General features: G+C 71.3%; 39 protein-coding genes. 22 read left to right on the forward strand and 17 right to left on the reverse strand.

Features of this window, described 5'->3' with window-relative positions:
* Positions 1-129 precede the first annotated feature (129 nt).
* Both ACIGXX_RS42965 and ACIGXX_RS42970 read right to left on the reverse strand, forming a co-directional pair.
* The gene (locus tag ACIGXX_RS42965) at positions 130-1,011 is read right to left on the reverse strand and encodes an alpha/beta hydrolase fold domain-containing protein (protein WP_399984545.1); all 882 of its coding nucleotides are present in this window, start codon (positions 1,009-1,011) and stop codon (positions 130-132) included.
* Positions 1,008-1,565 carry a quercetin 2,3-dioxygenase gene (locus tag ACIGXX_RS42970; RefSeq protein WP_351163155.1) on the reverse strand — a complete coding sequence of 186 codons (558 nt, stop codon included), beginning with the start codon at positions 1,563-1,565 and terminating at the stop codon, positions 1,008-1,010. The genes ACIGXX_RS42965 and ACIGXX_RS42970 overlap by 4 nt, the downstream gene beginning before the upstream one ends.
* A gap of 124 nt (positions 1,566-1,689) precedes the next feature.
* Between ACIGXX_RS42970 and ACIGXX_RS42975 the strand changes: the two genes are divergently transcribed.
* On the forward strand, positions 1,690-2,139 hold the full coding sequence (locus ACIGXX_RS42975) for a MarR family transcriptional regulator (protein ID WP_361471440.1): 450 nt from the start codon (positions 1,690-1,692) through the stop codon (positions 2,137-2,139).
* Between the two features lie 71 nt (positions 2,140-2,210).
* Here the strand turns inward: ACIGXX_RS42975 and ACIGXX_RS42980 are convergent, their stop codons facing one another.
* A complete protein-coding gene (locus ACIGXX_RS42980) occupies positions 2,211-3,368 on the reverse strand; it encodes an acyl-CoA dehydrogenase (protein WP_351163159.1) in 1,158 nt (385 codons plus the stop codon).
* A 189-nt stretch (positions 3,369-3,557) separates the two neighbouring features.
* Between ACIGXX_RS42980 and ACIGXX_RS42985 the strand changes: the two genes are divergently transcribed.
* Positions 3,558-4,901, forward strand: a complete 1,344-nt coding sequence (locus tag ACIGXX_RS42985) for a UDP-glucose dehydrogenase family protein (RefSeq protein WP_399984551.1) — start codon at positions 3,558-3,560, stop codon at positions 4,899-4,901.
* Positions 4,902-4,942: 41 nt separating this feature from the next.
* Here the strand turns inward: ACIGXX_RS42985 and ACIGXX_RS42990 are convergent, their stop codons facing one another.
* Positions 4,943-5,476, reverse strand: coding sequence for a CGNR zinc finger domain-containing protein (locus tag ACIGXX_RS42990; protein WP_399984554.1), 534 nt, complete (start codon positions 5,474-5,476; stop codon positions 4,943-4,945).
* A 95-nt stretch (positions 5,477-5,571) separates the two neighbouring features.
* On the opposite strand from ACIGXX_RS42990, the gene ACIGXX_RS42995 reads away from it, so the two are divergent.
* Entirely contained in the window at positions 5,572-5,940 is a 369-nt protein-coding gene (locus ACIGXX_RS42995; protein WP_351163166.1) for a VOC family protein, read from the forward strand.
* Between the two features lie 8 nt (positions 5,941-5,948).
* Positions 5,949-6,371, forward strand: coding sequence for a VOC family protein (locus ACIGXX_RS43000; RefSeq protein ID WP_383827032.1), 423 nt, complete (start codon positions 5,949-5,951; stop codon positions 6,369-6,371).
* A gap of 21 nt (positions 6,372-6,392) precedes the next feature.
* On the opposite strand, the gene ACIGXX_RS43005 is transcribed toward ACIGXX_RS43000, so the two are convergent.
* Together ACIGXX_RS43005 and ACIGXX_RS43010 are read right to left on the reverse strand one after the other, a co-directional pair.
* A complete protein-coding gene (locus ACIGXX_RS43005; protein ID WP_399984559.1) occupies positions 6,393-7,490 on the reverse strand; it encodes a dipeptidase in 1,098 nt (365 codons plus the stop codon).
* A gap of 163 nt (positions 7,491-7,653) precedes the next feature.
* Positions 7,654-8,991, reverse strand: coding sequence for an LCP family protein (locus ACIGXX_RS43010; RefSeq protein ID WP_399984562.1), 1,338 nt, complete (start codon positions 8,989-8,991; stop codon positions 7,654-7,656).
* 99 nt (positions 8,992-9,090) lie between these two features.
* On the opposite strand from ACIGXX_RS43010, the gene ACIGXX_RS43015 reads away from it, so the two are divergent.
* On the forward strand, positions 9,091-9,669 hold the full coding sequence (locus ACIGXX_RS43015; RefSeq protein WP_383827025.1) for an acyl-CoA thioesterase: 579 nt from the start codon (positions 9,091-9,093) through the stop codon (positions 9,667-9,669).
* Positions 9,670-9,693: 24 nt separating this feature from the next.
* Here ACIGXX_RS43015 and ACIGXX_RS43020 read toward each other — a convergent pair whose 3' ends face one another.
* Positions 9,694-11,052: an LCP family protein gene (locus ACIGXX_RS43020; protein WP_351163287.1), complete on the reverse strand. Its 1,359-nt coding sequence runs from the start codon at positions 11,050-11,052 to the stop codon at positions 9,694-9,696.
* A gap of 290 nt (positions 11,053-11,342) precedes the next feature.
* On the opposite strand from ACIGXX_RS43020, the gene ACIGXX_RS43025 reads away from it, so the two are divergent.
* Entirely contained in the window at positions 11,343-12,383 is a 1,041-nt protein-coding gene (locus ACIGXX_RS43025) for a glycosyltransferase family 2 protein (protein ID WP_351163177.1), read from the forward strand.
* Positions 12,384-12,439: 56 nt separating this feature from the next.
* On the opposite strand, the gene ACIGXX_RS43030 is transcribed toward ACIGXX_RS43025, so the two are convergent.
* From ACIGXX_RS43030 to ACIGXX_RS43045, 4 genes are all read right to left on the reverse strand, one after another.
* A complete protein-coding gene (locus ACIGXX_RS43030) occupies positions 12,440-14,086 on the reverse strand; it encodes an LCP family protein (RefSeq protein ID WP_351163179.1) in 1,647 nt (548 codons plus the stop codon).
* A gap of 83 nt (positions 14,087-14,169) precedes the next feature.
* Complete coding sequence (locus ACIGXX_RS43035) at positions 14,170-15,900, reverse strand: LCP family protein (RefSeq protein ID WP_351163182.1); 1,731 nt, start codon at positions 15,898-15,900, stop codon at positions 14,170-14,172.
* A 228-nt stretch (positions 15,901-16,128) separates the two neighbouring features.
* Positions 16,129-17,406, reverse strand: coding sequence for an LCP family protein (locus tag ACIGXX_RS43040; protein WP_351163184.1), 1,278 nt, complete (start codon positions 17,404-17,406; stop codon positions 16,129-16,131).
* Positions 17,407-17,551: 145 nt separating this feature from the next.
* Positions 17,552-18,307 carry a TIGR03089 family protein gene (locus ACIGXX_RS43045; RefSeq protein WP_351163186.1) on the reverse strand — a complete coding sequence of 252 codons (756 nt, stop codon included), beginning with the start codon at positions 18,305-18,307 and terminating at the stop codon, positions 17,552-17,554.
* Positions 18,308-18,445: 138 nt separating this feature from the next.
* On the opposite strand from ACIGXX_RS43045, the gene ACIGXX_RS43050 reads away from it, so the two are divergent.
* From ACIGXX_RS43050 to ACIGXX_RS43060, 3 genes are all read left to right on the forward strand, one after another.
* Complete coding sequence (locus ACIGXX_RS43050) at positions 18,446-19,819, forward strand: N-acetylmuramoyl-L-alanine amidase (RefSeq protein WP_351163189.1); 1,374 nt, start codon at positions 18,446-18,448, stop codon at positions 19,817-19,819.
* A gap of 140 nt (positions 19,820-19,959) precedes the next feature.
* On the forward strand, positions 19,960-21,042 hold the full coding sequence (locus ACIGXX_RS43055) for an NDP-sugar synthase (RefSeq protein WP_351163191.1): 1,083 nt from the start codon (positions 19,960-19,962) through the stop codon (positions 21,040-21,042).
* A 277-nt stretch (positions 21,043-21,319) separates the two neighbouring features.
* A complete protein-coding gene (locus ACIGXX_RS43060) occupies positions 21,320-22,330 on the forward strand; it encodes a DNA-3-methyladenine glycosylase 2 family protein (RefSeq protein ID WP_361471461.1) in 1,011 nt (336 codons plus the stop codon).
* A gap of 43 nt (positions 22,331-22,373) precedes the next feature.
* Here the strand turns inward: ACIGXX_RS43060 and ACIGXX_RS43065 are convergent, their stop codons facing one another.
* Genes ACIGXX_RS43065 through ACIGXX_RS43075 form a run of 3 tightly spaced genes read right to left on the reverse strand, consistent with a single transcriptional unit; the run spans position 22,374 to position 25,205 of the window.
* Complete coding sequence (locus ACIGXX_RS43065; protein ID WP_361471463.1) at positions 22,374-23,702, reverse strand: coenzyme F420-0:L-glutamate ligase; 1,329 nt, start codon at positions 23,700-23,702, stop codon at positions 22,374-22,376.
* Positions 23,699-24,655 (reverse strand): 2-phospho-L-lactate transferase, encoded by a 957-nt coding sequence (gene cofD / locus ACIGXX_RS43070; RefSeq protein ID WP_351163199.1) that lies wholly within the window; start codon positions 24,653-24,655, stop codon positions 23,699-23,701. The genes ACIGXX_RS43065 and cofD overlap by 4 nt, the downstream gene beginning before the upstream one ends.
* A gap of 34 nt (positions 24,656-24,689) precedes the next feature.
* On the reverse strand, positions 24,690-25,205 hold the full coding sequence (locus ACIGXX_RS43075; RefSeq protein ID WP_351163201.1) for a cysteine dioxygenase family protein: 516 nt from the start codon (positions 25,203-25,205) through the stop codon (positions 24,690-24,692).
* Between the two features lie 703 nt (positions 25,206-25,908).
* On the opposite strand from ACIGXX_RS43075, the gene ACIGXX_RS43080 reads away from it, so the two are divergent.
* The 3 genes from ACIGXX_RS43080 to ACIGXX_RS43090 all read left to right on the forward strand — a co-directional run bounded on the left by ACIGXX_RS43080 (position 25,909) and on the right by ACIGXX_RS43090 (position 31,562).
* Complete coding sequence (locus ACIGXX_RS43080) at positions 25,909-26,172, forward strand: WhiB family transcriptional regulator (RefSeq protein WP_016642094.1); 264 nt, start codon at positions 25,909-25,911, stop codon at positions 26,170-26,172.
* Between the two features lie 204 nt (positions 26,173-26,376).
* Positions 26,377-30,048: a glycosyltransferase family 2 protein gene (locus ACIGXX_RS43085; protein ID WP_399984576.1), complete on the forward strand. Its 3,672-nt coding sequence runs from the start codon at positions 26,377-26,379 to the stop codon at positions 30,046-30,048.
* The gene (locus ACIGXX_RS43090; protein WP_399984579.1) at positions 30,045-31,562 is read left to right on the forward strand and encodes a DUF5719 family protein; all 1,518 of its coding nucleotides are present in this window, start codon (positions 30,045-30,047) and stop codon (positions 31,560-31,562) included. The genes ACIGXX_RS43085 and ACIGXX_RS43090 overlap by 4 nt, the downstream gene beginning before the upstream one ends.
* A gap of 55 nt (positions 31,563-31,617) precedes the next feature.
* Here the strand turns inward: ACIGXX_RS43090 and ACIGXX_RS43095 are convergent, their stop codons facing one another.
* Positions 31,618-32,079: a metallopeptidase family protein gene (locus tag ACIGXX_RS43095; protein ID WP_351163207.1), complete on the reverse strand. Its 462-nt coding sequence runs from the start codon at positions 32,077-32,079 to the stop codon at positions 31,618-31,620.
* 386 nt (positions 32,080-32,465) lie between these two features.
* Between ACIGXX_RS43095 and ACIGXX_RS43100 the strand changes: the two genes are divergently transcribed.
* The 7 genes from ACIGXX_RS43100 to ACIGXX_RS43130 all read left to right on the forward strand — a co-directional run bounded on the left by ACIGXX_RS43100 (position 32,466) and on the right by ACIGXX_RS43130 (position 40,453).
* Positions 32,466-32,843: a DUF3499 domain-containing protein gene (locus ACIGXX_RS43100; RefSeq protein WP_351163209.1), complete on the forward strand. Its 378-nt coding sequence runs from the start codon at positions 32,466-32,468 to the stop codon at positions 32,841-32,843.
* Positions 32,844-33,025: 182 nt separating this feature from the next.
* Positions 33,026-34,642 carry an L-lactate permease gene (locus tag ACIGXX_RS43105; protein ID WP_399984583.1) on the forward strand — a complete coding sequence of 539 codons (1,617 nt, stop codon included), beginning with the start codon at positions 33,026-33,028 and terminating at the stop codon, positions 34,640-34,642.
* Between the two features lie 179 nt (positions 34,643-34,821).
* Positions 34,822-36,186 (forward strand): phosphomannomutase/phosphoglucomutase, encoded by a 1,365-nt coding sequence (locus tag ACIGXX_RS43110; RefSeq protein WP_366464262.1) that lies wholly within the window; start codon positions 34,822-34,824, stop codon positions 36,184-36,186.
* A 436-nt stretch (positions 36,187-36,622) separates the two neighbouring features.
* The gene (locus tag ACIGXX_RS43115; protein ID WP_351163215.1) at positions 36,623-36,799 is read left to right on the forward strand and encodes a Trm112 family protein; all 177 of its coding nucleotides are present in this window, start codon (positions 36,623-36,625) and stop codon (positions 36,797-36,799) included.
* A 134-nt stretch (positions 36,800-36,933) separates the two neighbouring features.
* Positions 36,934-38,130, forward strand: a complete 1,197-nt coding sequence (locus tag ACIGXX_RS43120; RefSeq protein WP_351163218.1) for an SIS domain-containing protein — start codon at positions 36,934-36,936, stop codon at positions 38,128-38,130.
* Between the two features lie 83 nt (positions 38,131-38,213).
* Positions 38,214-39,368 carry a mannose-6-phosphate isomerase, class I gene (manA, locus tag ACIGXX_RS43125; RefSeq protein ID WP_383827002.1) on the forward strand — a complete coding sequence of 385 codons (1,155 nt, stop codon included), beginning with the start codon at positions 38,214-38,216 and terminating at the stop codon, positions 39,366-39,368.
* Between the two features lie 125 nt (positions 39,369-39,493).
* Complete coding sequence (locus ACIGXX_RS43130; RefSeq protein ID WP_351163222.1) at positions 39,494-40,453, forward strand: cation diffusion facilitator family transporter; 960 nt, start codon at positions 39,494-39,496, stop codon at positions 40,451-40,453.
* Between the two features lie 78 nt (positions 40,454-40,531).
* Here the strand turns inward: ACIGXX_RS43130 and ACIGXX_RS43135 are convergent, their stop codons facing one another.
* Positions 40,532-42,616 (reverse strand): fructose-specific PTS transporter subunit EIIC, encoded by a 2,085-nt coding sequence (locus ACIGXX_RS43135; protein ID WP_366465169.1) that lies wholly within the window; start codon positions 42,614-42,616, stop codon positions 40,532-40,534.
* A gap of 384 nt (positions 42,617-43,000) precedes the next feature.
* Between ACIGXX_RS43135 and ahcY the strand changes: the two genes are divergently transcribed.
* Both ahcY and ACIGXX_RS43145 read left to right on the forward strand, forming a co-directional pair.
* Positions 43,001-44,458: an adenosylhomocysteinase gene (gene ahcY / locus ACIGXX_RS43140; protein WP_351163226.1), complete on the forward strand. Its 1,458-nt coding sequence runs from the start codon at positions 43,001-43,003 to the stop codon at positions 44,456-44,458.
* Between the two features lie 1,020 nt (positions 44,459-45,478).
* Complete coding sequence (locus tag ACIGXX_RS43145) at positions 45,479-46,093, forward strand: hypothetical protein (RefSeq protein WP_399984593.1); 615 nt, start codon at positions 45,479-45,481, stop codon at positions 46,091-46,093.
* 7 nt (positions 46,094-46,100) lie between these two features.
* On the opposite strand, the gene ACIGXX_RS43150 is transcribed toward ACIGXX_RS43145, so the two are convergent.
* Positions 46,101-47,105 carry an RDD family protein gene (locus tag ACIGXX_RS43150; protein ID WP_399984596.1) on the reverse strand — a complete coding sequence of 335 codons (1,005 nt, stop codon included), beginning with the start codon at positions 47,103-47,105 and terminating at the stop codon, positions 46,101-46,103.
* Between the two features lie 89 nt (positions 47,106-47,194).
* On the opposite strand from ACIGXX_RS43150, the gene ACIGXX_RS43155 reads away from it, so the two are divergent.
* Complete coding sequence (locus tag ACIGXX_RS43155) at positions 47,195-48,202, forward strand: stage II sporulation protein M (protein ID WP_351163234.1); 1,008 nt, start codon at positions 47,195-47,197, stop codon at positions 48,200-48,202.
* Positions 48,203-48,524: the final 322 nt, after the last annotated feature.

Here is a 48,524-nt window from a genome sequence, read left to right on the forward strand (position 1 = left end):
GGGGGGGGGGGGGGGGGGGGGGGGCCGGGGGGGGGGGGGGGGGGGGGGGGGCCGGGGCGGCGCGCGGGGGGGGGGGGGGGGGGGGGCCCCCCCCCCCCCACTCCCGTTTCCAGGCCACGCACTTCCGCTCTAGGCCACGCACGTGCGCGCGAAACGCAGCGAGCCGGCGAAGACCTCCTCCACCGCGTCGTCGGACGCGCCGTACCAGCCGTGGTCGGCGCCCGGCACCGTACGCAGTTCCACCGGCGCGCCCACCTCCCGCAGCCGCGCGGCGAGCGCCTCGCTGTGCGTGCCCGGGACCATCGTGTCCTGCTCGCCGTGGACCAGGAGGAAGGGCGGGGCGGCGCGGTGGGCCTGCGAGACGGGGCTGGCCGCGCGGGCCCGCTCGGGCACGGTGGCGGGGGCGGCGCCGAGCAGCAGGGCCTCCGGGGTCGTGGCGCTGTGCGGGTCGAACGGGCCGCGGGGGACGGTCAGGTCGCTCGGGGCGTACCAGATGACGGCGCCGGTGGCCGGGGCCGCGGGGTCGAGGGCGAGGAGCGAGGCCAGGTGGCCGCCTGCGGACTCGCCCCACACCACGGTCCGTGCGGTGTCGATGCCGAGCTCAGGCGCACGCAGTCCGAGCCAGCGCAGTGCGGCGCGCAGGTCGTCGAGGGGGGCGGGGAAGAGGGCCTCGCCGCTGAGCCGGTAGTCGGCGCAGGCCACCGCGAAGCCCGCCGCGGCGATGCGCGCCAGGGGGCTCGGGTCCCAGTGCCGGGTGCGCAGCCCCATGTCGTCACGGCGCCCTCGCCGCCAGGCGCCGCCGTGTACGAAGAGGACCAGCGGGGCGGGCCCCTCCGCGGTGGCGGGCAGCCAGAGGTCGAGCTCCAGCGGGCGGCCGCCCTCGACCTCGCCGTACGGGACTCCGCGCAGCAGGCGCAGGTCCGGTGCCGGATGCGCGGCGGGCGGCAGGGGAGCGGTGTCCGGGTGGGGCGAGGCGATCAGTGCCCGCAGGGCGGGGCCCGCGGCGCTCACCGGGTGCGCCACTGGTGCTCGGGCATGAAGCGCACGTCGTACTGCCCGGGCACGGTGGCGAACTTGTCGGGGGTGGGCACGACCGGCTCGCGCGGCAGGCCGAGGCCGTCGGCGGGCGCCCCGAGGGTCTCGAAGAACCGCTCGAAGGTGCCGCCGGGGCCCGCGGCGACGCCGACGACCTGGCTGTGGTGGCGCTCCATGCGGTAGGCGTGCGGGCAGTTCTTCGGTACGAAGCCGAAGTCGCCGGGGGTGAGGAGCTTCTCCTGCTGCTCGCCCTCCAGGTCCTCGACGAAGAGGCGGACGGCGCCCTGGGTGACGTAGAAGACCTCGTACGTGTCGGGGTGCAGGTGGGCCGGGATGACGTTGCCCTTGGGGCCCTCGACGGTGAAGAAGTTGAAGGCGTTCTCGGTCTGCTCGCCGCCCGCGTAGATGGTGATCAGGTCGCCGAACAGATGGGCGCGGTCGCCCTCGCCCTTCTCGATGACGTAGGGCTTGCCCGGCTCGGCGGGGATGCGTGACGAGCGCCGGTAGCGGGTGGCGTACTCGATGGTCATGGGCTCTCCCTGGGGGTGCGGAGCTGGGGTGCGGAGCTGGGCGCATAGCGATGCGCTGGAATGTCAGGCAGCCTGACATAGTGGAGGTAGTTCGGGCAACCCGTCGACGCATAGGCTCTTCGACATGCAAGCCACCGGCCGCAACCTCCCCCAACTGCTCGGCGACGCCCGCCGCTGGTTCGAGGACGCGCTCCTCGCGACCCTGGAGGAGGCGGGGGAAGCCCATGTCTCGCCCACCCAGGCGGGCCTCTTCGCCGTCCTGGACGAGCGGGGCACGACGGTCTCCGAGCTGGCCCGCCGCATGGGCGTCACCCGGCAGACCTGCCACCAGGCGGTGCACGGCCTGGTGGCGGCGGGCCTCCTGGAACAGGTCCCGGACCCCTCCTCCGGCCGGCAGCGGCTGATCCGCCGCACCGAGGAGGGCGCGCGCACGCACCGCAGGGCGGAGCTGGTCCTGCGCCGCGTCGAGCAGGAGCTCGCCGACCGGATCGGCGAACAGGCGGTGCGCGCGCTGCGGGCGGCGCTCGAACAGCCGTGGGGGAGCCCTCCGGTCCTCGCCCCGCCCGAGGAGTGAGCCCAAGCCCCGGGAAAACACGATCGCCCTCCCCCTGTGACAGGGAGAGGGCGATCGCGTACCGCTCAGGGTTACGGCAGGTTGCGGGCCATCACGATCCGCTGGACCTGGTTCGTGCCCTCGTAGATCTGCGTGATCTTCGCGTCGCGCATCATCCGCTCGACGGGGTAGTCACGGGTGTAGCCGTAGCCGCCGAGCAGCTGGACGGCGTCCGTGGTGACCTCCATCGCGACGTCCGAGGCGAAGCACTTGGCGGCGGCGCCCTGGAAGGTCAGGTCCGCGTCGCCGCGCTCCGACTTGGCCGCGGCCGCGTACGTCAGCTGACGCGCGGCCTCGATCTTCATCGCCATGTCCGCGAGCATGAACTGCACGCCCTGGAAGTCGGCGATCGGCTTCCCGAACTGCTTGCGCTCCTTGACGTACCCCTTGGCGTAGTCCAGGGCGCCCTGCGCGATGCCGAGCGCCTGGGCCGCGATCGTGATGCGGGTGTGGTCCAGGGTCTTCATCGCCGTGGCGAAGCCCGTGCCCTCCTCGCCGATCATGCGGTCGGCGGGGATGCGGACGTTGTCGAAGTAGACCTCGCGGGTCGGCGAACCCTTGATGCCGAGCTTGCGCTCGGGGGCGCCGAAGGAGACGCCCTCGTCCGACTTCTCGACGACGAAGGCGGAGATGCCCTTCGAGCGCTTGGTCGGGTCGGTGACGGCCATCACCGTGTAGTACTCGGAGACGCCCGCGTTCGTGATCCAGCGCTTCACGCCGTTCAGGACCCAGGAGTCCCCGTCACGGACGGCCTTCGTCTTCATGCCCGCCGCGTCCGAACCGGCGTCCGGCTCGGAGAGGCAGTACGAGAACATGCCCTCGCCCTTGGCGAGCGGCGTCATGTACTTCTTCTTCAGCTCCTCGGACCCGGAGAGGATCACGGGGAGCGAGCCCAGCTTGTTCACGGCCGGGATGAGCGAGGACGAGGCGCAGACGCGGGCCACCTCCTCGATCACGATGACGGTGGCGAGCGCGTCGGCGCCCGTGCCGCCGTAGCTCTCCGGTACGTGCACGGCGTGCAGGTCGGAGGAGACGAGGGCGTCGAGCGCCTCCTGGGGGAAGCGGGCCTCCTCGTCCACCGCCGCGGCGAACGGCGCGATCTTCGCCTCGGAGAGCGAACGGATCGCGTCGCGGAGCATGTCGTGCTCCTCGGACGGGCGGTACAGGTCGAAATCAGCCGATCCGGCCAAGGTCTCTCACGCTCCAAGGATGCTAATTACCGTTAAGTAACCCAAATTTTAGAGGGCTGCTCACGTGAGGGATACGTGAGCTTGCCGACAGCGGGCATCCCGCCGGTGGCAATGCCGGAAACGTGCCCTGTCAGGGGCCCGACTATGCTCGGGCACCGCACTGACGGCCGTAGACCCCTGGAGCACCGCATGGCCCTCAAGATCACCGTGATCGGCACCGGGTACCTCGGTGCGACGCACGCCGCGGCCATGGCCGAGCTCGGTTTCGAGGTGCTCGGCCTCGATGTCGTGCCCGAGAAGATCGAGATGCTCCAGCGGGGCGAGGTCCCGATGTACGAGCCCGGCCTCGAAGAGCTGCTGCGCAAGCACGTCGCCGGGATCGAGGGCTCCAGCGGGCGGCTGCGCTTCACCATGGACTTCGCCGAGGCCGCCGCCTTCGGTGACGTCCACTTCGTCTGCGTGAACACCCCGCAGAAGCACGGCGAGTACGCCTGCGACATGAGCTACGTGGACAGCGCCTTCGCGCAGCTCGCCCCGCATCTGACCAAGCCCGCGCTCGTCGTCGGCAAGTCGACCGTGCCGGTCGGCTCCGCGGACCGCCTCGCGCGTGAGCTCGCCGCGAACGCTCCGGTGGGCGCGGAGGCCGAGCTGGCCTGGAACCCGGAGTTCCTGCGGGAGGGCCTGGCCGTGCAGGACACGCTGCACCCGGACCGCATCGTCGTCGGCGTACGCAGCGCGCACGCGGAGAAGCTGCTTCGCGAGGTGTACGCGGGTCCGGTGAACGAGGGTTCGCCCTTCGTCGTGACGGACTTCCCGACCGCCGAGCTGGTGAAGACGGCCGCCAACTCCTTCCTCGCCACGAAGATCTCCTTCATCAACGCGATGGCCGAGGTGTGCGAGGCCGCGGGCGGCGACGTCGTGAAGCTGGCCGAGGCGCTCGGCTACGACGACCGGATCGGCAAGAAGTTCCTGCGGGCCGGGATCGGCTTCGGCGGCGGCTGCCTGCCCAAGGACATCCGGGCGTTCATGGCCCGTGCCGGGGAGCTGGGCGCCGACCAGGCGCTGACCTTCCTCCGGGAGATCGACTCCATCAACATGCGGCGGCGCGGGCAGATGGTGGAGATGGCGCGCGAGGCGCTGGGCGGCGGGTCCTTCCTGGGCAAGCGCGTCGCGGTCCTCGGCGCCACGTTCAAGCCGGACTCGGACGACGTCCGTGACTCGCCCGCGCTGAACGTCGCCGGGCAGATCCACCTCCAGGGCGGCCAGGTCACCGTCTACGACCCCAAGGGGATGGCGAACGCGGGCCGCCTCTTCCCGACGCTCGCGTACGCGGAGAGCGCCGTGGACGCGGTCCGGGGCGCGGACGTGGTCCTGCACCTCACGGAGTGGCGCGAGTTCCGCGAACTCGACCCGGCGGCGCTCGGCGAGGTGGCGTCGAACCGGCTCATCCTGGACGGCCGCAACGCGCTGGACCCCGCGGTGTGGCGCGCGGCGGGCTGGACGTACCGCGCGATGGGCAGGCCGTCGGCCTGAGGGCCTTCAGCGCTCCCCGTTCCATCAGCGTTCTCCTTCTTTCAGCGCTCCCCGGTCGTGCCCTTCGTGCCCTTCCGTGCCCGGTAGGCCCGCATCTTCGCGCGGGCCCCGCACACGCCCATGGCGCACCACCGGCTGCGCCCCGCCGGGCTGCGGTCGTAGTACGCCCAGTGGCAGTCCGGGGCTTCGCACGCCTTGAGGCGGCCCCACGTGCCGGCGGCCGCCGCCTGAGCGACGGCCGCCGCCACCCGTGACACCAGCGGCGCCGGGTCGGCCGGGGCGAGCGACGCCGACCCGTCCTCCGCGTCGACCAGCACCAACAGTGGCGCCCCCGCGAGGAGTCGGGTGAGCGCCGGCACGGTCGCGTGCGGGCCGTGCCCCGCGTGGGCGAGACAGGCGACCCGCAGCGACTCGCGCAGCTCCTGAGCCGCCCGCGTCTGCGCACCCGGCGCGAGGCCGAACGGGGCGCGCCCCTCCGACGTGTCGAGAGCGTCCGCGCCCGTCTCCAGGTCCAGGGTGTTCACCAGCGCCTGGACCAGCGCGAGGCCCCCTGGAGCAGGTGCTCTGTCATTCATGCTTGCGACGTTACCGCCAGTGCGGGAGTATGCAGTAACCGTTACTGGAAGAGCTCTTCTTCCGGTAACCCTTCCGCGAACGAGGAGAAGTAGTCATGCCCCTCGCCAAACTCGGTTACGTCGTACTCGACTGTCCCGACCCCCTCGCGCTCGCCACCTTCTACGCGGCCGTCGTCGGCGGCACCCCCAAGGACGACGGTGACGGCTGGGCGAGCCTCGACGGCACCGGCGGCACACCGCTGGCGTTCCAGGCCGCCCCCGGTCACGAGCCGCCGCAGTGGCCATCCGCGGCGCACTCGCAGCAGTTCCACCTCGACCTGCACGTGGCGCAGGCGGAGATGGACGCCGTCGAGAAGGAGGTGCTCGCGCTCGGCGCCACCGTGCTCGACGCACAGGACCGCGACCGGAGCTTCCGTGTGTACGCCGACCCCGCCGGGCACCCGTTCTGTCTCTGCGCCTGCTAGGAGTACTCATGACGCCCACGTCCACGCCTTCCGGGGCACCCGTCGCGCGCATGCGCAACGTCGTCCTCGACTGCCCCGACCCCGGTCGACTGGCCGAGTTCTACGCGCACTTGCTTGGCGGCGCCGTCGAGGGGGACGAGGACAACGACTGGGTCACCCTGCACACCCCCGGTGGCCTGCGGCTCTGCTTCCAGGAAGCCCCGGGCCACCGGCCGCCGAACTGGCCGCAGGAGGACGCCGGTTCCCAGCAGATCCACCTCGATCTCGACGTGGGGCCCACCGTCCAGGACATCGAGCGCGCCCAGGACCGCGTACTCGCCCTGGGCGCCAAGCCGCTGGACATCGACGACGACGACGGCGAGCGCGACTTCCGCGTCTACGCCGATCCGGCAGGGCACCCCTTCTGCCTCTGCCGGATCGCCGAGGACTGAGGCCCCAAAACCTCGGAGGCGTCAGCCGCCCGCCTGCTGCTGCCGCCTCTCGCGCGCCGCACGCGCCGCGAAGTCCGCCCCGCGCAGCACCCGTTGGACATTGCCCCACGTCAGGCGGGCGAGGTCGGCCTGCGGCCAGTCGCGGTCGATGAGCTCGGCGACGAGGTGCGGATAGCGCGAGGCGTCGGCCAGGCCCTCGGGGTGCGCGGCCGAGGTGTCGTACGTCCCCGAGAGGCCCACGCACTCCGGGCCCGCGATGCGGCGTACGTGATCGAGGTGGTCCGCCACCTCGCGTATCGAGGAACCCGTCTGCTCGGCCGCCAGGGGCACCAGGCACAGGCCCTTGGCGGCGCCGAGCGCGGCGAGCAGGTCGTCCGGGAGGTTCGCCGGGGCGTCCCGCAGCGCACGCGCCCCCGAGCGCGCGAACAGGACCGGCGCCCTGGAGACGGTGAGCACCCGGTGAGCCGTGGCCTCGGAGGCGCCCGACAACTCGGCGAGCACCCCGAGCCGGTTCAGCTCGCGCACCACCTCCTCGCCGAACGGGGTCAGCCCCTGCGGGCCCGCCCATGACGTGCCGGAGAGCGTGAGCGAGCACAGGCCGAGGGTGTGCAGGGCGCGCAGCGTGGCGAGCGAGTCGCCGATCGCCTCGGCGCGCGCCGGGCCGATCAGCGTGGCGATGCGGCCGCAGTGACGGGCGTCGGCCACCTCGGAGGCCGTACGGGCCAGGCGCAGGCCCTCGGAGTGGCCGCCGACGACGTGCTTGACGAGGTCGAGCTGTTCGAGGGTCGCGCCGAGCACGCGGTCACCGGTGATGGTCTCCGGGACGTGCACGGACCAGAACTGCGCCCCCACGCCCCCCTGACGCAGCCGCGGCACATCGGCGTCCACGGCGCTGTCGCCCAGCTCCAGGTCGTACCAGGGCAGCCCGCGCAGCGTCCAGGGCAGTCCGCTGTACCCGTCGGCGACGGGGTGCGCGCAGAGCAGCGCGCGGGCGCGGCGCAGCGGGTCGGGTGCGGGCTCGGATATCGGTAGGGGCGGGGGCTCGGGGGGCCGTACGAAGGGCTGGTCCAGCTCTCCGGCTTCGGCGGTGGCGTTGAGTTCGACCTGCAGGTCTGCCATGGCAGTGCTCCGGACTTCAGGGTGGCAGTCCGGTCAACCGTGACACGCGGGAGCCGCGGCTTCACGGCGGGCGAAGCGTTCGGGGTACGAGGCCGGGACCGCGGCACGCGAGAGGGCCCCGCCGGTGGATCGGCGGGGCCCTCTCGCATGCGGGTGAGACGCCTCAGTCGCTGGAGACGGTCACCTTCTCGTCGTTGTTCAGCTGCTTCACCATCTGCTTGACCTTGGCCTTGTCCCACAGGAGGTTGCCGCCGGTCTGGCCCGCGATCGGAATGTTCATGGACTTGCCTTCGCCGCCGGTGACGCCCTTCATCGCCCAGAACATGGACGCCACGTCGAACAGGCCCATGTCCTTGTCGACGATCAGCGTGTCCAGGCCGGCGCCCATCGTGGGGTAGAGCTTGAAGGGGTTCATGACCGTGCCCGGCGTCGCCGCCTGGTTGGCCAGGGACGCGAGGAACTTCTGCTGGTTCTTCGTGCGGTCCAGGTCGCTGGAGAAGGCGTGCCGGGTGCGGACGAAGGCCAGGGCCTCCTGGCCGTTGAGAGTCTGCTTGCCCGCCTCGAAGTCGGCGCCCGACCACTTGTCCTTGAAGGCCTTGGGGATGTCCATCTCGACGCCGCCGACCGCGTCCACGATCTTGGCGAAGCCGCCGAAGCCGATCTCGGCGTAGTGGTCGATCTTCAGGCCGGTGTTGTACTCGACGGTGCGGACGAGCAGCTCGGGGCCGTCCTCCGCGTACGCCGCGTTGAGCTTCGTCTGGCGGCCCTGGTTCGGGTAGAGCTTGCCGGACTCGGCGCCCTTGAAGGAGGGGATCGTCACGTTCGAGTCGCGGGGCAGCGAGATCATCGTGTTCCCGCCGTCGTCCGCGACGTGCAGGATCATCATCGAGTCCGTGCGCTTGCCCGCGGCGGAACCCGTGTGGAGGTCCTTCTTGTCCTGATCGGACATGCCCTCGCGGCTGTCGGAGCCGACGATCAGGTAGTTCGTGCCCGCGCCGTCCTCGGGGCGCTCGATGACCTTGGAGAGGTCGACCTCGCGCTTGAGCTTGGAGTCGGCCCAGAAGTACGTGCCGATGGAGACGGCGAGCAGCACCACGACGAGGGTGATCGAGCCGATCTTGATGCGGCGCCGCCAGTTCGGGGCGGGACGGGACGCGCGGGTGCCGTACCCGTCGTCGCCCTCGCCGCCCTGGCGGTAGCCGCCGCCCTGACCGCCGTCGTTCGGCGAGCCGTAGACCTGGCCGGTGTTGTAGCCGCTGTCGTAGCCCTCTTGGCGGGGGCTGCGGGGCTCGAACATGTCGTCGCGCGCGTCGCCGTACGGCTGGCCGTACCCGTCGTCGTACGCGGGCTGCTGCGGGACGCCTCCCTGCTGCTGGCCCGGTCGGCCGGACGGGCCGCCGCGCTGGACATGCCGCATCCTGCGGGCGCCCTCAGGCTGCGTGCTCCCGCTGCCACGGCCGTATCCTCGGCCGTTGCCCTGGTCGTCAGGCCAATCGCTCATGTGGCCCAGTGTGCCGTCTCTGCCTACGTGCCTCACAGGGCAGGCGGGATTTCGGTTCAGGGCTGTTGCAGAGCTGATGCAAAGCGGCCGGGGGCGGCCATGGCATACGTCAGACATAGGGTGGAGCCCATGACAGACCTGGCCCCTGGCACGGAATCGGAGATTCCGGGCAAGCCGACCTCGGCATCCCGTACGACACTCAGCCACATCATGACCCACGGCGACACCAACCTCCTGGGCACGGTGCACGGTGGCGTGATCATGAAACTGGTGGACGACGCGGCGGGGGCCGTCGCGGGGCGGCACTCGGGCGGGCCCGCGGTCACCGCGTCCATGGACGAGATGGCCTTCCTGGAGCCGGTGCGGGTGGGCGACCTCGTCCATGTGAAGGCGCAGGTGAACTGGACCGGGCGCAGCTCCATGGAGGTCGGCGTCCGGGTCCTGGCCGAGCGCTGGAACGAGTCGACGCCCGCGCAGCAGGTGGGCTCGGCCTACCTCGTCTTCGCCGCCGTCGACGCGGACGGCAAGCCGCGGGGCGTGCCGCCGGTGCTTCCGGAGACCGAGCGGGACCGGCGCCGCTACCAGGAGGCGCAGATCCGGCGTACGCACCGCCTCGCGCGGCGCCGTGCCATCAAGGAGCTGCGGCAGGCGCGTGCCGCGGAGGGCCTGGACGACTGAGCGCCGGGCGCGCCCGGCCCCTCGCTACTGGCACACCACCTGGTCGCCGGTCAGCGCCCCGAACTCGCCTTGGTAGGCGTCCTCCGCCCGCACCGGCCTGACCTGCTTGAAGTCCTGGCCCGCGAACACCTTCAGGGTCGCTCCCTGGCCCTTGACCGCCCGCAGCTCACAGCCGGGCAGCGCCGTCGCCAGGGACTTAGCCGAGCGGTCCCAGCGCGGGTCGAACGCGACGACCGTGCGCTTCAGCGGCCCGCCCACGAAATTGCCCGGGGCCCGCGTCGTGCGGAAGCCGGTGGACCGCAGCGCGGTGTCGACCCGCTTGCCCAGGCCCGGCGTGCCCGCGGCGTTGTCGACCTGCACCCGGATCTGCTGCGGCGACACGTCGACGATGGCCTTGCGCCTGGCGCCGTGCGCGGCCAGGGGGCGGTCGTCGCGCAGCGCCTGGAAGAGCCTCGCGGACCGCTTCGGGTCCCACTTCAGCGTCGAGCCGATGCCCGGCACCAGCTCGCCCTTGCTGCGCAGCGGCACGGTGGTGAACTCCGACGAGGACGGCGAGAAGCCGCGCATCGCCCGCCCCAGGGCGAGCATCTCGTTCGTCCCGAAGCCCTTGTCGGCCCGGACCGAGCTGAGCAGCGTCCTGGTCACGTCGCGGAACTTGAGCGGGTTGAGCAGCACCCCGCTGCCGGTCGCCTTCGAGATCAGCGCCGCGAGGAACCGCTGCTGGCGCTGCATCCGCCCCAGGTCGGATGTGCCGTCGACGTGGCGTGTGCGGACGTACTGGAGCGCGGCGCCGCCGTTCAGCTTGTGCGTGCCGACGGCCAGATCGAGTCCGGTGTACGAGTCCTTCAGCGGGCGTGCGGTGCAGATGTCGACGCCGCCGAGCACGTCCACGGTCTTCATGAAGCTGGTGAAATCGACCTCCAGATAGTGGTCGATCTTGACCTTCGTCATGTTCTCGACGGTCCGCACGGTGAGGTTGGGGCCGCCCTCCGCGTACGCCGCGTTCATCTTGACCGGATGCGGCTTGTGCTTGTCGCCGGAGTTCCGGTCGACGTGCTCGGGCATCTCGGCGTAGCTGTCCCGGGGCAGGCTCACGACGCTGGCGCGGTCCCGGTCCTCCGAGATGTGCACGATCATGATCGTGTCCGTGCAGTGGCAGGGCGCTCCGCCGAGGCGGTACTTCTCCCGCTCGGCCTTCGTGATCTTGTCGCGGCCGTCGGTGCCGACCAGCAGCACGTTCATGCCATTGCCGCCCTTGGGCCGGTTCTTCATGTCCTTGAAGGCGTCGACCCGGTTGATCTCGGTGTCGAGGCTGGTCACGACGCCGTGCCCGATCCCGGCCGCCGCGAGCACGCACAGGGAGAACGTGGTCACCACCCGCATCGCCCACCGTGGCCGCCTGCGCTGCTTGACCGGCCGCCCCGCGGGCTGCTGCACGGGTTGCCTCGCACGGGGCGGGCGGGGGCCGTGCGGTGGCGGAGCGGGGGAGCGGCGGGGCGGTGTGGGCACGTGAAGGGACACCTCCGCGGTGACGGGCCTGTCCGGGACGGGTAGGGGGGACCTGTCGATGGGGCCGGGGAACGCGAGAACCGTAGGCCCATACGATCTGCGACCCGGGGCAGCAGGCCGGGCGGCGCGCGCCGGTGTCCCCCATTCGCGGTAACGTGGCGCCGATGAACGCGACGCCCGACGTGCAGCTTCCTGCCGTATCCGTGATCATGCCGGTGCTCAACGAGGAACGGCATCTGCGTGCTGCCGTCTCCGCGATCCTTGAGCAGGACTACGACGGTGAGATGGAGGTCGTCGTCGCGCTGGGTCCCTCAACGGACCGCACGAACGAGATCGCCGCCGAACTGGTCGCCGAGACCGCGGGCAACCGCGCGAAGGTGCAGACGGTCCCCAACCCCACGGGGCGCACCCCCGCGGCACTGAACGCCGCGATCAAGGCGTCGAGTCACCCGATCGTGGTGCGCGTGGACGGCCACGGCATCCTGTCGCCGGGTTACATCGCGACCGCCGTACGCCTCCTGGAGGAGACCGGCGCGCAGAACGTCGGCGGCATCATGCACGCCGAGGGCGAGAACGACTGGGAGCACGCGGTCGCCGCCGCCATGACGTCGAAGATCGGCGTGGGCAACGCGGCCTTCCACACCGGTGGCGCCGCCCAGCAGGCGGAGACCGTCTACCTCGGCGTCTTCCGCCGCGAGGCCCTGGAGCAGCAGGGCGGTTACAACGAGGAGTTCATCCGCGCCCAGGACTGGGAGCTGAACTTCCGCATCCGCGAGGCGGGCGGCCTCATCTGGTTCTCGCCCGAACTGAAGGTGCAGTACCGCCCCCGGCCGAGCGTGAAGGCGCTCGCCAAGCAGTACAAGGACTACGGCCGCTGGCGGCACGTCGTCGCCCGCTACCACGAGGGCTCCATCAACCTGCGCTATCTCGCGCCGCCGACCGCGGTCTGCGCGATCGCGGCGGGCGTCGTGGTGGGCGCCCTGGTGACGCCCTGGGGCTTCGTCGTCCCCGCCGGATACGTCGCGGCGATCGCGGCGGGCTCGCTGCCCGCGGGCAAGGGGCTTCCGCTGAAGGCGCGCCTCCAGATCCCGGTGGCGCTCGCGACCATGCACATGTCGTGGGGCTGGGGCTTTTTGACCAGCCCGCGCTCGCTCGCCAAGAAGGTCATCGCCTCCCGGCGTCCGGCTGTTCTCAGCGAGGCCTGAGCACAGCCGGACGGACCGGAACGGACCGGAACGGACCGGACGGACCGGAAGCGGCTTCACTTCCAGGTGAACGCCGGATCGACGTGCATGCACGCCTTCTTGTCCGAGCCGTTGAGCGCTTCGGCCGACTCCGGGGTCTTGTCGTCCTGCTTCGACTTCGACTTGGGGTAGGCGTTCCCCTCCCGCCAGTCGGCGCCCACGACCAGGGTGACCCCCGAGACGTCGGTCGACTTCTTCACCGAACTCAGCGGCATGCCCAGGGACTTGGCGACCCGCTGGGCGTCGCCCTCCAGCTCGGCGCTGGGGAACTGGATGACGGTCTTCTCCTGGGAGAGGACCGTCGTCGTGTCGGCCGCCGCCTTGGCGAAACCCTTGCCGGCGAGGACCTGGGTGACGGTGCTCGCGCGCCCGCTGACCGGCGGCTCGACGTCCGTGCGGGTGCCGTTCTGCACCTGCACGGCGATCTCGGCGTCGTCGGCCGCCGGGTCGTCCGAGAGCTTCTCCTTGGCGGGCTTCTTCTTGCCCTTGCCATCCAGTGAGATGTCGTCGCGCACGAGACGGAAGAGCTGCTCGGCGTCGCCCGGCTTGGGGATCACACGGGCGCCCACGTACTCGTAGGGCATGGTCGTCATCGTGGTCCGCTCCGGCGAGACCTTCTTGAGCTCGTTGCTCAGGTCGAAGAGCTTCTTGACGGTGCCCAGGCCGTCGTCGACCTTGAGCGCGTTGGTGGCCGTCTCGGCGAGCCTGCGCAGCTTGTTGGGGCTGCTCAGATTGGCGTTCTCGCGCAGCTCGCGCACGAGCGCGTTCATGTACATGTGCTGGGCCTTGGCCCGGCTGATGTCGGTGCCGCCGTCGAAGCCGTAGCGGGTGCGCAGCCACTGCAGGGCCTGCTCGCCCTTGACGTACGTGGTGCCCTTCTCGAGCTTGAGACCGGAGCCGTGGCCCTGGTTGTCGCGCGAGTGGATGTTGGCGTCCACGCAGACCGGTACGCCGCCGATGGCGTCGGCCATGGAGACCACACCCGCGAAGTCCACCTCCATGAAGTGGTTGATGCGGATGTTGGTGAGCTTCTCCCAGGTGGCGACCGTGCAGCCGGGGCCGCCGCGGCCGAGCGACTGGTTCGTCATCGTCCGCTGCGTCGACGCTTCGTAGACCTTGCCGTCGTCAGGATCGGTGCACTTGGGAATGTCGAGGAGGGTGTCGCGCGGCATGCTGACGACCGACATGTTCGTGCGGTCGGCCGACAGGTGCAGCAGCATCTGGACGTCGGCGAGCGGTGTGCCGCCGAAGGTCTCCTTGGCACCGCCGAGCTTCTGGTTCTCCTTGGAGTCCCGCGCGTCCGAACCGATCAGCAGGATGTTCAGCGGGGTCTGGCCCGCCGCGTTCGGCGTGGGCTCGGGGGCCCGGTGCTCGCCGAGGTTCAGGTCGTCGGTCTCCAGGTTGCCGTTCAAGTGCTGGTAATAGAGATATCCGGCGCCGGCCGTGCCAAGTATCAGCAGCGAAAGGATCGTTGCCGACCAGCGCAGTATCCGCCGTCTTGGACGCGGTGCCCGGCCGCCACCACCCCCGCGGCGACGTCTCTGGTGCCCGCTGTCCGCCGAGGGCTCCCCTCCCTCGTGCGGCGGGCCTTCTTCCAAGCCAAGATCACTGGCGTGCGGGGCGCGTGGTCGCGCCCCCTCCCCACGCACGCTGCTCTTCCCCATCCCCTGCCCCTCCCCGCGCTCCCCGCGCTACCCCGAATTACGGCCATCCTGCGCCTGGTTAGACGCAGAACGGCCGCTTCAGGTCACTTGGCACACACAGTCTTGTCCGCTTCGACCTTCTGAATGCCCTCAGGCGCCTTCGACGGGGTGCTGATGGGCACCCCGGCCCCCTTGAAGTCGCTGCCGAGCGTCAGCTTGATGGCGGGGAGACCCTGCGAGTTCTTCTCGCTCTTGCCGGGCTTCATCGCGGAGCCGGAGAGCCCCATGACGTCGGCGAGCCGCCGGGCCTGGTCGGCCTGGTCGGGGGCGTACTCCAGCGTCGTCTTCTTGAGGTCGGACGGCGCGTTGCCGAGCTGGCTGGCTTTGGACATGCCCTCAGTGTTCTGCAAGTACGTGAGAGTTGCCTGAGCGGCGCCGGTCTTCCCGCTGCCGTTGTAGATGTTGACCCGTACCTCGGAGGCCGCGGACTTGCTGCCCTTGAGGCGGGCGGCGACGGCGGCCTTCTCCTTCTTCTCCTTCTTCTTCACCGCGGTCAGCGACTCGTCGGCGCGCATCATGGCGAAGAGCGGATCGGCCTTGGCCTCGTTCACGACGACCGTCGTGTGGACCTCCTCCGCCGGGTTGTCGACCACGGGCACGGTCGCGAAGCTGAGGTTCTTCATGTCGAACTTGCCGAGCTCCATGCCCAGGTCACGGAGTTTCATGATGTCCGCGATGGTGGAGTCGACGGTGAGCGCCTTCGTGCCCGCTTCGGCCAGCTTTATCATCTTCGACGGGCTGGTCAGCGTGTCGTTCGACTTGAGCTTGCGCATCAGCGAGCTGAGGAACTGCTGCTGCAGCTCGATGCGGCTCAAGTCGCCGCCGGTGCCCACGGAATGGCGCGTGCGGACGAACGCCAGCGCCTCCTCGCCCTCGATGTTGTGCTTGCCCGCGGACAGCTTCAGGTGCGAGTCCGGGTCGTCGATGTCCTTGGCCAGACAGACGTCCACGCCGCCGACCGCGCTGGAGAGCGTCTTGACCGCGTTGAAGTCGGCCACCATGAAGTGGTCGGGCACTATCCCGGTGATCTCCGTGACCGTACGCATGGTGCAGCTGGGCGTGCGTTCGTTCTGACCGAGGCTCTCGTTGAAGCGGACGCCCTTCGAACCCGGGATGGTCTTCTTGCTGCCGTCCTCCATCGTGGTCGGGCAGTCCGGAATGTCCGTGATCATGTCGCGCGGGATGCTCAACGCGGTGGCGTTCGTGCGGTCCTTGGAGACGTGCAGCAGGATCGTCGTGTCGGCGTGACCGAGGCTTCCCTTGTCGCCGTACTTCTCGTTGCCCTTGCCGCTGCGCTTGTCCGTGCCCATCACGAGGATGTTGATGGCGCGGTCCTTGCTGAAGCCGCCGGTGCTCGCGCCGTCGTCGGCGATCGAGTTGATGTTGTCGTTGAGGTGTTGGTAGTAGAGGTACCCCGACACACCCGCCGCGACCAGGACGAAGGCGAGCGTGCCGCCCGTCCACATCGCGATCTTCTTGCCCTTGGCCTTCTTCGGCTTCTGCTTGCGCCGGCCGCCCGCGGCCTCCGGCTGCGGAGCCCGTCGCCTGCGCTGCGGCGGCACGTCGCGCTGCTCGTCACGGCGCTCGTCGCGTCGGCCATCGCGGCCGCGCGTTCCCTGGCGTGACGTGGACCTCGGTGATCTGCGAGGTCCGGGCACTGCCGACTGCCCTGCGGAAGGGCTCAGTCGCAGTTCGTAATCGCCGGTGTTCGGGTTGAGCACCCACTGGTCTGCGGGGTCGATGTTCTCCGCCCGCCCACGGCCTTGCGCGTCCACGGTTGTCTGCGTCCTCCGTCGGGGCCACGCGGCGCCTTTCCCCCCTCAAGAAAGACGCTCGGTCAGTCGTTCAGCGATGCTCGGCCCTGAAGGGGCCCGGCGCACCGGATCGCTCACACTATCCGGCCAGTTCGACGTCGAACGACGCCGGTGACAAATTCCACTCCCCTACAACTGGGCAATCCGCCCTATTTCTTTGTGCAGGCGGTCTTGCGCTTGGCGATGGCTTTACTCGCAGGTCGTTCCGGCGGCCGTGTTGCCCCGGAATGTGGGAGCGGGGCTCGGCGTATGGGAAGGGTCGTCCGGCTTCTCGTCGCTGTCGTACTCGTCGGGGTCCTCGTAGCCCTCGGCCTGTTCGTCGAGAGGGGTCGTTTCGGGCTCCTCGCGCGTCACTTGAAGGGGTGCGTCCGTTCGGATGCGGGTGAAAAGTTCGTCCGCCGCGGGCTCCACGAGTTCATCCCGATTGGCGTCGTAGACATAGGACCGCCGGGGCACCGTGAGGAACTGCACCTGTTCTGTGGGGATGTTGCGCATGCCGCGCACCAGTTCGTACAAACCACGCAAACTCGCTAGTGCCGGGTCCGTGGTCAGCGAGGAAGTGGCCGCGTCGAGAACCGGATAGAGCTTCGCCGGATTGAGCAGGACGTCATTGCTCTGCACCTTGTTGACGAGCGCCGCGAGGAACTGCTGCTGGCGGTCCATCCGGTCGGTGTCGCTGCCGTTGCCGATGCTCTTGCGGGCCCGCACGTAACCGAGCGCCTGCTCGCCGTCGAGGGTGTGCCGGCCCGCGGGGAGCTTGAGCCGCGCGGCCTTGTCGTTGATCGGCTTCTTGAGGCAGACCTGTACGCCGTCGACGGCGTCGACCATGTCCTTGAACCCGGCGAAGTCCACGACCATGTGGTGATCGATGCGGATCTTCGTCATCTTCTCGACCGTACGGATGGTGCAGGCGGTCCCGCCGAACTGGAACGCCCAGTTGAACTGCGCGAACTGGGCCCGCGTCCGCGTTCCGTCGGGCCTGCGGCAGCGGGGCAGGTCCACCATCACGTCCCGCGGGATCGACACCGCGGTCGCGCTCTGCCGGTCGGCCGCCAGGTGCAGCAGGATCGTGGTGTCCGAGCGCTGGGTGCCCGGGTCGCGCCCGTACTTCTTGTTGCCCCGGCCCGAACGGGTGTCGGAGCCGATGAGCAGGATGTTCTGCGCGTCGTGCACCAGCGGCGTCGGGCGCTCCTTCTCGTAGCGCGCCAGCTCCGCCGCGGCGTCGGTGTCCTCGGTGATGTTGCCGTCGAGCTTGTTGTAGACCGCCCATCCGGCGCCCCCGGCGACCAGCACGAGCCCGGCCGCCCCCATGGCCGTCCACCGCAGCCAGCGCCGCCTGCGCCGGGCGACGCCCGCACCCGTGGGGCTCGAGCCCGCGCCGGGTGCGTACGTGGCCAGCGGCTCAGGCGGGGTGCCGTCCGGGTCCGGGCGATCCGGTCCGGCGGGCATGCCTGCGGTGTCGGGCACGTGTACGGCCACCCCTCATAGCGACGTCGGTGCATGGTGCGCTCCTACGACCATGGACCGACGTGACGCCGGGGGCCTGCGGGCCAGGGGCTCGCGTGGGCCGAACGGGGGAGGGTGAGGGCGGGCGAGGGAGGGCGGGGGCGCGCTACTTCGCGGTCGTGGTGACCCGCTCGTCCTCGACCCGCTTGGCGAGTCCGTCCTCGGAGAGCTGGTCGAGGTGGCGGCAGAGCACCACGGAGCCGCCCGCCGCCAGCGGGGCGTACAGACCGGAGCTCAGCCCCTCCCAGGTGTCGTACGACAGACCGGAGAGCAGCCGGGAGCCGGGCGCGAGCCCCAGCGCGGCGGCGTCGGCGCGGGCCCGCTCCACCAGCTCGGCACCCGTCAGCTCGCCCGCGCCGCCGACGGCGAGCGCGGGCTCGTCCGGGTCCACGGGGGCGTACGGAGCGAAACGGTCGCCCTGGCTCGGCACCTCGACCGCGTAGTCCGCGAAGCCGTCGGGGGCCTGCGGGAAGCGCCCGCCGAGCGGCCGGAGCGCGAGCGCCACCCGCTCCCCGGAGCAGGCCCGCGCCGCGTCGAGCGAGACGGGCCCGCTGACCACGAGATCGGCGCCCGCCGGGTCGCCGCCCACGTCCGCGACGACCCCGACGGACGAACAGGCGAGCAGCCAGACCGCCGTCTGCCAGTGCGCGGGCAGCAGCAGCGCGAGCCGGTCGCCGGGCTGCGCGGCGAGATCGTCCTGGAGCAGATTGGCGGTCTTGGCCACCCAATTGGCGAAGGTGGCCACGGACAATTCGACGCGCTCGCCCGTGGCGTCGTCGTAGAAGGTGATGAGCGGGCGGCCCGGGTCCGCGGCGAGCGCGGATCGCAGCAGGTCGGCAGGGGTGCGGTCGGTGGCGTTCACGGGCGCAAGGGTACGCGGCTGCCCTGGTGCCCCCGGGTGTGGCGGGGGAGGGAGGGCCACCGGTTCGGCGGACACGAACAGACGGTCCGTCAATTCCGCAATGGACAGATGCGTTCGGCTATGCGAACTATCGGTTGTATGCGTGGATTTCTAGCTTCCTCGATCGGCGTCACGTGCGCGGCCGCCCTGGCCCTTCCCCTCACCCTGCCGTCGTCCGGCGCTCGCGCCGCGACCCCGGCCGCGGAGTCCCCGGCGGGGCGATCCGCGGAATCGGTCCCCGGCAGCACCCAGTCCCTCCCGCTCACCCCACTCGGCGCCGACCGCTCCGGCGGCGGCGCGTCCCACGAACAGGGCCTGCTCCAGCGCGAGGTCCGGCCCTTCTCCCTCGTCGGCGTCGTCTGGGACGACCCGGACGACGAACTGCACGGCAGCGTCCAGGTCCGCACCCGGGCCAGCGGCACCGGCACCTGGTCCGGCTGGCAGCCCGTGGAGACGCACAACCACGAGCACGCCGCCGACCCCGACGCCCCCGAGCGCGCGTCGGGCCGGGTCCGCGGCTCCACGGCACCGCTGTGGGTCGGCGACTCGGACGGCGTCGAGATCCGCGTACGGGGCGAGGCGGATCAGCACCGCGCGAGCGCGGGGTCGCCCGCCGGGCAGGCCCTTCCGGCGGGCCTGCGCCTCGAACTCGTCGACCCCGGCGCCGACCCGCCCCCGCAGGGCTCCGTGCCCGAGGGCCCCGGCACCACGGTCATGACCGCCGAGAGTGCCGCCTCCTCCGCGGTCAACGCGGACCTCGCCCCGATGGGCGCCGCCGTCATCCCCGCGCTCAGCAAGAAGGAGACGGAGGCCGACCTCATCGCGGCCCGTGGGGGACCGCAGGACGCCGCGGGGAAGGCCAGGCCCTACGTGGGCCCCCGGCCGCGCATCATCACGCGCAAGGGCTGGGGCGCGGACGAGAAGCTCCGCGAGAAGCAGTTCGGGTACTCCAAGACGGTGAAGGCCGCCTTCGTGCACCACAGCGCGACCGGCAACAACTACCGCTGCTCACAGGCGGGCTCCGTCCTGCGCAGTATCTACCGCTACCACGTCAAGAGCAGCGGCTGGCGTGACTTCGGCTACAACTTCGCGGTCGACAAGTGCGGAAACATCTACGAAGGCCGTGCCGGAGGTGTGGCCAAGCCCGTCCTCGGGGCCCACACTCTCGGTTTCAACACCAACAGCATGGGCATCGCCGTCCTCGGCAGCTTCGGCTACTCCGCCCCGCCCGCGGCCGCCGTGAACGCCATCGCCCGGCTGACGGCGTGGAAGCTCGGCCTGTACGGCGCGAACCCGCGAGGAACGACCTATCTGAAGTCCGGGGGTGGCAATCTCTACAAGAAGGGCAGGAACGTCCGGCTCCACGTGATCTCCGGGCACCGTGACGGCTTCGCCACGGAATGCCCCGGCAGTCGCCTGTACAAGAAGCTGGGCAAGGCCCGGTCCAGCTCGGCCCGCTACCAGGGCCGCTGAGGCCGGGGCGCCCGCGACCGGTACCACGGGGCACACCGCACGACCCGCACAGCGCACTGCACGATCTGCAAAGCCATCTGCATACACTGGCCGGCCGCGACTCAAGTTCGGCCGGCCCCAGCAGGAAGCAGAGACGACAGGTGACAGAAGCGATCCTCCTGGTCGGCGGCAAGGGAACCCGGCTGCGTCCGCTCACGGTGCACACCCCCAAGCCGATGGTTCCGGCGGCGGGCGTCCCGTTCCTCACCCACCAGCTGGCGCGCGCCCGCGCGGCAGGCGTGGACCACATCGTCCTGGCGACCTCGTACCTCGCCGAGGTGTTCGAGCCGTACTTCGGGGACGGCTCGGCGCTCGGCCTCCACATCGAGTACGTCACGGAGACCGAGCCCCTGGGGACGGGCGGCGCGATCCGCAACGTGGCGTCGCGCCTCACGTCGGGCCCCGACGACCCGGTCCTGATCTTCAACGGCGACATCCTCACGGGCCTGGACATCCGCGCCCTGGTCGCGACGCACGAGGAGTCGGGGGCGGACGTCTCCCTGCACCTGACGAAGGTCACCGACCCCCGCGCGTTCGGCCTGGTGCCGACCGACGCGACGGGCAGGGTGCAGGCCTTCCTGGAGAAGCCGCAGACCCCCGAGGAGATCGTCACCGACCAGATCAACGCGGGCGCGTACGTGTTCCGCCGCTCGGTCATCGACACGATCCCGGTGGGCCGCCCGGTCTCGGTCGAGCGCGAGACGTTCCCCGACCTCCTGGCCGCCGGAGCCCACCTCCAGGGCATGGTCGACTCGACGTACTGGCTGGACCTGGGCACGCCCCAGGCCTTCGTACGCGGCTCCGCCGACCTGGTCCTCGGCCGCGCCCCGTCCCCCGCGGTCCCCGGCCGCTGCGGCGACCGCCTGGTCCTGCCGACCGCCACGGTCGCCCCGGACGCGAAGCTCACCGGCGGCACGGTGATCGGCGACGACGCGGTGATCGGCGAGGGCGCACGGGTGGACGGCAGCACGGTCCTGTCCGGCGCGGTCGTCGAACCGAACGCGGTGATCACCGACTCCCTGATCGGCGCGGGCGCGAGGGTGGGCGCACGCACGGTCCTGGCAGGCGCGGTGATCGGCGACGGCGCGGACGTAGGCCCGGACAACGAACTGCGCGACGGAGTACGGGTGTGGTGCGGGGCGAGGCTGCCGGCGGGGTCGGTGCGGTTCTCGTCGGACCAGTAGTTCTTTTTCGCGCGGGGCAGCGAGGTCTTCAGCCTGGACCGGCGGATAATTTCAGCCCGTCCGGCGTCTGAGGACGAGCTCGGCGGAGCCGGTGATGGCGGTGCGCAGGGTTTCGGGACAACCGGTCGTCGGGGTGGGGCGGGCTGCTCTTCAGCCCGTCCGGCGTCTGAGGACCAGCTCGGCGGAGCCGGTGATGGACGGCGACCAAGGCCCCCGCGCCGGAGCGGGTTTTCGGGAAGGGGCGGGGTAGGGGAGAAAACCCCCTACCCTCGTACAGATGTCATCCCGTTTCGCCCCCCGCCCCACCCGCACCACCGTGCGCGGCGGCGAAACGGCGATCCCCCAGGGCACGCCCCGCCTGGCGACGGCGGCGCGGACCCGCACCTGGACCCCGCCCCACCCCCTGAACCTGGGCCTGACCCTGGGCCCCCTCCGCAGGGGCCCCGCGGACCCCACCTTCCGCGCCACCCCCGACGGCTCGGCCTGGCGGGCGAGCCGCACCCCGGCGGGCCCCGGCACCCTCAGGGTGGCCTTCCGCACGAAGGCGAACACGGTGGAAGCAGAGGCCTGGGGCCCAGGAGCCGGCTGGCTCCTGGACCAGCTCCCGGACCTCCTGGGCGGGTCCGACACCCCGGAGGACTTCACCCCCCGCCACCGCCTGCTCGCAGCGACGGCGCACCGCCGCCCGGGCCTGCGCCTCCTGCGCACGGGCCTGGTCCTGGAGTCCCTGATCCCGTCGATCCTGGAGCAGAAGGTCACGACGGACGAGGCGTACCGCGCATGGCGCCTCCTGGTCCGCAAGTACGGCGAACCGGCACCGGGCCCGGTCCCCGCCCAGCTCCGCATGCACGTCATGCCGGACCCGAGGACCTGGACCCTGATCCCGTCCTGGGAGTGGCACAAGGCGGGCGTGGACGACAAACGCGCCTCGACGATCCTGCGGGCGGCACGAAGGGCCGCGCGCATGGAGGAGGCGGCCACGATGTCCCCGCCCGAAGCCCAGGCACGCCTGGAGCTGATCCCGGGCATCGGCCCCTGGACGTCGGCGGAGACGGTCCAGCGCAGCAACGGCGCCCCGGACGCGGTCACGGTGGGCGACCTGCACCTGCCGGGAATCGTCGGCCACGCGCTCGCGGGCGACCGTACGGCGGACGACGAGGAGATGCTGCGGCTCCTGGCCCCCTACGAGGGCCAGCGCCACCGGGCGGCCCGCCTGATCCTCCTGAGCGGCCGCACTCCGGCCCGCAGGCAGCCACGTATGCCGGTGGGGGACATCGCGGCGCTGTAGGACACCGACACGGGGCCGGTGTCCACGGAAGCCGGGGCCGGCGTCAACGCACCTGGATGAAGTCCTCCGCGTCCCGCGCGGGCCGAGCGCCGGGCTCGACCGCGGAGTGGCCCACAGCCACGGCTCCCATCGGGTCCCACGACTGCGGGAGCCCCAGAACGTCCCGTACGACATCCCGGCAGAACATCGTCGACGAGACCCACGCGGAGCCCAGCCGCTCCCCGGCGAGCGCGACCAGGAAGTTCTGCACCCCGGCCCCGGCCGCGACCACGAACATCTCCCGCTCGGCCGCGTCCCGCCGCTCGTCCCCGTACGTGTGGGAGCCGTCCATGACGAGGCAGGGCACCACCAAGTAGGGGGCCCTGCGCAGCACATCACCGCGCCGCACCCGCTTGGCGACGGACTCCGCGGACTTGCCGTCCTTCTGGAGATCGGCGATCCACGCGTCCCGCATCGCGTCGAGCAGCCGCACCCGCGCGTCCTCGGACTCCAGCAGGACGAACCGCCACGGCGTCGTGTGATGCGGCGCGGGCGCGGTCACCGCCGCCGCCACGGCCCGCCGCACGGCCCCGGGGTCGACCGGCTCGTCCGTGAACTCCCGCACGGTCCGCCGCTGCGTCACCGCTTCCCGCACGGCCTCGGACGTGCCGAGCCGGAACATGTCGTCACGTGAGTCGCGCACCATGACCCGGGCGCCATCGCCGGTCTCCCCGACGACGTGCGGCAGCCCGCGGACCACCGCGACCGGCAGTCCGCCGGCCTTCCCCTTGACCAGATCCCCCGCGGCGGCCAGCTCGTCCGCGGTGGCGACGACCGTCGCGCTCAGCGGATTGCCGTACGCGTCGAACCCGCCCCGCAGATCGTCCAGGACCCGCACGCCCGCCGCCCCGATGGCGACATCCGTCAGGCCGTTGCGCCAGGGCCGCCCGAAGGTGTCCGTGACCACGACTCCCACGTCCACCCCCAGCGCGTCCCGCAGCCCGTCCCGCACCGCGCGCGCGGACGCGTCGGCGTCCTCGGGCAGCAACAGGACGGTCCCGGCAGGCGTGTTCGAGGCGTCGACACCGGCGGCGGCCATCACCAGGCCCTGCCGGTTCTCGACGATGCGCAGCGTCCCGCGCCGCGCCACGACCCGCACGGTCTCCGCGTCGATGGCCGCCTCGCGGTCACCCGCCTCGACGATCCGCCCCTCGGCCTTGCTGACGATCTTCGAGGTGACCAGGAGTACGTCGCCGTCGGCGAGGCCCGGCTCCGCCGCGGCGATCAGCTTGGCGAGGTCGTCCCCCTGCCGCACCTCGGGCAGCCCGGGAACGGCCCACACACGGAACGACGGCGAAGAGCCGGCAGCGGACCCGGCCTCGGAGGAACTCACGCCCGCACCTCCTCCGCGAGGGCGAGCGCCGCACGCGCCATCTCGGCGGTCGCGTCCACGTCGCTCATCATCAGCGGAATCGCCCGGCACTGGATGCCCGCCGACTCGACCCGCTCCACGACCCCGGCGTCCACGGTGTCGACGAGCCAGCCGTCGAGCAGCCCGCTTCCGTAGTGCTCGGCGACCGCGGCGGCCGTCGTCTCCACGCCCACCGCGGCGAGCACCTTGTCGGCCATGCCCCGCACGGGCGCGTCCCCGACGATGGGGGAGAGCCCGACGACGGGCACGCCCGCGTCGGCGATGGCCTCGCGGATGCCCGGCACGGCGAGGATCGTCCCGACGCTCACCACGGGGTTGGACGGCGGGAAGATCACGACGTCCGCGTCGGCGATCGCCTCCAGGACGCCGGGTGCCGGCTTGGCCTGGTCCGCGCCGACCGGCACGATGGCGTGCGCGTCCACGGAGGCCCGCAGCCGCACCCAGTACTCCTGGAAGTGCACGGCCTTCTGCTCGCCGTCGACCGTGACGGCGACATGCGTCTCGACACGGTCGTCCGACATCGGGATGAGCCGAACGCCGGGCTGCCACCGCTCGCAGAGCGCTTCCGTCACCGCGCTGAGCGGGAATCCGGCGGCGAGCATCTGCGTCCGCACGATGTGCGTGGCGAAGTCGCGGTCGCCGAGCCCGAACCACTCGGGCCCCACGCCGTACGCCGCGAGCTCTTCCTTGACCTTGAACGTCTCGTCCGTACGCCCCCAGCCCTGCTCTTCGTTGATGCCGCCGCCGAGGGTGTACATCACGGTGTCGAGGTCGGGGCAGACCTTGAGCCCGAACAGGTGGATGTCGTCACCGGTGTTGCCGATGACGGTGATGTCCGCGTCAGGCGCGGCTTTCTTGAGCCCGCGGAGGAAACGGGCGCCGCCGATACCGCCGGCCAGGACCACAATGCGCATGGCACCAAGCATGTCAGGCAGGTACGACAGTGCGTCAGGCGGTTACGACATCTCCGGCCGCCGGAGCGGTGGCCCGCTCGCCGCACTGCGCCGCGTGCATCGGCATGTCGGTCAGGCCGGGGTAGTAGATGTGCAGGCTGACGGCCGGTTCCAGGGAGTCGTTGACCACGTCGTGCACGTACCCGGGCGCGAACACGCGCTGGGACCCGGCGTCGAGCGCGCGCTGCCCGCGCTCCGTACGCTCCGTCAGTTCACCCTCCAGGACCGTGAGTACGCCGGAGGAGCGGCCGTGGTCGTGCGGTCCACTGCCCTGTCCGGGCACCCAGGAGAGCAGCCAGACCTCGTAACCGGGGCCCGTGCGCAGGCGGTGGTACCAGCGGCTCGTCGCGTCGTACTCGACGAGGTGGGACCACTGTGCGCGGTCGGCCGCGATGGTGCGGGCCAGGCCGACGAACTCGGCCACGGTGGCCGGGTGCTCGCGGGCGGGCTGCAGGAGGTGCGTGACTTCGAGGATGTCGCCGGCGATCTGGAGGTCGCTGTCGCTGTTCATGGTGCGGTGGTTCCTCAACGTGAGAGTGCTGGGGTGTCGCGCGGAAGGTGGAGCGGGGAGGTGCTCGACAACAAGCCGGAAGGCTTCAGACGATTGCTCGGGCGGTGAAGGGCCGGAGCGGGCTCAACAGCTGGAAGCGGTGTGGCTCAACAGCTGGAACAGGAACAGCGACAGCGCGCGTGGGCAGCACCGAGGAGCCCGCTGGTGCGGGTCGTCGAGAGTGCCAAGTTTGCGAGCATGCCCACTAGAACAGCGGCTCACACCTTCCCTGTCAACTCTATGTCCGCTATGTGGGATATGTTTCACCTCATCCGGTTGTTCTCTCAGGTGAAAGGTTTGTGCACCGGGCTCACGGGACACATCGCGCTTCAACCGGCGCGTAAACCCCGGCGTGATCTCGTGACCCGAATGTGATCCCCTTCGCTTCGGTGGACCGGTCGCAACGGGATCGATCTCCGTGACGTCCTTCCCTGATGAGGACGGCCGCGGGGCGCCTCGGGATGGGCCACTGGCAAGTGTCAGGGTTTATGCCGATTTGAACACTTTCCGCATTACCTTGGTTCCGCAGGGTGAATAAGGGGCCCAATAGCAGATCTCGGCTTGACTGGCCCGGATCGGCACACTTGTAATTTCACTCGTGTCGTTCAGCCGAAATCGGTAACGGCAAGCACCACGGGGACGCACAGACAGACGAGGGGCGCACATGACCGAGCTGGTTCAGGAACTGCTGGTCGAGGACGCGGACGAGGAACTCGGCTGGCAGGAGCGCGCGCTGTGCGCCCAGACCGATCCCGAGTCCTTCTTCCCCGAGAAGGGCGGCTCCACGCGAGAGGCCAAGAAGGTCTGTCTCGCCTGCGAGGTTCGCTCGGAATGCCTTGAGTACGCACTGGCGAACGACGAGCGGTTCGGAATCTGGGGCGGCCTTTCGGAGCGCGAACGGCGCCGTCTGAAGAAGGCCGCCGTCTGAACACCAGTTGGTTCTGCCCGACCATCCGCCCGACCAAACGGCACACACCCCTACGTAAGGAACAGCCCGTCGCCCGTGGGTTATCCACAGGCGGCGGGCTGTTGTGATGCCAGCCGTTAGTGTGGGGCCCCGTCCGAGACGCCCCGGCGCCCCCATGAAGCGCAGGCGTCCACCGCAGTCCATCGAACCGGGGCCCGTACCTCGATGTCCGTGCACAGCCATCCGGCAGCCAGTCACCACGACGCTGCCGCCCCTGAGTTCCCGCGGCACGTCGTCACCGCCGTGATCGTCTCCCACGACGGCGCCCGCTGGCTGCCCGACGCCCTCGCCGGCCTGCTCGGCCAGGAGCGCCCGGTGCAGAACGCCGTGGCCGCGGACACCGGCAGCGCGGACGACTCCGCCCGCCTGGTCACCGAGGCACTCGGCCCCGACCGCGTCCTGCACCTGGCCCGGCGCTCCGGCTTCGGCACCGCCGTCGACGAGGCCAACCGCACCGCCGGCGTGCTGACCCCGGAAGAGCTGCCCTATCTGAAACGCCCCAGCGGCTGGGACCCGGTCAGCCGGTCCTGGCGCGACGACGCCTACGACCTGCCCGACCTGCCGCACGGCGAGCCCGAGCAGTGGCTGTGGCTGCTGCACGACGACTGCGCGCCCGAGCCGGGCGCCCTCGCCGAGCTGCTCCGGGTGGTGGAGAACGAACGCGAGGTCGGCAAGGACGTCGCCATCGTCGGCCCCAAGCTGCGCGGCTGGTACGACCGCCGCCAGCTCCTTGAGGTCGGCGTCTCGATCGCCAACAGCGGCCGCCGCTGGACCGGCATCGACCGCCGCGAACAGGACCAGGGTCAGCACGACCACGTACGGCCCGTCCTCTCCGTGTCCACCGCCGGCATGCTGATCCGGCGTGACGTCTTCGACGAACTGGGCGGCTTCGACCGGCGCCTGCCGCTCATGCGGGACGACCTCGACCTGTGCTGGCGCGCGCAGAACGCGGGCCACCGCGTCCTCGTCGCCCCCGAAGCCGTCGTCCGGCACGCCGAGGCCTCCTCGCGCGAGCGCCGCACCGTCGACTGCGTCGGCCGTACGTCGACGTCGCCGCACCGCGTGGACAAGGCGGGCGCCGCCTACACCCTGCTCGTCAACGCGCGTACGGCCGTGCTGCCCTGGGTGCTCTTCCGGCTCGTGGTGGGCACCCTGCTGCGCACCTTCGCCTATCTGGTCGGCAAGGTCCCCGGTCAGGCCGTCGACGAGGTCGCCGGGCTCCTGGGGACGCTGCTGCGGCCCGGACGGATCGTCAGCGCCCGCAAGCAGCGCGGCAAGTCGGCGCTCGAACCGGCCGAGATGCGGCCGCTCTTCCCGCCGCCCGGCGCCACCGTGCGCGCCACCGTCGAACAGGTCGCCGGCAATGTCGTCGGCCGCTCCGACCCCGAGGCCGTCACCGGCGCGGGCCGGCACGGCGCCGTCGAGTCGGGACCCGGCGGGGACGACGCGGACTTCCTCCAGGTCGAGCAGTTCGCACGGCTCAAGCGCGTGGCCCGCAAGCCGGGACCGATGCTCTTCGTGGTGCTCCTGTTCGTCTCGCTCATCGCCTGCCGCGAACTCCTCGGCGGCGGCGCACTCGCGGGCGGCGCGCTGCTGCCCGCACCCGGCGACTCCTCCGGCCTCTGGGCGCGCTATCTGGACGCCTGGCACCCCGTGGGGACCGGCGGCACGCAGTCGGCGCCGCCCTACCTCGCGCTCGTCGCGGGGCTCAGCACCCTGATGTTCGGGTCCACCGGGCTCGCGGTCACGGTGCTCCTGGTCGGCTCGGTGCCGCTGGCCGGCTTCGCCGCCTACTTCGCCTCACGGCCGCTGGTCGAGTCGCGCCTGCTGCGCGCCTGGGCCTCGGTCGCCTACGCCTTCCTGCCGGCCGCCACGGGCGCGCTCGCGGGCGGGCGCATCGGCACCGCCGTCCTCGCGGTCCTGCTGCCGCTCATGGCGCGCGCGGGCATCGCCGCGAGCGGACTGACCTCTTCGGAGGGCACGCGCGGCAGCTGGCGCGCCTCGTGGGCGTTCGCCCTGCTCCTGACGATCACCACCGCCTTCACGCCGATCATCTGGCCCATCGCCGTGGTGCTCGGCCTCGCGCTCCTCGTGGTCCGCAGGGGCGACATCACGGCGTACGGCCTGCGCTTCCTCGCCGCGCTCGGCACCCCGCTGCTGATCCTCGCGCCCTGGTCGCTCTCGCTGCTGCCCTTCGGCTTCTTCGGTGAGGCGGGCCTGGAGTTCGGCACCGGCTCGGCGACCGGGCTCGATCTGCTCGGCGGCAGCCCCGGCGGCCCCGGGACCGTGGACGGGCTGCTGCTCATCGGCATCGTGCTCGCCGCCCTTGCCGCGCTCCTTCGTACCGAGCGGCAGCTCGCCGTCCGTACCGCCTGGGTCGTCGCGCTGGTCTCGCTGGTCTTCGCGGCGCTCTCGAACGGCTCGGCGTGGGCGGGCCCCGCCACCCTCGGGTACGGCATCGCGCTCCTTGCCGCCGCCGCGCTCGGCGCCGACGGCGCACGCACGCGTGTCGCCGAGCAGAGCTTCGGCTGGCGCCAGCCGGTCGCCGTCCTCATCGCCTTCGCGGCGGCCGCCGGGCCGCTGCTCGTCGCCGCCGGATGGATGATCCGCGGCGCCGACGGCCCCCTGGAGCGGCGCGACCCGGTGCAGGTGCCCGCGTTCGTCGCCGAGGAGAGCGGCACGCAGGACCAGGCCCGCACGCTCGTCCTGGACAGCGAGTCGGCCGCCCAGGTGTCGTACACGCTCGTCCGCGGCTCGGGCGCCCGGCTCGGAGACGCCGAACTCGCCGACGCGGGCGGCTCGAACTGGAGCCTCGACAAGATCGTCGCCCGGCTCCTCGCGGGCTCCGGCGCCGACCAGGCCGACCAGCTCGGCGGCTTCGCCGTGCGCTACGTCCTCGTACGCGACGGCGCGCCCCGCCAGATGAGCCGCACCCTGGACTCCACCCCCGGCCTCACCCGGCTCAGCCAGGAGGACGGCAGCGCCCTGTGGCGCGTGGACCGGCAGGTCTCGCGCGCCGCGATCGTGCCCGAGTCCGGCGATCCGATGCCGGTGGCCGCGGGCCCCGTCGAGCTGCACACGAACATCCCGGCGGGCGAGGAGGGCCGCACCCTGCGGCTCGCCGACGCGGCCGACGACGGCTGGACGGCGACCCTGGACGGCACCCCGCTGACCAGGACCACCCTGGACGGCTGGGCGCAGGGCTTCGACCTGCCCGCGACGGGCGGCCGTCTGGACGTCACGTACGACGCGCCCGCGAGCCACACGGGATGGCTGTGGGCCCAGGGCGCGCTCGCCGTGGTCCTGGTGGTCCTCGCCCTTCCGGGACGCCGCCGCGACGTGGACGACGACCTCCCCGACGAGCCCGTCGTCCCGGCCCAGCCGGTCGAGGGCGAGGGGCGCAGGGCCCGCAGGCTGCGGGCCGCGCAGGCCGAGCAGGAGGCCGCGCTGGAAGGCGCCGGGCAGGACGACGCCGGGCAGGACGACGCCGGTACGCCGCCCCCTCCTCCGGAGGAGGAGGCCTACGCGGCGGTGCCCCATCAGCAGTCGTACGGCGAGTGGGAGGCCCCCGCCCACGCGGGCGCCGACCACGGCACGTACCAGGGCGAGCAGCAGTACCAGGACGCGCGGTACCCACAGGGCGGCTACGACCAGGGCGCGTACCAGGACCCCTACCAGGGCGGCCAGTACGACCCGTACGCCTACGGAGCGCAGGGCGGCGCCGAGCAGTACGGCCAGTCGTTCGACGCCACGTACGGTCAGCCCCCGATGCCGCCCCAGCCCCCGCAGCCGCCGCACGGCACCGACAGTGAGCGCCCCGACGGGAGCCAGCAGTGAACCGCACGACACAGTCCCTGATCGCCGCGGTGGCCGCGCTCGCCGCCGTCACCGGATTCGCCGTGGCCAACGCCCCCGACGGCAGCGGAGACGACGGCGCGAAGGCGGCCGCGCGGCTGCCCGTCGAGCGCACCAGCCTGCTCTGCCCGGTGCCCAGTTCGTCCGACCTCGCCGAGACCTCGTACACGGCGTTCACGCCCAAGGGCGAGGGCTCCGGCGAGGCGGGCAGGGCGGAACTGCTGCCTGCCACCAGGGCGTTGAAGGTCACGCCGGAGGACGCCCCCAGGGAAAAGAAGAAGGACGACAAGCCCTTCCTGACCTCGAAGACGCCGGGCAAGCCCGTCACCGGCGAGGAGTCCGGAGGGGAGTCGCCCGCGCTCCTGGGCACCGCCGACGGCACGCTGGCCCCGGGCTGGACCGTCCAGCAGACCACCAAGTACTCCGTGGGCAGCGGCCGCGGCCTCCAGGGCGCCAACTGCACGGCGCCCGACACGGACTTCTGGTTCCCGGGCGCGAGCACCGACAAGGACCGCAGCGACTACGTCCACCTGACCAACCCGGACGACACGGCGGCCGTCGTCGACGTCGAGCTGTACGGCCCGGACGGCGCCCTCAAGACCGAGGTGGGCGAGGCCATCCAGGTCCAGCCGCACTCCAGCGTCCCGGTGCTGCTGTCCACGCTCTCGCCCAAGGAGCACACCAACCTCACGATGCACGTGACCGCGCGCAGCGGCCGGGTCGCGGCCGCCGTGCAGTCGTCGGACGACAAGCTCGGCGGCGACTGGCTGCCCGCGTCCGCCGACCCCGCGAGCCGCCTGGTCCTGCCCGGCATCCCCAAGGACGCCACGTCCGTACGTCTGGTGGCCTTCGCGCCCGGCGCTGACGACGCCGACCTGAAGGTCCAACTGGCCGCGCCCAGCGGCTCGATCAGCCCGGCCGGACACGCGAACCTGCACGTCAAGTCCGGCATGACGACCGCCGTCGACCTCGGCGACGTCACCAAGGGCGAGGCGGGCTCCCTGATCCTGACGCCCACCGACGACGCGGCGCCGGTGGTGGCTGCCCTGCGCGTCACCCGGGGCAAGGGCGTCGACCAGGAGACGGCGTTCATCCCCGCCACGAACCCGATCGGCACGCGCGCGACGGTGGCCGACAACCGCGCCAAGGGCTCCACGCTGTCCCTCGTCGCCCCCGGCAGGACCGGGAAGGTGAAGGTCACGGCGTCGGCGGGCACCGAGGGCGGTACGCCGACGAGCAAGACGTACACGGTCAAGGGCGGTACGACGCTGGGGATCAAGGCCCCGGTCCCGAGCGGCCTGAAGGGCACGTACGCACTCACGGTGGAACCGGTGTCGGGGGGCTCGGGGGGCTCGGGGGGTGACGTCTACGCCTCGCGCATGCTGGAGGAAGCGGAGGACGGCGTCCCGATGTTCACCGTGCAGACGCTGCCGGACGACAGGGGCACGGTGTCGGTGCCGAAGGCGGAGCAGGACCTGAAGGTGCTCCAGAAGTAGACGTAGCGGCGGGGAAGCCGGAGAAGCCGGGGGAGCCAGGGAAGGCCGGGGAGGCTCAGTCTTCCCCGTATCTCGGGTCCACCGACTCGGGCGAGAGGCCGAGGAGCTCGGCGACCTGCTCGACCACCACTTCGTGGACGAGCGCGGCCCGGTCGTCCCGCCCCTTGGTGCGGATCTCCACCGGGCGCCGGTAGACGACCACCCGCGCGGGCCGCCCGTCGGCGGCCTCGATCGTGCCGCCCAGCGGTACGACGTCATCGCTCCAGTCGTCCTCGCCCGCGCCCCCGCCACGCCCCAGCGCGGGAACCTCGAGCACCAGGAACTCGATCTCGCTCAGCTGCGGCCACCGCCGCTCCAGGCGCTCCACGGAGTCCTGCACCAGGTCGGTGAAGACCTCGGCGCGGCTGGCGGACAGCGGCACCTGGGGAGGCGCCACGGGGCCGCGCATGCCCCTGCCGTGGCGGTCGCGGCGGCGGGGCCTCGGGTCTGCGGTGCGGGGCTGTACGGGGTCGTCCATCACTGACGAAGAGTAGTCCTCGAGATCGCCGTTCCCGCACAGCTTGACCCGGCTTTCACCTGGCTTCCGCAGGCTTTCCGCACGGCTTCCGGGTGGCGCGCGGGCGGCGTGCGTCCGGCGTGCGCCATGTCGTCCGATGACCGTTCCAGCCAGGCTTGGGCTCGATTCCGTATCTCTCCAGGACCGTCGATCTCGCGATGAATGACGGGATTTGCGCCACGTGGTGACCGGATTCAACACCACTGGACACTCAGGCCCCTTGTGTCACCGCAGGTCAGCGAGGCGCCGTGCGAAGGCGCCGTGGCGGGGATCACAGCACGACACGGTGGGGTGACCTCCCGGAGAGTCGTCGCGGCCCGCTCAAGAGTGCGGTACCGTCCAACATCGTGAGCCCTGTACGTCGCTGTTCGCGCACCGCTTGCGGCCGTCCCGCCGTCGCGACGCTGACGTACGTCTACGCCGACTCGACCGCGGTCCTCGGCCCCCTCGCCACCTACGCCGAACCCCACTGCTACGACCTGTGCGCCGAGCACTCCGAGCGCCTCACCGCGCCCCGCGGCTGGGAGGTCGTCCGCCTCGCCGACGCCTCCGGTCCGGCCCGCCCCAGCGGTGACGACCTCGAAGCGCTCGCCAACGCGGTGCGCGAGGCGGCACGCCCGCAGGAGCGCGCGGCGGAGGCCGGCGGTGCGGGCCCGCGCAGGGCCGACCCGATGGAGGTCGCGCGCCGCGGCCATCTGCGGGTGCTGCGCTCACCGGATTCCTGAGCGCCCCTCTTTCCGGACTTCCTGCTGCCCCTCCGCGAAGCCCCCTGCCTACATAGACCCCTGTCGTTTATCGCTGAACAATTTCTCGCGCACGACCCATTGACGTGCCCACGCCATCGACACGACCATTCCCCCACTCGTGAGAGATCACTTTCCGCATCACGGAAACCGGGGAGCCGTCCGTGTACGTGCAGCAGCTGGAGCCCGTGGCCGATTCGCTCGGCCTGTCCGCCCTCATCGCGACCCTGCCCCTCCTGACCGTCCTCGTCCTGCTCGGCGCCGTCCGCATGAAGGCCCACCACGCGGGACTCATCGGCCTGGCCGTCGCCGCCCTGGTCGCCTGGCTCGCGTACGGGATGCCGCTGGGCCAGACCGCCTCGGGCGCCGCGCAAGGTGCCCTCTTCGGGCTCTTCCCCATCCTGTGGATCGTCGTCAACGCCCTGTGGGTGTACCGGATGACCGTCCGCACCCGGCACTTCGACATCCTGCGCCGCTCCTTCGGACGGCTCTCGGACGATCCGCGCATCCAGGCACTCGTCGTGGCCTTCTGTTTCGGCGCGCTCCTGGAGGCGCTCGCGGGCTTCGGGGCGCCCGTCGCGATCTGCGCGGTGATGCTGGTGGCGCTCGGCTTCGACCCGGTCAAGGCCGCGGTCGTCGCCCTCGTGGCCAACACCGCGCCCGTCGCCTTCGGCGCCATGGGTACCCCCGTGGTGACGCTCGCGCAGGTCACCGGGCTTCCGCTGGACACCGTCGCCACGGTCGTCGGCCGCCAGACACCGCTGCTCGCCCTGGTGGTGCCGCTGCTCCTGGTCGGCCTGGTGGACGGGCGGCGCGGCCTGCGCGAGACCTGGGTGCCCGCCCTGGTGTGCGGATTCGCCTTCGCCGCGGCGCAGTTCGCCGCGTCCAACTACGTCTCCGCCCAGCTGGCCGACATCGGGGCGGCGTTGGCCGGCGCGGGCGCGCTGGTGGCGGTGCCCAGCGCCCGCAGGCCCGCCGCGGAGCCCGTACGCGTCGCGGTCCTCACCGGCGTACGCAGCGAGGACCTGGACCAGGACGACCCGCGCCCCGAGATCCTGCGCGCCTACGCCCCGTACACGCTCATCGTCGCCATCTTCTCCGTCGCCCAAATCCCGCCGGTGAAGGACTTCTTGGCCAAGGCGACGCAGACCTTCGACTGGCCCTTCCTGAACGTCGCCGACCCCGACGGGGACCCGGTCGCGGGCAACCTCTTCTCGCTGCCGCTCGTCGCGACGGGCGGGACGCTCGTGCTGCTGGCCGGTGTGGGCACGGCGGCCGTCATCGGGGTGCACGCGCGCGTCGCGGTGCGGGAGTGGCTGGCGACCGTGCACGAACTGCGGTTCGCGATCCTCACCGTGACCTCGGTCCTCGCCCTCGCGTACGTGATGAACCTGTCCGGGCAGGCCGCCACCATCGGCCACTTCGTGGCGGCGGCGGGTGCGGGGCTCGCCTTCCTGTCGCCGGTGCTCGGCTGGTTCGGCGTCGCGGTCTCCGGCTCGGACACCTCGGCCAACGCGCTCTTCGGCGCGCTCCAGGTGACGGCCGCTCAGCAGTCCGGGCTCTCGCCCGAACTCCTCGCCGCCGCCAACAGTTCGGGCGGTGTGCTCGGCAAGATGATCTCTCCGCAGAACCTGACGATCGCGTGCGCGGCGGTCGGGCTCGCGGGCAAGGAGGGCGATCTGCTGCGCAAGGTGCTGCCCTGGAGCCTGGGGTTGTTGCTGGTGATGTGTCTGATCGTGGTGGGACAGAGCACGGTGGTGCTCGGCTGGATGCTGCCGTGAGGGGCCTGAGGTCAGCCCGAGGAGGTGAGCCCGAGGCCGGCCTGACGTCGCCCTGACGTCGGCCAGGAGGCGCCTTGGGGCCGCTCACAGCTGGTTGTCAGTCGTTGCGGGTAGTTTGGGTCACCGACGAGCACTCGTCGGTGTCGCTGAACTCGCAGAACCTGCAGAGAGGGTTGGCCGTGACTGCTGATCTGTCCCAGATCGTGAAGGCGTACGACGTGCGCGGGGTGGTCCCGGACCAGTGGGACGAGTCGCTTGCCGAACTGTTCGGCGCGGCCTTCGCGAAGGTGACGGGCGCGGACGCGATCGTGACCGGGCACGACATGCGGCCGTCGTCGCCCGGCCTCTCCCGGGCCTTCGCGCGCGGGGCCGCGGCGCTCGGCGTGGACGTCACGGAGATCGGCCTCTGCTCGACGGACCAGCTCTACTACGCGTCGGGTGCGCTGAACCTGCCGGGCGCGATGTTCACGGCCTCGCACAACCCCGCGCAGTACAACGGCATCAAGATGTGCCGCGCGGGTGCCGCCCCGGTCGGCCAGGACACCGGCCTCGCCGAGATCCGCGCCCTGGTGGAGGGCTGGTCGGAGTCCGGCGCCCCCGAGGCGGCGGCCACGCCCGGCACGCTCACGGAGCGGGACACCCTCAAGGACTACGCGGCGCACCTGCGCGGCCTGGTGGACCTGACCTCCATCCGCCCCCTGAAGGTCGTCGTCGACGCGGGCAACGGCATGGGCGGGCACACCGTCCCGACGGTCTTCGAGGGCCTGCCGCTCACGCTCGTACCGATGTACTTCGAGCTGGACGGCACGTTCCCGAACCACGAGGCCAACCCCCTCGACCCGAAGAACATCGTGGACCTCCAGCAGCGGGTGCGCGAGGAGGGCGCCGACCTCGGCATCGCCTTCGACGGCGACGCGGACCGCTGCTTCGTCGTCGACCAGAACGGCGACCCGGTCTCCCCGTCGGCCATCACCGCCCTGGTCGCCTCGCGCGAGCTCGCGCGCAACGGCGGCAAGGGCACGGTCATCCACAACCTCATCACCTCGTGGTCGGTCCCCGAGGTCGTGCGGGAGAACGGCGGCACGCCGGTCCGTACGCGGGTGGGCCACTCCTTCATCAAGGAGGAGATGGCCAAGACGGGCGCCATCTTCGGCGGCGAGCACTCGGCGCACTACTACTTCCGCGACTTCTGGAACGCGGACACGGGCATGCTGGCCGCGCTCCACGTCCTCGCGGCGCTCGGCGGCCAGGACGGCACGCTGTCGGCCCTCGTCGCGCAGTACGACCGCTATGCGGCGTCCGGCGAGATCAACTCCACGGTCGACGACCAGACGGCCCGCCTCGCGGCGATCAAGACCAAGTACGAGGCCGAGGAGGGCGTCACCATCGACGACCTGGACGGCCTCACGGTGACGGCCACGGACTGGTGGTTCAACGTCCGAGCCTCCAACACGGAACCGCTCCTGCGCCTGAACGTAGAGGCAAGGGACGAGGCCACGATGACCAGGGCCCGGGACGAGGCACTGGCCATCATCAGGGCCTGACCGAAGTCCTCGGCGACCGGGTGGGCAGGCGCTCCATCGCACCCACCCACCCGGTCCGCGTGTTTGTGGGCGGGCGTTCCGGCGCTTCCATCCACCCGGTCCGCGCGTTTGTGGGCGGGCGTTCCGGCGCTTCCATCCACCCGGTCCGCGCGTTTGTGGGCGGGCGCTCCACCGCTCCCACCCACCCGGCCCGCGTGTTCGTGGGCAGGCGTTCCAGCGCTCCCACCCACCCGGCTCGCGCGTTTGTGGGCAGGCGTTCCGCAAGGCGGAACGGGTGGGCACAAACGCCCACCGGCCCGCAGGCGAGGAACGACCCCATCACCCCACCGGGGGCCATGGGGCGAAGCCCCGCCAGTACACCGCCCAAGGCCCCGGGGCCAGCGGTAGGCTGACCAGGCGACATTCCGTACCCCACCCGCTCGAAGGGACCCACCCCATGCCGCTCGAAGCCGGCCTCCTGGAGATCCTCGCCTGCCCGGCCTGCCACGCCCCCCTCAAGGAGGCGGACGCGGAGCTGCTCTGCACGGCGGACGGCAAGGACTGCGGCCTGGCCTACCCCGTCCGCGACGGCATCCCCGTACTCCTCGTCGACGAGGCCCGCCGCCCCGCGTAAGGGCCCGGCACAACGACAAGAAGCGCGACCGGCGGCGCCGAAGCCACGGCCCAAGCCACCGCCCAGGCGCACCGCCCAGGCACAGCGCCCAGCGCCCAGCGCCAGGTCGCCCGGCGAATCGGAGGCCCTACCCCATGCTCGACGAATCGCTGCTCGACGCCCCCGAGGCCCTCGCCGTGGCCGACCGCCGCGGCCTCCTCCGCGGTGCGGCGGAGGCAGGCGCCCGCGTCCGCACGGCGGTGCGGCACGCCACGGAGGCAGGGCTCACGCAGCTCAAGCCGGACGGCCGCCCCCGCGCCATCCTGATCGCCGGCCCCGGCACCGCCGCCACCTGCGTGGCCGACCTGCTGGGCACCCTCGCGGGGGCGGGCTGCCCCGTGATCCGCCTCGCCCCCACCGGCGTGGCCCCCGCGGCAGGCGCCCTGCGCTGGGCGCTCCCCGGCTGGGCGGGCCCCCTGGATCTGCTGCTCATCGCCACCCCGGACGGCACGGAGCCGGGCCTCGAACTCCTCGCGGAGCAGGCCTACCGCCGCGGCTGCACGGTCGTGGCCGTCGCCCCCGCCCGCTCCCCGCTGGCCGAGGGCGTAGAGGGCTCGCACGGCCTCACGGTCCCGATGGCCACATCCCCGTACGGGGAGTACGAAGCCCCGCACGACGGAGAGCGCGCCTCCGGGACGTACGAAGCGCGCCGCGTGGACGACGAGGCCGCCGCATCCGCCCCCGCCACCCTCTGGGCCCTGCTCACCCCCCTCCTGATCCTCCTGGACCGCACCGGCCTCATCACCGCACCGGCCGAGACCCTGGAGAAGATCGCCGACCGCCTCGACCAGGTCGCGGAGCGCTGCGGGCCCGTCGTGGCGACGTACAGCAACCCCGCCAAGACGCTTGCCGCCGAGCTCGCCGACGCCCTCCCGGTGATCTGGACCGAGGGCAGGCTCGCGGGCCCCGTCGGCCGCCGTTTCGCCGCCACGCTCGCCGAGCTCGCCGGACACCCGGCGGTCGCCGGCGAGCTGCCCGAGTCGCTGCCCGCGCACGGCGCCCTGCTGGCCGGCGACCTCGCCCCGAGCGCCGACGGCGACGACTTCTTCCGCGACCGCGTCGAGGAATCCCACCACCTGCGCGCCCGCGTCGTCCTGCTCCGCGAGCGTCCCGTGGACGCCGGAGGACTCAGCGCCGCGCCCACCGCCCGCGAGCTCGCCCACGGCCACGACGTCGCGATCAGCGAGCTCGAACCGGAGGACGGCGACGAGCTGGAGACCCTCGCGGAGCTGATCGCCGTCACGGATTTCGCCGCCGTTTACCTGGCGCTCGCCCCGAGGGACCGATCATGACCCCAGCCCGGTCATGACCTGAGACCCCGCATCGCGCACCAGCGCACGCAAGCGCACGCACGTACGTAAGGGAGACCCCCTCCGTGGACCGCCTCACCAACACCATCCGCCCCTACGCCTGGGGTTCCACCACCGCCATCGCCAAGCTCATCGGCGTCGAGCCGACCGGTGAGCCCCAGGCCGAGATGTGGATGGGCGCCCACCCCGGCGCCCCCTCGCGCACCGAGCGCGGCCCGCTCGACGAGGTGATCGACGAGGACCCGGGGCACGAGCTCGGCAGGGCGGCCGTCGCCAGGTTCGGCCCGCGCCTGCCCTTCCTGCTCAAGCTGCTCGCCGCGGGCGCCCCGCTCTCCCTCCAGGTCCACCCCGACCTGGAGCAGGCGAGGGAGGGCTTCGAGGACGAGGAGTACCGCGGCGTCCCGATCGACGCCCCGAACCGCAACTACAAGGACGCCAACCACAAGCCCGAACTGATCTGCGCGCTCACGGAGTTCGACGGCCTCTGCGGCTTCCGCGACCCCGTCGAGGCCGCGGACCTGCTGGCCGGTCTGGGCGTCGACTCCTTGAAGCCGTACGTCGACCTGCTGCACGCCAAGCCCGCCGAGGGCGCCCTGCGCGAGGTCCTCACCGCCGTCCTGACCGCGGACCCCGATGAGATGGCGGCGACCGTCACCGAGGTCACCGAGGCCGCCCAGCGCCTCGGCGGTGCCTACGCCCCGTACGCGGGCATCGCGCACCACTACCCCGGCGACCCCGGTGTCATCGCGGCGATGCTCCTCAACCACGTACGGCTGCAGCCCGGCGAGGCCCTGTACCTCGGCGCCGGAGTCCCGCACGCCTACCTCGACGGCCTCGGCGTCGAGATCATGGCCAACTCGGACAACGTGCTGCGCTGCGGACTGACCCCCAAGCACGTCGACGTACCCGAACTCCTGCGCATCGTCCGCTTCGAGGCGACCGAGCCCGGCATCCTGCGCCCCGAGGCGTCGCCCGACGGCGAAGAGGTCTACGAGACCCCGATCGACGAGTTCCGCCTCTCCCGCTTCGTCCTGCCCGACGGCGCCGCACCGCACGACCTCACGGCGGGCACGCCGCAGATCCTGCTCTGCGTCGCGGGCTCGGTCCGCGTGGGCGACGCCGGGGAACTCACACCCGGGCAGTCCGTGTTCGTTCCCGCGGAGGAAAAGACCGAAGTGTCCGGAGTCGGCACGCTCTTCCGTGCCACTGTGGTGGCCTGACTCACCACCAGCGCCTCGTGCTGCAACAATGACCCACCGCAAAGGGCGGGCAAAGCAGCGCCCGGTCGGCAGCGATGCCGGCGGTGGGTCAGACACGTACGCAGGCGAAGGGACAACGGGCACACATGAGCGCGTCAGGCGGAACAAAGGCGATTGTCGCGGCACTCGCCGCGAACCTCGCGATCGCGGTGGCGAAGTTCGTCGCGTTCCTCTTCAGTGGCTCGTCCTCGATGCTCGCCGAGAGCGTGCACTCGCTCGCGGACTCGGGCAACCAGGGGCTGCTGCTCCTCGGCGGCAAGAAGGCGCAGCGCGAGGCGACCCCCCAACACCCCTTCGGGTACGGGCGCGAGCGCTACATCTACGCCTTCCTGGTCTCCATCGTGCTCTTCTCGGTCGGCGGCATGTTCGCGATCTACGAGGGCTACGAGAAGATCAAGCACCCGCACGAGATCGAGGCCTGGTACTGGCCGGTCGGTGTCCTGGTGTTCGCGATCATCGCCGAGAGCTTCTCCTTCCGTACGGCGATCAAGGAGTCGAACCACACCCGCGGCAACCTCACGTGGACGCAGTTCGTCCGTCGCGCGAAGGCCCCCGAGCTGCCGGTCGTGCTCCTGGAGGACCTGGGCGCGCTCGTCGGTCTGATCCTGGCCCTCGTCGGCGTCAGCCTCGCGCTCGCCACGGGCGACGGCGTCTGGGACGGCATCGGCACGCTCTGCATCGGCATCCTGCTGATCCTGATCGCGATCATCCTGGCCGCGGAGACCAAGTCCCTGCTCCTGGGCGAGGCCGCGGGCACGGAAGAGGTCGAGAAGATCGAGAAGGCCCTGGTCGACGGCGACAAGGTCACCCGCGTCATCCACATGCGCACGCTGCACCTGGGCCCCGAGGAGCTTCTCGTCGCCGCCAAGATCGCGGTGCGGCACGACGACACGGCCGCCGAGGTGGCCGTCGCCATAAACGCGGCCGAGGAGCGCATCCGCGCGGCGGTCCCGATCGCCCGCGTGATCTACCTGGAGCCGGACATCTACAGCGAGACGGCGGCCGCCGAGGGCACGAACCCGGCGAAGTCGCCGGGCGCACACTGATCCTCGGATCTTCCGAGTACCCGATGGGGCCCCGCACCGTGCAGGTGCGGGGCCCCATCGGCGTACAGGCAGCTGCCGCTACTGAACTTCGCGCAGCACTTCGAGGACCGCCCGCTCGTCGGGCGCCGCCTCCAGACGCTCCCGGAAGCCGGTGTCCATCAACTTGCGCGAGAGCAGCGCGAGAATCCGCAGGTGCTCGTCGCCGGCGGCCGCCTCCGGCACGGAGATCATGAAGATGAGCTTGGCCTTCGTACCGTCGATGGCACCCCACTCGATGCCCTCGGCCGATCGCGCGAACCCGACCACAGGCGAGGTCACCGCGTCGGTCTTGGCGTGCGGGATGGCGATCTCCTCGCCGAGGCCCGTGGTCCCCTGGGCCTCGCGGCGCAGAGCGGTCCGCACGAGCTCCTCGACGTCGTTCACCTTGCCGGTGGAGGCGAGGAGGTCCGCCATCTCGCGGATCGCGGAGTCCTTGTCGGCGGAGTCCAGCCGGACCTTGACGGTCTGCTCGGTGAGATAGCCGGAGAGGACTTCGTCCTCGTCCTCGGCCGTGGGGGAGGGGGCCGCGGGAGCAGGCGCGGCGGCCTCCGCGGTCGCCGTTCGCGGGGCCGCGGACGCCCCCGACGCGACGGCTCCGGCGCCCACTCCCGCGAGCACCGGCTCGGGCCCGCCCGGCACGTCGACGACCGGCGCCCCGCGCCGCTTGCGCTCGCTGAGGTCGACGAGGGTGACGGTGGTGAGCGCCGTGACGACGGCGCCGATGGCGATCGCGATGAAGAACATCGGTACGCCACCGACGGCACCCAGAACCGCCACGATCGGCCCGCCGTGCGGCACCGCGTCCTCGACGCCCGCCTGACCGGCGATCGCACCGGCGACGGCGCCACCGAGCATGTTCGCGGGGATGACCTGCGCGGGTCGCGCGGCGGCGAACGGAATCGCGCCTTCCGAGATCCCGAAGAAGCCCATGAACAAGGCGGCCAGACCGGTCTCCCGTTCCTGCTCGCTGTAGAGCCGCTTGCGGATCAGCGTCGCGAGACCCTGGCCGAGCGGCATGACGGGGATCGCGGCGGCGCACATGCCCATGACGGTCTGGTTGCCGGTCGCGATGAGCCCCGCGCCGAACAGGAACGCCGTCTTGTTGACAGGACCGCCCATGTCGAACGCGATCATGAGCCCGAGGATCGCGCCGAGCAGGATCGCGCTGGTCCCGGTCATGCCGCTGAGCCAGCTGGTCAGATGCTCGAAGACCCACGAGATCGGCTTCCCGATCACGTAGATGAAGAAGAGCCCGAGTGCCGTCGTCGAGATGATGGGGATCACGATGATCGGCATGATCGGCTGGGCGAACTTCGGGACCTTGACCTTCTTGATCCACAGCACCAGATAACCGGCGAGGAAGCCGGTCACGATGGCCCCGATGAAGCCGGCGCCCGCCTTGGAGTCGTACAGCTCACCGGTGTTGGCGATCCAGCCGCCGATCATGCCCGGCACGAGCGCGGGCCGGTCGCCGATCGCGTAGGCGATGTAGCCGGAGAGGATCGGCACCATCAGCGTGAAGCCGATGACACCGATCTGGTTGACGTGCATCCAGAAGGAGTCGTCGGGGATGACGAGCCCGCCCTTGGGGTCCGTGTGCCCGCCGAGCGACAGCGAGATCGCGATCAGCAGACCGCCGACCACGACGAACGGAATCATGTACGAGACGCCGTTCATCAGCGCCTTGTAAGCGAGACTCCGCTCCTTGCCGCCCCCGCCACCGCTGGAGACCGGCTCGGCGGAACCGCCGCCACCGCCTCCGCCGTGCACCGGCGCGCTCCGCACCTGCTCGATCAGCCGCTCCGGGTGGCTGATGCCCTCGGACACCCCGACGGACAGCACGCGCTTGCCCACGAAGCGCCCGCGGTCGACGTCCTTGTCGGCGGCGATGATGATGCCGTCGGCATCCCTGACATCGTTGTCAGTCAGTACGTTCTCGGCGCCGATGGAGCCCTGCGTCTCCACCTTCATGTCGATGCCGAGGCTCTCCGCGGCCTGCGAGAGCTTCTCCGCCGCCATGTACGTGTGGGCGATACCGGTCGGACAGGCGGTCACCGCGAGCAGCTTGAGCTTCTTCGGCTCGCCGCTGCTCCCGCCTATGGGGGGATCGGCCGGATGGGTCACGTGGATCTCCTAACGCCTTCGTCAAACAAGATCGCGCAAATGTTCCCGATCTCAAGGCATCCTGCAACACATAACCGCAGGTTCAAAAGCGCAAAGGTCCCGGATCAGCGGGTCCGTGGACCCCTCCCTGACCCCCTCCGCGGTTGCCCGCCCGCTGCCGCGCCCGGGGAGGCGGGCTGGGGCTCGCTGGGCCAATCGGTGTAGCTTTGTGACCGAGCCAGACGTCGCTGCTGATGGCGGTCGGGCGGTGCCAGCACGGGCCGGCCGAGGGAGAGAGGGCCTCCGACGGACTGCGCTGCTGCGCGCCGGTGCTCTTCTGTGCCGTTGTCGCAGGTCAGCCATGTCCACCCACCCTCGATCAATCCCACGAGGAGCAGCTCGCCAATGACGACTCTCACCAACGGCCAGGACTTCAAGGTCGCCGATCTCTCCCTGGCCGAGTTCGGCCGCAAGGAGATCACCCTCGCCGAGCACGAGATGCCCGGCCTGATGTCGATCCGCAAGGAGTTCGCCGCCTCCCAGCCGCTGGCCGGCGCCCGCATCATGGGCTCGCTGCACATGACCGTGCAGACCGCCGTCCTCATCGAGACCCTGGTCGCCCTGGGCGCCGAGGTCCGCTGGGTCTCCTGCAACATCTTCTCCACCCAGGACCACGCCGCCGCGGCCATCGCCGTCGGTCCGAACGGCACCCCGGACAACCCCCAGGGCATCCCGGTCTTCGCCTGGAAGGGCGAGACCCTGGAGGAGTACTGGTGGTGCACGGAGCAGGCGCTGACCTGGCCGAACACCCCCACCGGCGGCCCGAACATGATCCTGGACGACGGCGGCGACGCCACGCTCCTGGTCCACAAGGGCGTCGAGTACGAGAAGGCCGGCAAGGTCCCCTCCGAGGACACCGCCGAGTCGGACGAGCACCGCGTCATCCTGCAGCTCCTCAACCGCACCATCACCGAGGGCTCGCAGAAGTGGACCCAGCTCGCCTCGGAGATCCGCGGCGTGACCGAGGAGACCACGACGGGCGTCCACCGTCTGTACGAGATGCACCGTGACGGCACGCTCCTCTTCCCGGCGATCAACGTGAACGACGCCGTGACGAAGTCGAAGTTCGACAACAAGTACGGCTGCCGCCACTCCCTGATCGACGGCATCAACCGCGCCACGGACGTCCTGATCGGCGGCAAGACCGCCCTCGTCTGCGGCTACGGCGACGTCGGCAAGGGCTGCGCGGAGTCGCTGCGCGGCCAGGGCGCGCGCGTGATCATCACCGAGGTCGACCCCATCTGCGCCCTCCAGGCGGCGATGGACGGCTTCCAGGTCACGACGCTGGACGAGGTCGTCGACAAGGTCGACATCTTCGTCACCACGACCGGCAACAAGGACATCATCATGGCCTCGGACATGGCCAAGATGAAGCACCAGGCGATCGTCGGCAACATCGGCCACTTCGACAACGAGATCGACATGGCCGGCCTCGCCAAGATCCCCGGCATCGTCAAGGACGAGGTCAAGCCGCAGGTCCACACCTGGACGTTCCCCGACGGCAAGGTCCTCATCGTCCTCTCCGAGGGCCGCCTGCTGAACCTGGGCAACGCGACGGGCCACCCGTCCTTCGTGATGTCCAACTCCTTCGCGGACCAGACCCTGGCCCAGATCGAGCTGTTCACCAAGCAGTCCGAGTACCCGACCGACGTCTACGTGCTCCCCAAGCACCTCGACGAGAAGGTCGCCCGCCTCCACCTGGACGCACTCGGCGTGAAGCTCACGACGCTGCGCCCGGAGCAGGCCTCGTACATCGGCGTCGAGGTAGAGGGCCCGTACAAGCCGGACCACTACCGCTACTGACCGAGCCGACCGCCTGGCGCTCTCCGCCCAGGCCCAAGCTCACCGCAGGCCCCCGCCCACCACTCGGGCGGGGGCCTGCCCCGTGAGGGCGCGCTCGGCCCGAGGGCAAAAGAACGAGGGGGCGTTGGGCCACCAACCACCCAGGACACAGCTGGACCCGTGGCTCGTGCCCCGCGGTCTACGACTCGGACCCGGACCGGGACCTGCGCCCTGTGCCCTGTGCCCTGGACCCGTGACCCGTGACCCGTGACCCGGGACCTGGTCCCGTGACCCGTGACCCGGATTCGTGCCCGGCGTCTGCGACACGGACCTGTGCCGTGACCTGGACCTGTGCCTTGGACCCGTGACCCGGGACCTGGTCCCGTGACCTGGTCCCGTGCCCTGGACCCGGATCCGTGCCCGGCGTCTGCGACCTGGACCTGTGCCGTGACCTGGACCTGTGCCCTGGACCCGGGACCTGGACCCGTGACCTGGACCCGGGACCTGGACCCGGGACCTGGTCCCGTGCCCTGGACCCGGATTCGTGCCCGGCGTCTGCGACCCGGACCTGCCCCCGTGACCCGGACCTGTGCCCCGTGCGTGCCGTGACCCTGGACCCGTGACCCGGACCTGTGCCCGTGGGCTGCGACCCGTGACCCTGGACCTTGCCCCGGAGCCGTGACCCGCAGTCTGCCCCGGACCCGGGACCCGCGGTCTGACTCGGACCCGGGACCCGCGGTCTGACTCGGACCCGGGACCCGCGGTCTGTGCCCCGGACCCGTGGTCTGCGACCTTTGTCCCGTGACGCGTGACCCTGGTCTGCGGACCGGCCTGGACCCGCCGAACCCTGGCAGCCCGAATCGGGGCCGCTACGTCACTGGCAACCGCGCCTGCCACTCACAGGCATGGAAGCTACCCCGCCACCCCACCGGCACCTCGGCGACCGAAGGACTTGCTCAGCTCCGGACGACGCCCATTCCGAACGCCGACGCCGACGATGCCGACCACGCCCGACCTCTGCCCGACAAGGACCCGAGCCCCATGCCCCGCGGCCACTATTCGCTTCACGACACGCACGACCACACCCCCCTCGGTGAAGAACACTTCCACTGCGCCCCCGGCCCCTCCGGCTGGCGCTACGTCTCCCAGCGGACCGCCCCCTCGGGCGACCCCACCGGCTCGGTCGACCTCGCCGTAGACGAACTCGGCCGCCCCATCCGCCTCGAACTTCATTCGCGGGACTGGCAGATCCGCGCCGCAGCGATCGACGGCGTCACCTGGGTACGCACCGACCCCACCGGCGCCCACGCCACCGAGGACAACGCCCCCGCGCACGCGTTCACCGGCACATCCCCCGCTTTCCTCATCGCGACCACACGCCTCCTGCGCCTCACCCCCGCTTCCCCCGCGACCCGCGTCCGCCTCGTCGCCTTCACCGACCCGGTCCTCGCCCCCCGCACCCTCGACCAGTCCTGGGCCCTGCTGAAAAGCGAGGCACACGCCACTGACAACGGCCCGCTCGTCGTGGACGAATACCAGGTCACAGCCCTGGACACCGGCGAGCAGCACGCCATCCACATCACCGGCGACGTCGTGCTCTCCGCCCCTGGCATCGAGCTCGAAAACCTCGAATCCCCACCCTCGACCTTCGCCTGACCCAGCCCTACGCGGGCGGCACGAACCCAGTACCGGGAGGCGCGGCTTCCGCACCCTCCTGACTCTCCTGCCCGGCCCCGGAACCGGCGGGACGGGCCGGGTAGGTCGGACGGCCCGAGTGAGAAGCAGGCCCCGGCGGCACGCCACCGCCCGGATACCCCACAGGCGCAGAAGCCCCCGGCCCAGGCGCCCCCGGCACGACGTACCCAGGCGGCACCGCATACCCCGGCCCAGCGGACCCCGCGCTACCGCTACCGCCCCCGCTCCCGCCGAAGGCCCGCCGAGCGTCCCGCACCTGCCGCTCCTGCACGACCGCGGCCAGATAGGCGGCGGGCGGAACCCCCTGCGGAGCAGGCGCCCCCGTACGTTCCGCGAGATCCCCGGCAAGCCGCTGAGCCATCGCCCCGCCCACCTGCGGATCCAACTGCCCCATCCGCGTCAGGTACTGCCTGATCGCCAGCCAAAGACCCTCAGGCACCCCGGACAGATCGAGCTCGGCGAACCGCCCCGCCAACCAGGGCGGCGGCGCAGGAACGAAACCCGAGTGCGCTGCAGGCACCCGCTCCCGCACGACAAGCGTCCCCGCGAACACGTCCCCGAGCCGCCGCCCCCGCGCCGACACCAGCGACGCGATGCACGCGACAACCCCGAACGTCAGCAGAATCTCGACGACCCCCACCGCACCCCGCACCAACGCGTGCCGGAAACGGATCGGCCCCCCGTCGTCCCGCACCACCCGCAGCCCGCACGCCGCCTTGCCCAGCGAACGCCCATGGCTGAGCGTCTCCACCGCGATCGGCCCACCGACCAGGATCAGCACAAAGCTGGCGACGGCGACCGCCGCGGCCGCCGCGTCGTCCAACGACGACGTAGAAGCCACGATCCCGATGGTCACCCCCAGGTAGACCGCCCAGGCCACCACCAAGTCGATCAGTACGGCGAGCCCACGGCTCGGCAGCTTCGCCGGCCGCAGCTCGAGCGCCACCGCCTCGCCCGTCACAAGCTCACTCACGCCAACCGCCCTTCCCTGCCCTGCCCTCGGAACGGCCAGTCTGCCAAGCTGAGGCAGCATCGCGCCGCAGTACGAGGAGCAGCCACCTGATGGACCTCGACGTCTTCGTGTCCGCCCACCGAGCAGAGTGGGACCGACTCGACGCCCTGCTGCGCCGCCAGCGCCGACTCGACGGAGCCGAGACCGACGAACTCGTCGCCCTCTACCAACGCACCGCGACCCACCTCTCGCTGATCCAGTCCAGCGCCCCGGACCCGCAGCTCATCGGCCGCCTCACCCGCCTGGTGGCACGCGCACGCAGTGCGGTGACGGGTACCCGCCGCGCCTCCTGGCGCGACGTCACGCACTTCCTGACCCACGGTTTCCCCGCAGCGGTCTACCGCTCACGCCACTGGTGGGTCCCCACGGCGCTGCTCTCGACGATCCTCGCCGCTGTCATCGGCTGGTGGATAGCCACGCACCCCGAGGTCCAGTCCTCGATCGCGGCCCCCAGCGAACTGCGCGAACTCACCCGCCCAGGCGGTGAGTACGAGACGTACTACTCGAGCCACCCGGCGGCATCCTTCGCCGCCCAGGTCTGGACGAACAACGCCCAAGCAGCGGCCATGTGCCTGGTCCTGGGCGCCTTCCTCTGCTTCCCCGTGATCTGGATCCTCTTCCAGAACATGCTGAACCTGGGCGTGGGCATCGGCCTGATGTCCTCCGCCGGCCGCCTCGACACCTTCCTCGGCCTGGTCCTCCCACACGGCCTTCTGGAACTGACCGCAGTCTTCGTAGCTGCCGGCACAGGCCTGCGTCTCGGCTGGACCGTCATCGATCCAGGCCCCCGCTCACGTCGAACGGCCCTCGCCGAGGAGGGCAGAGCGGCACTCGGCATGGCGGTGGGCCTGGCCCTGGTCCTGTTCATCTCCGGCGCCATCGAAGGCTTCGTCACCCCCTCCGGCCTGCCGACCTGGGCCCGCATCGGCATCGGCATCGCCGCTGAACTGGCCTTCCTCGTGTACGTCTATGTCCTGGGCGGCAGAGCTGCACGAGCCGGAGCCACAGGCGACGTTGACCCCACGGAACGCAGCGCCACGGTGCCCACCGCAGCTTGATGTGCGTCGGACCCTGCCGAGCTGCTAGTGTCCTCGACGCCCCAGAAAAACCGTTGACACGGGAGGACTGGGGAGGTAGATTCGAACAGTTGCCTAGAGCTGGACAAGTCCAGCGGCGGCAGTTAATATCTGCCTGCTTCTTGATTCTCATAAGCCAAGAAGCCGCACCCGATAAATCAGAAACACCACGCCGGTAAGACCGGCCGAAAACTTCTGATAAAGTCGGAACCGCCGGAAAGGGAAACGCGAAAGCCGAAAGGCCGGAGCGGAAACCTGAAAGGCACCGAGGAAAATCGGACACGAAAGAGTCTGATAGAGTCGG

It is taken from the genome of Streptomyces sp. NPDC055243 (assembly GCF_044544025.1).
Lineage (GTDB): Bacteria > Actinomycetota > Actinomycetes > Streptomycetales > Streptomycetaceae > Streptomyces.

What these genes read in the sequence shown, in the direction of transcription:
- ACIGXX_RS43095 (WP_351163207.1), bottom strand. Translation starts at nt 32,079, where the DNA reads ATGGACGACCCCGTACAGCCCCGCACCGCAGACCCGAGGCCCCGCCGC.
- cofD (WP_351163199.1), bottom strand. Translation starts at nt 24,655, where the DNA reads ATGCGCATTGTGGTCCTGGCCGGCGGTATCGGCGGCGCCCGTTTCCTC.
- ACIGXX_RS42975 (WP_361471440.1), top strand. Translation starts at nt 1,690, where the DNA reads ATGCAAGCCACCGGCCGCAACCTCCCCCAACTGCTCGGCGACGCCCGC.
- ACIGXX_RS43080 (WP_016642094.1), top strand. Translation starts at nt 25,909, where the DNA reads ATGACCGAGCTGGTTCAGGAACTGCTGGTCGAGGACGCGGACGAGGAA.
- ACIGXX_RS43030 (WP_351163179.1), bottom strand. Translation starts at nt 14,086, where the DNA reads ATGGGGAAGAGCAGCGTGCGTGGGGAGGGGGCGCGACCACGCGCCCCG.
- ACIGXX_RS43115 (WP_351163215.1), top strand. Translation starts at nt 36,623, where the DNA reads ATGCCGCTCGAAGCCGGCCTCCTGGAGATCCTCGCCTGCCCGGCCTGC.
- ACIGXX_RS43075 (WP_351163201.1), bottom strand. Translation starts at nt 25,205, where the DNA reads ATGAACAGCGACAGCGACCTCCAGATCGCCGGCGACATCCTCGAAGTC.
- ACIGXX_RS43005 (WP_399984559.1), bottom strand. Translation starts at nt 7,490, where the DNA reads ATGGCAGACCTGCAGGTCGAACTCAACGCCACCGCCGAAGCCGGAGAG.
- ACIGXX_RS43015 (WP_383827025.1), top strand. Translation starts at nt 9,091, where the DNA reads ATGGCATACGTCAGACATAGGGTGGAGCCCATGACAGACCTGGCCCCT.
- ACIGXX_RS43155 (WP_351163234.1), top strand. Translation starts at nt 47,195, where the DNA reads ATGGACCTCGACGTCTTCGTGTCCGCCCACCGAGCAGAGTGGGACCGA.
- ACIGXX_RS42970 (WP_351163155.1), bottom strand. Translation starts at nt 1,565, where the DNA reads ATGACCATCGAGTACGCCACCCGCTACCGGCGCTCGTCACGCATCCCC.
- ACIGXX_RS43020 (WP_351163287.1), bottom strand. Translation starts at nt 11,052, where the DNA reads ATGCGGGTGGTGACCACGTTCTCCCTGTGCGTGCTCGCGGCGGCCGGG.
- ACIGXX_RS43050 (WP_351163189.1), top strand. Translation starts at nt 18,446, where the DNA reads ATGCGTGGATTTCTAGCTTCCTCGATCGGCGTCACGTGCGCGGCCGCC.
- ACIGXX_RS43025 (WP_351163177.1), top strand. Translation starts at nt 11,343, where the DNA reads ATGAACGCGACGCCCGACGTGCAGCTTCCTGCCGTATCCGTGATCATG.
- ACIGXX_RS43000 (WP_383827032.1), top strand. Translation starts at nt 5,949, where the DNA reads ATGACGCCCACGTCCACGCCTTCCGGGGCACCCGTCGCGCGCATGCGC.
- ACIGXX_RS43120 (WP_351163218.1), top strand. Translation starts at nt 36,934, where the DNA reads ATGCTCGACGAATCGCTGCTCGACGCCCCCGAGGCCCTCGCCGTGGCC.
- ACIGXX_RS42995 (WP_351163166.1), top strand. Translation starts at nt 5,572, where the DNA reads ATGCCCCTCGCCAAACTCGGTTACGTCGTACTCGACTGTCCCGACCCC.
- ACIGXX_RS42985 (WP_399984551.1), top strand. Translation starts at nt 3,558, where the DNA reads ATGGCCCTCAAGATCACCGTGATCGGCACCGGGTACCTCGGTGCGACG.
- ACIGXX_RS43130 (WP_351163222.1), top strand. Translation starts at nt 39,494, where the DNA reads ATGAGCGCGTCAGGCGGAACAAAGGCGATTGTCGCGGCACTCGCCGCG.
- ACIGXX_RS43145 (WP_399984593.1), top strand. Translation starts at nt 45,479, where the DNA reads ATGCCCCGCGGCCACTATTCGCTTCACGACACGCACGACCACACCCCC.
- ACIGXX_RS43085 (WP_399984576.1), top strand. Translation starts at nt 26,377, where the DNA reads ATGTCCGTGCACAGCCATCCGGCAGCCAGTCACCACGACGCTGCCGCC.
- ACIGXX_RS42990 (WP_399984554.1), bottom strand. Translation starts at nt 5,476, where the DNA reads ATGAATGACAGAGCACCTGCTCCAGGGGGCCTCGCGCTGGTCCAGGCG.
- ahcY (WP_351163226.1), top strand. Translation starts at nt 43,001, where the DNA reads ATGACGACTCTCACCAACGGCCAGGACTTCAAGGTCGCCGATCTCTCC.
- ACIGXX_RS43010 (WP_399984562.1), bottom strand. Translation starts at nt 8,991, where the DNA reads ATGAGCGATTGGCCTGACGACCAGGGCAACGGCCGAGGATACGGCCGT.
- ACIGXX_RS43060 (WP_361471461.1), top strand. Translation starts at nt 21,320, where the DNA reads ATGTCATCCCGTTTCGCCCCCCGCCCCACCCGCACCACCGTGCGCGGC.